The organism is Aeromonas enteropelogenes (assembly GCF_020097295.1).
GTDB classification, from domain to species: Bacteria; Pseudomonadota; Gammaproteobacteria; order Enterobacterales; family Aeromonadaceae; genus Aeromonas; species Aeromonas enteropelogenes.
On sequence record NZ_CP083625.1, the window covers coordinates 1,183,732 to 1,241,402 of the forward strand.

General features: G+C 62.1%; 50 protein-coding genes and 1 tRNA gene (2 of these 51 only partly in view). 30 read left to right on the forward strand and 21 right to left on the reverse strand.

Annotation, left to right across the window (positions count from 1 at the left end):
• A protein-coding gene (locus LA321_RS05595) for a DUF3630 family protein (protein ID WP_042070595.1) crosses the window boundary here: on the reverse strand, positions 1–148 show its 5' portion. It extends 140 nt beyond the left edge of the window; the window shows 148 of its 288 coding nt (coding positions 1–148); the start codon lies at positions 146–148; the stop codon falls past the left edge of the window.
• Between the two features lie 10 nt (positions 149–158).
• Positions 159–1,586 carry a protein adenylyltransferase SelO gene (locus LA321_RS05600; protein WP_042070596.1) on the reverse strand — a complete coding sequence of 476 codons (1,428 nt, stop codon included), beginning with the start codon at positions 1,584–1,586 and terminating at the stop codon, positions 159–161.
• Between the two features lie 103 nt (positions 1,587–1,689).
• On the opposite strand from LA321_RS05600, the gene LA321_RS05605 reads away from it, so the two are divergent.
• Positions 1,690–1,992: a c-type cytochrome gene (locus LA321_RS05605; RefSeq protein WP_042070598.1), complete on the forward strand. Its 303-nt coding sequence runs from the start codon at positions 1,690–1,692 to the stop codon at positions 1,990–1,992.
• Positions 1,993–2,076: 84 nt separating this feature from the next.
• Here LA321_RS05605 and recQ read toward each other — a convergent pair whose 3' ends face one another.
• Positions 2,077–3,912 (reverse strand): ATP-dependent DNA helicase RecQ, encoded by a 1,836-nt coding sequence (recQ, locus tag LA321_RS05610; RefSeq protein ID WP_042070599.1) that lies wholly within the window; start codon positions 3,910–3,912, stop codon positions 2,077–2,079.
• Between the two features lie 132 nt (positions 3,913–4,044).
• On the opposite strand from recQ, the gene LA321_RS05615 reads away from it, so the two are divergent.
• Both LA321_RS05615 and LA321_RS05620 read left to right on the forward strand, forming a co-directional pair.
• Positions 4,045–4,509 (forward strand): thioesterase family protein, encoded by a 465-nt coding sequence (locus LA321_RS05615; RefSeq protein ID WP_042027294.1) that lies wholly within the window; start codon positions 4,045–4,047, stop codon positions 4,507–4,509.
• Positions 4,510–4,633: 124 nt separating this feature from the next.
• A complete protein-coding gene (locus LA321_RS05620; protein WP_026457638.1) occupies positions 4,634–5,161 on the forward strand; it encodes an AbiTii domain-containing protein in 528 nt (175 codons plus the stop codon).
• Positions 5,162–5,519: 358 nt separating this feature from the next.
• Here the strand turns inward: LA321_RS05620 and LA321_RS05625 are convergent.
• The 9 genes from LA321_RS05625 to LA321_RS05665 all read right to left on the reverse strand — a co-directional run bounded on the left by LA321_RS05625 (position 5,520) and on the right by LA321_RS05665 (position 14,663).
• Positions 5,520–5,596: transfer RNA gene (locus LA321_RS05625), tRNA-Pro, on the reverse strand.
• A 154-nt stretch (positions 5,597–5,750) separates the two neighbouring features.
• Positions 5,751–6,455 carry an MOSC domain-containing protein gene (locus LA321_RS05630; RefSeq protein WP_042070600.1) on the reverse strand — a complete coding sequence of 235 codons (705 nt, stop codon included), beginning with the start codon at positions 6,453–6,455 and terminating at the stop codon, positions 5,751–5,753.
• A gap of 45 nt (positions 6,456–6,500) precedes the next feature.
• A complete protein-coding gene (locus tag LA321_RS05635; RefSeq protein WP_026457636.1) occupies positions 6,501–7,343 on the reverse strand; it encodes an ABC transporter permease subunit in 843 nt (280 codons plus the stop codon).
• Complete coding sequence (locus LA321_RS05640; RefSeq protein ID WP_042027291.1) at positions 7,340–8,245, reverse strand: ABC transporter permease subunit; 906 nt, start codon at positions 8,243–8,245, stop codon at positions 7,340–7,342. The genes LA321_RS05635 and LA321_RS05640 overlap by 4 nt, the downstream gene beginning before the upstream one ends.
• Entirely contained in the window at positions 8,242–9,396 is a 1,155-nt protein-coding gene (gene potA / locus LA321_RS05645; protein WP_042070602.1) for a polyamine ABC transporter ATP-binding protein, read from the reverse strand. Before potA ends, LA321_RS05640 begins: the two co-directional genes overlap by 4 nt.
• 78 nt (positions 9,397–9,474) lie before the next feature.
• Positions 9,475–10,560, reverse strand: coding sequence for a polyamine ABC transporter substrate-binding protein (locus LA321_RS05650; RefSeq protein WP_042070603.1), 1,086 nt, complete (start codon positions 10,558–10,560; stop codon positions 9,475–9,477).
• Between the two features lie 119 nt (positions 10,561–10,679).
• Positions 10,680–11,777 (reverse strand): polyamine ABC transporter substrate-binding protein, encoded by a 1,098-nt coding sequence (locus LA321_RS05655; protein WP_082043388.1) that lies wholly within the window; start codon positions 11,775–11,777, stop codon positions 10,680–10,682.
• Positions 11,778–11,830: 53 nt separating this feature from the next.
• Positions 11,831–13,192 carry an aspartate aminotransferase family protein gene (locus LA321_RS05660; protein ID WP_042070605.1) on the reverse strand — a complete coding sequence of 454 codons (1,362 nt, stop codon included), beginning with the start codon at positions 13,190–13,192 and terminating at the stop codon, positions 11,831–11,833.
• Positions 13,193–13,331: 139 nt separating this feature from the next.
• Positions 13,332–14,663, reverse strand: a complete 1,332-nt coding sequence (locus LA321_RS05665; protein WP_042027284.1) for a glutamine synthetase family protein — start codon at positions 14,661–14,663, stop codon at positions 13,332–13,334.
• A gap of 465 nt (positions 14,664–15,128) precedes the next feature.
• Here LA321_RS05665 and LA321_RS05670 point away from each other — a divergent pair, with 465 nt between their 5' ends.
• From LA321_RS05670 to yegD, 6 genes are all read left to right on the forward strand, one after another.
• Positions 15,129–15,515: a TraR/DksA family transcriptional regulator gene (locus LA321_RS05670; protein ID WP_026457164.1), complete on the forward strand. Its 387-nt coding sequence runs from the start codon at positions 15,129–15,131 to the stop codon at positions 15,513–15,515.
• Positions 15,516–15,698: 183 nt separating this feature from the next.
• Complete coding sequence (locus tag LA321_RS05675) at positions 15,699–16,553, forward strand: type 2 periplasmic-binding domain-containing protein (protein WP_042070606.1); 855 nt, start codon at positions 15,699–15,701, stop codon at positions 16,551–16,553.
• Positions 16,554–16,622: 69 nt separating this feature from the next.
• Positions 16,623–17,090, forward strand: coding sequence for a CreA family protein (locus LA321_RS05680; RefSeq protein ID WP_026457162.1), 468 nt, complete (start codon positions 16,623–16,625; stop codon positions 17,088–17,090).
• 19 nt (positions 17,091–17,109) lie between these two features.
• Positions 17,110–17,790, forward strand: a complete 681-nt coding sequence (locus LA321_RS05685; protein WP_042070608.1) for an SDR family oxidoreductase — start codon at positions 17,110–17,112, stop codon at positions 17,788–17,790.
• Positions 17,791–17,866: 76 nt separating this feature from the next.
• The gene (locus tag LA321_RS05690; protein WP_042070609.1) at positions 17,867–18,856 is read left to right on the forward strand and encodes a 2-hydroxyacid dehydrogenase; all 990 of its coding nucleotides are present in this window, start codon (positions 17,867–17,869) and stop codon (positions 18,854–18,856) included.
• A 93-nt stretch (positions 18,857–18,949) separates the two neighbouring features.
• Positions 18,950–20,326, forward strand: coding sequence for a molecular chaperone (yegD, locus tag LA321_RS05695; RefSeq protein ID WP_042070611.1), 1,377 nt, complete (start codon positions 18,950–18,952; stop codon positions 20,324–20,326).
• A 72-nt stretch (positions 20,327–20,398) separates the two neighbouring features.
• On the opposite strand, the gene LA321_RS05700 is transcribed toward yegD, so the two are convergent.
• Together LA321_RS05700 and LA321_RS05705 are read right to left on the reverse strand one after the other, a co-directional pair.
• On the reverse strand, positions 20,399–21,220 hold the full coding sequence (locus LA321_RS05700) for a formyl transferase (RefSeq protein WP_042070612.1): 822 nt from the start codon (positions 21,218–21,220) through the stop codon (positions 20,399–20,401).
• A gap of 11 nt (positions 21,221–21,231) precedes the next feature.
• Positions 21,232–22,560 (reverse strand): DUF4910 domain-containing protein, encoded by a 1,329-nt coding sequence (locus tag LA321_RS05705; protein WP_042070613.1) that lies wholly within the window; start codon positions 22,558–22,560, stop codon positions 21,232–21,234.
• Between the two features lie 326 nt (positions 22,561–22,886).
• Here LA321_RS05705 and LA321_RS05710 point away from each other — a divergent pair, with 326 nt between their 5' ends.
• The 3 genes from LA321_RS05710 (at position 22,887) to malZ (ending at position 26,057) form a co-directional block, all read left to right on the forward strand.
• Positions 22,887–23,303: an META domain-containing protein gene (locus LA321_RS05710; protein WP_042070616.1), complete on the forward strand. Its 417-nt coding sequence runs from the start codon at positions 22,887–22,889 to the stop codon at positions 23,301–23,303.
• Positions 23,304–23,372: 69 nt separating this feature from the next.
• Positions 23,373–24,221: an HDOD domain-containing protein gene (locus LA321_RS05715; protein WP_042027271.1), complete on the forward strand. Its 849-nt coding sequence runs from the start codon at positions 23,373–23,375 to the stop codon at positions 24,219–24,221.
• 6 nt (positions 24,222–24,227) lie between these two features.
• A complete protein-coding gene (gene malZ / locus LA321_RS05720; RefSeq protein WP_042070617.1) occupies positions 24,228–26,057 on the forward strand; it encodes a maltodextrin glucosidase in 1,830 nt (609 codons plus the stop codon).
• 126 nt (positions 26,058–26,183) lie between these two features.
• On the opposite strand, the gene LA321_RS05725 is transcribed toward malZ, so the two are convergent.
• Complete coding sequence (locus LA321_RS05725; protein WP_042070618.1) at positions 26,184–26,717, reverse strand: ATP--cob(I)alamin adenosyltransferase; 534 nt, start codon at positions 26,715–26,717, stop codon at positions 26,184–26,186.
• An 86-nt stretch (positions 26,718–26,803) separates the two neighbouring features.
• On the reverse strand, positions 26,804–27,946 hold the full coding sequence (locus LA321_RS05730; RefSeq protein WP_042070670.1) for a DUF5610 domain-containing protein: 1,143 nt from the start codon (positions 27,944–27,946) through the stop codon (positions 26,804–26,806).
• A gap of 170 nt (positions 27,947–28,116) precedes the next feature.
• On the opposite strand from LA321_RS05730, the gene trmA reads away from it, so the two are divergent.
• Complete coding sequence (trmA, locus tag LA321_RS05735) at positions 28,117–29,250, forward strand: tRNA (uridine(54)-C5)-methyltransferase TrmA (RefSeq protein ID WP_042070619.1); 1,134 nt, start codon at positions 28,117–28,119, stop codon at positions 29,248–29,250.
• Positions 29,251–29,327: 77 nt separating this feature from the next.
• Here trmA and mglC read toward each other — a convergent pair whose 3' ends face one another.
• The 5 genes from mglC to LA321_RS05760 form a co-directional block, all read right to left on the reverse strand.
• Entirely contained in the window at positions 29,328–30,338 is a 1,011-nt protein-coding gene (mglC, locus tag LA321_RS05740) for a galactose/methyl galactoside ABC transporter permease MglC (protein ID WP_026456961.1), read from the reverse strand.
• A 16-nt stretch (positions 30,339–30,354) separates the two neighbouring features.
• Positions 30,355–31,875 (reverse strand): galactose/methyl galactoside ABC transporter ATP-binding protein MglA, encoded by a 1,521-nt coding sequence (mglA, locus tag LA321_RS05745; protein WP_026456960.1) that lies wholly within the window; start codon positions 31,873–31,875, stop codon positions 30,355–30,357.
• A gap of 54 nt (positions 31,876–31,929) precedes the next feature.
• Complete coding sequence (gene mglB / locus LA321_RS05750; RefSeq protein ID WP_042070620.1) at positions 31,930–32,916, reverse strand: galactose/glucose ABC transporter substrate-binding protein MglB; 987 nt, start codon at positions 32,914–32,916, stop codon at positions 31,930–31,932.
• A 244-nt stretch (positions 32,917–33,160) separates the two neighbouring features.
• The gene (locus LA321_RS05755) at positions 33,161–36,220 is read right to left on the reverse strand and encodes a beta-galactosidase (protein WP_042070621.1); all 3,060 of its coding nucleotides are present in this window, start codon (positions 36,218–36,220) and stop codon (positions 33,161–33,163) included.
• A 190-nt stretch (positions 36,221–36,410) separates the two neighbouring features.
• Positions 36,411–37,418 (reverse strand): substrate-binding domain-containing protein, encoded by a 1,008-nt coding sequence (locus LA321_RS05760; RefSeq protein ID WP_042070623.1) that lies wholly within the window; start codon positions 37,416–37,418, stop codon positions 36,411–36,413.
• Positions 37,419–37,620: 202 nt separating this feature from the next.
• Here LA321_RS05760 and galE point away from each other — a divergent pair, with 202 nt between their 5' ends.
• The 17 genes from galE to nirC form a co-directional block, all read left to right on the forward strand.
• On the forward strand, positions 37,621–38,634 hold the full coding sequence (gene galE / locus LA321_RS05765) for a UDP-glucose 4-epimerase GalE (RefSeq protein ID WP_042070625.1): 1,014 nt from the start codon (positions 37,621–37,623) through the stop codon (positions 38,632–38,634).
• Between the two features lie 57 nt (positions 38,635–38,691).
• Positions 38,692–39,750, forward strand: coding sequence for a UDP-glucose--hexose-1-phosphate uridylyltransferase (locus LA321_RS05770; RefSeq protein ID WP_042070627.1), 1,059 nt, complete (start codon positions 38,692–38,694; stop codon positions 39,748–39,750).
• Positions 39,747–40,895 (forward strand): galactokinase, encoded by a 1,149-nt coding sequence (galK, locus tag LA321_RS05775; protein ID WP_042070629.1) that lies wholly within the window; start codon positions 39,747–39,749, stop codon positions 40,893–40,895. Before LA321_RS05770 ends, galK begins: the two co-directional genes overlap by 4 nt.
• Complete coding sequence (gene galM / locus LA321_RS05780) at positions 40,892–41,872, forward strand: galactose-1-epimerase (protein ID WP_042070630.1); 981 nt, start codon at positions 40,892–40,894, stop codon at positions 41,870–41,872. Before galK ends, galM begins: the two co-directional genes overlap by 4 nt.
• Before the next feature lie 132 nt (positions 41,873–42,004).
• Positions 42,005–42,820 carry an undecaprenyl-diphosphate phosphatase gene (gene bacA / locus LA321_RS05785; RefSeq protein WP_026457483.1) on the forward strand — a complete coding sequence of 272 codons (816 nt, stop codon included), beginning with the start codon at positions 42,005–42,007 and terminating at the stop codon, positions 42,818–42,820.
• 415 nt (positions 42,821–43,235) lie between these two features.
• Positions 43,236–44,981 (forward strand): arginine--tRNA ligase, encoded by a 1,746-nt coding sequence (argS, locus tag LA321_RS05790; RefSeq protein ID WP_042070632.1) that lies wholly within the window; start codon positions 43,236–43,238, stop codon positions 44,979–44,981.
• Positions 44,982–44,984: 3 nt separating this feature from the next.
• Positions 44,985–45,797 (forward strand): SPOR domain-containing protein, encoded by an 813-nt coding sequence (locus LA321_RS05795; protein ID WP_042070633.1) that lies wholly within the window; start codon positions 44,985–44,987, stop codon positions 45,795–45,797.
• A gap of 176 nt (positions 45,798–45,973) precedes the next feature.
• Positions 45,974–46,507, forward strand: coding sequence for an ATP-dependent protease subunit HslV (gene hslV / locus LA321_RS05800; RefSeq protein ID WP_026458393.1), 534 nt, complete (start codon positions 45,974–45,976; stop codon positions 46,505–46,507).
• A 60-nt stretch (positions 46,508–46,567) separates the two neighbouring features.
• The gene (hslU, locus tag LA321_RS05805; protein WP_042070635.1) at positions 46,568–47,896 is read left to right on the forward strand and encodes an HslU--HslV peptidase ATPase subunit; all 1,329 of its coding nucleotides are present in this window, start codon (positions 46,568–46,570) and stop codon (positions 47,894–47,896) included.
• Positions 47,897–48,058: 162 nt separating this feature from the next.
• Positions 48,059–48,691, forward strand: coding sequence for a TetR/AcrR family transcriptional regulator (locus LA321_RS05810; protein WP_042070636.1), 633 nt, complete (start codon positions 48,059–48,061; stop codon positions 48,689–48,691).
• A gap of 73 nt (positions 48,692–48,764) precedes the next feature.
• Positions 48,765–49,733, forward strand: a complete 969-nt coding sequence (gene hlyD / locus LA321_RS05815; protein WP_042070638.1) for a secretion protein HlyD — start codon at positions 48,765–48,767, stop codon at positions 49,731–49,733.
• On the forward strand, positions 49,730–51,487 hold the full coding sequence (locus tag LA321_RS05820; protein ID WP_042070639.1) for an ATP-binding cassette domain-containing protein: 1,758 nt from the start codon (positions 49,730–49,732) through the stop codon (positions 51,485–51,487). Before hlyD ends, LA321_RS05820 begins: the two co-directional genes overlap by 4 nt.
• Positions 51,484–52,599 (forward strand): ABC transporter permease, encoded by a 1,116-nt coding sequence (locus LA321_RS05825; protein ID WP_042070640.1) that lies wholly within the window; start codon positions 51,484–51,486, stop codon positions 52,597–52,599. Before LA321_RS05820 ends, LA321_RS05825 begins: the two co-directional genes overlap by 4 nt.
• A gap of 2 nt (positions 52,600–52,601) precedes the next feature.
• Complete coding sequence (locus LA321_RS05830; RefSeq protein ID WP_042070641.1) at positions 52,602–53,690, forward strand: ABC transporter permease; 1,089 nt, start codon at positions 52,602–52,604, stop codon at positions 53,688–53,690.
• A 299-nt stretch (positions 53,691–53,989) separates the two neighbouring features.
• Complete coding sequence (nirB, locus tag LA321_RS05835) at positions 53,990–56,536, forward strand: nitrite reductase large subunit NirB (protein ID WP_042070642.1); 2,547 nt, start codon at positions 53,990–53,992, stop codon at positions 56,534–56,536.
• Positions 56,536–56,853, forward strand: coding sequence for a nitrite reductase small subunit NirD (nirD, locus tag LA321_RS05840; RefSeq protein ID WP_042070672.1), 318 nt, complete (start codon positions 56,536–56,538; stop codon positions 56,851–56,853). The genes nirB and nirD overlap by 1 nt, the downstream gene beginning before the upstream one ends.
• A gap of 57 nt (positions 56,854–56,910) precedes the next feature.
• On the forward strand, positions 56,911–57,671 hold the 5' portion of the coding sequence (nirC, locus tag LA321_RS05845; protein ID WP_042070644.1) for a nitrite transporter NirC. It continues 52 nt past the right edge of the window; 761 of the gene's 813 nt are visible here — the first part of the coding sequence; the start codon lies at positions 56,911–56,913; its stop codon lies beyond the right edge, outside the window.

Here is a 57,671-nt window from a genome sequence, read left to right on the forward strand (position 1 = left end):
CTGCCCCCCATTCCCGTTCGATCACAACCAGCTCCCACGCGGCCAGCAACAACTCGGCACGGGCGGGAAAGTTGTCCCACTCAAGCCCATCACACGCCAGCATCACCACGCCGGCGTCCGTATCTGTCTGTGTAATTCGCCAGTTCATTCCTTGCCTCTCAACTGCTGCACGACAGCTCGCCACCGCAATACCAAGCGACAACCGGCGTGGCGAGCTCCTCATATTCAGGCTGTTCATCAAAGGGGTTTTGCAAGACTGCAAACAGCCGCTCAAACGGCATCATATCCCCTCGCTCTGCAGCCTCTATCACCTGCTGGGCCAAGGCATTGCGTAGCACATATTTCGGATTGACCGCATCCATCTTCGTCTTGCGGACAGCGTCCTCGCTCCCCTCCCGGGCTAGGCGCTCACGATAGTCCGTCAACCACCCCTGCCAAGCGGCAGGATCCGGCAACAAGGCCAGCAGGGAGGCGGGCCACTCCCCCTGTCGGGTCAGTTCGCCCAGCCGACGTAGGAACAGGTGGTAGTCCACCTTGTGTGCCGCCAGCAGTCGGAACAGCTCGCGAAACAACGCCGGATCATCGTCCTCCCACACCACCAGCCCAAGCTTGGCCCGCATCAGCTCGGAGTAGTGCAGCATCAACTGGTGTTCATACTGGGCCAGGGCCGACGCCAGGGCGTCTCCCTCGACATGACCCGCCAGCGCCTGGGCCAGCTTTTGCAGGTTCCAGTAGCCGACCGCCGGCTGCTGATCCAGGGCGTAGCGACCGCCCGGATCCGAGTGGTTGCAGACGAAGTCCGGCACATAGGCGTCGATGAAGCCGTAGGGGCCATAGTCCAGAGTCAGTCCGAGCAGCGACATATTGTCGGTGTTGAGCACCCCGTGGCAGAACCCCGCAGCCTGCCACTTGGCGATGAGCCGCGCGGTGCGGCGCACCACCTCGGCAAACAGCTCTGCTCCGTCGCTCAGCTCGGGGAAGTGGTGGCGAAGGAGATAATCGATCAGCAAGGGGATCTTCTCCCCCTGCCCGCTCCAGGCGAAATACTCGATGTGGCCGAAGCGCAGGTGGCTGGAGGCGGTGCGTAGCACGGTCGCCCCCGTCTCCACCTGTTCGCGGTAGACCGGCTCCTGGCTACCCACCAGCACCAGCGCCCGGGTAGTCGGGATGCCGAGGGCATGGAGCGCCTCGGAGGCCAGATACTCGCGAATGCTGGAGCGCAGCACGGCACGACCATCGCCAAAGCGGGAGAAGGGTGTCTTGCCCGCCCCTTTCAGATGCAGATCCCAGCGCTGGCCATCCGGCGCCAGTTGTTCTCCCAGCAGCAGTGCCCGTCCGTCACCAAGGCGCGGACTGTAACCGCCGAACTGATGGCCCGCATAGACCTGGGCCACCGGCTGCATGCCGGGCAAAGGCTGCCCATGACCACAGCAGGCCAGCCAGTCGGCCTCGCTCACCGCCCCCAGCCCCAGCTCGCCGAGCAGCGCACGGTTGAGGTGCAGCAGGCCGGGGGCATGCAGTGGTTGGGGGGCGACGGGCTCGCAGGCCCAGGGCAGTTCGGTGGCAAAAGTGTTGATCAACTTCATGGTGATGCGGGTCGTCCCTGCGTATGCTCGTGTCACTCTTTATACCGCCCCCGGCCATTTCCGGCTAACAGGCGATCGCGTATTTCATATCAAGGAGAAGAAGATGCAGAAATGGGTGTATGCCCTGCCTTTGCTGGCTATGGCCTGGGGACACAACGCCAGGGCGGCGGATATCGAGGCTGGCAAGGCCAAGGCTGCGGTGTGCGCAGCCTGCCACGGCGTCGCAGGCAAAGCGAGCGTGCCGGTTTATCCTCACCTGGCAGGCCAACAGGAGGCCTATCTGTTGAAACAGCTGAAAGCCTTCAAGGATGGCAGTCGCAAGGAGCCACTGATGGTTCCCTTCATGGCCCCGCTCACCGATGCCGACATGGAGAACCTGGCGGCCTATTACGCCAGCCTGAAATAATTCACGGCGTCCGGATAATGGGCGCCTTCCCCCTGATGTGCCGGTCTGAGTCTGCCACGGTCGATGATGCTTCGCTAATCGATCCTAGCGCCGGCAGTAGTCGATTATCAGGTCCATAAAGGCTTCACCGAAGCGTTCCAGCTTACGATGGCCGACGCCGTTGATCGCCAGCATTTCGTCTTCCGTCATCGGCATGAGCTGTGCCATCTCCACCAGGGTCGCATCGTTGAACACCACGTAGGGCGGCACCTCTTCATCCTCGGCGATCTGTTTGCGCAGGGCGCGCAGCTCCTTGAACAGCCGCTTGTCGTAGTTGGCGTTGTCGAGCAGGCCGTTGCGCTTCTCCTTGCGACTGGAGATGGGCTGCAGGCGGGGTACCGCCAATTCCAGCTTCACCTCGCCGCGCAGCACGGGGCGGGCCGCCTCGGTCAGCTGCAACACCAGGTTGCGGGTGATGTTCTGGGTCAGCAGGCCTTTGTGGATCAGCTGGCGGATCACGCTCATCCAGTACTCGTGGCTCTGATCCTTGCCGATGCCGTAGGTCGAGAGCTTGTCGTGGCCGTGATCCTTGATGCGCTGATTGAGCGAGCCGCGCAGCACCTCCACCACATAGCCTACCCCGAAGTTCTGGCCCACCCGCCAGACGCAGGAGAGTGCCTTCTGGGCGTCTTCGGTGCCGTCATAGCTCTTGGGCGGATCGAGGCAGATGTCGCAGTTGCCGCACGGCTTGTCGTTGTACTCACCGAAGTAGTTGAGCAGCACCTGGCGCCGGCAGGTCTGCGCCTCGGCAAAGGCCGCCATCACGTTGAGCTTGTACTGCTCCACCTGCAGCTGCTGGGGATTCTCGATGTTGTCGAGCAGGCGGCGCACCCGGCCGATGTCGGCGGGATCGTAGAGCAGCAGCGCCTCGGCCGGGGTGCCATCGCGGCCGGCGCGACCGGTCTCCTGATAGTAGGATTCGATGTTCTTGGGGATGTCGTAGTGCACCACGAAGCGCACGTTGGGCTTGTCGATGCCCATGCCGAATGCCACCGTCGCCACCACTATCTCGACGTCATCCTTGAGGAAAGCCTCCTGGGTCTGCTGGCGCTGCTCGAGCGGCAGACCGGCATGATAGGGGGCCGCCTTGCAGCCGTGGCGGGAGAGCCGCTCGGCCACCTCCTCCACCCGGTTGCGGCTGGAGCAGTAGACGATGCCGCAGTTGCCCTTCTGACTCTGTACATAACGCAGCAGCTGCTCGGCCGCCTTGAACTTCTCCACCAAGCTATAGCGGATGTTGGGCCGGTCGAAGCTGGCGGTGTGGATAAAGGGATCGTTCAGTTCCAGCCGGTGCAGCATGTCGCTGCGGGTCGCCTCGTCGGCGGTGGCGGTGAGCGCCACCACGGGCACCTGGGGGAACCACTGCTTGAGCCGCCCGAGCGCCGCATATTCCGGCCGAAAATCGTGCCCCCACTGAGAGACGCAGTGAGCCTCATCGATGGCGAACAGACCGAGCGGCAGCTCGGCCAGCCGGTCCATGAACTCATGCTGCAGCAAGCGCTCGGGGGAAACATAAACCAGTTTGATCTCGCCGCGGCGCATGGCGGCAAAGTTCTGGATCATCTCCTCCCGGCTCAGAGCCGAGTTGATATAGACCGCCGCCACGCCGTTGGCACGCAGGGTGTCGACCTGATCCTTCATTAACGAGATGAGGGGAGAGACCACCACCCCGAGCCCCGGTCGCAGCAGTGCCGGGATCTGGTAGCAGAGCGACTTGCCGCCGCCGGTGGGCTTGAGCACCAGGGCATCGCGCCCCGCCACTATCTGCTCGATGATCTCGAGCTGGCCCGGCCGAAATTGCTGATAGCCGAATACCGCCTGCAACAGGGCTAGCGGTGTCTCTGGCTGGGGGTCAGGCAGGGTTTCGGCAATCGCAGTCATGGGCTCTCCTTTGGGGTCGCCATTCTAAAGCAGCCGCCGTCCACAATAAACCTGCCATTGCGACTGTTAAGGAAGTGTTGCAGACTGGCTGGAGTTTTTACTCGGCTTTGCTGACAGGGATCGGGATCAAGAATGAAACAGATGCTCAAGAAGATGGCGCTCAGTGGCATTGCCAACCTGTTCGCCGAGAAGATGCCGTTCAACAAGCTGATCGGCATGCAGGTGACCCACTACGACTTCGACAAGGTGGAGCTGCGCATCAGGATGGATGAGAAGCTCATCGGCAACCCCTTCCACAACATTCTGCACGGCGGCGTCACCGCCAGTTTGCTGGATGTGGCGGGCGGCATGATAGTCGCCGCCTCCTGCATCGACGAGCTGGAGGATTTCTCCCCCAGCTACCTCAAGGAGCGCTTCTCCCGCCTCGGCACCATCGACCTGCGGGTGGACTACCTGCGGCCGGGGCGCGGCAACGAGTTCATCGCCACCGCCCACATCATCCGCGCTGGCAGCAAGGTCGCCGTTGCCCGTATGGAGCTGCACAACGAGGAGGGGACCCATATCGCCTTCGGAACCGGTACCTATCTGGTTGGATGAGCCCGCTTAATGCATAAAAACCACTCTGTTAATCCACTTTTAATCATTAGATTCCTTACCCCCTCCGCCCGATAAAGAGCCATACTGAGATCCGGGATTGTTTGCAGAGGGAGGATTGCAGGCGATGAGTGCGAAACTGGCGACCACACCATCCAGAGCCTTGTTGATGCGTATCGAGTCCATGCTCGACGAGGTGCAGACACCCGAGTGTCGTCACTGGCTGGAACAGGAGCTTGAGGGCTATGCGCTCTCCTCGCCCTTGCCCTGGTATCGCATCGTTCCCTGCCGGCAACGCGGTCACTTTTTGGATCTGAAGACGGGAAAATATTTGACCTGTCATATCAACAGTCAAACGCTATGCCAACGCGATCTGGCCCAAATTCAGTTCATCTATGCCCGTGAACCCGCCGCCCACTATTTGCTGCAACGCAATTCCGGTATTGAGCCCTGGCCAGAACAGCTGCTGGAAGATTATCAGGAGCAGCTGATCCCCGGCCATCTATGCCTGCAAGCCTGGCATGAGCCCGTGATTTCATTACGTGCACAACTGATGGAGGGAATCGAACATTTCATTAGTGAGTACCCCAAGCACGCGGCCTTGCAACCTCAGCACAGCTTCAAGGCATTGCGGCATCAGCACTGGCATATCTGAGTAAGCGCCTGGCGCGCAAGGAGGGCACTATAGACAAGACCCATAGCGAGATTGCCACAATCTGAGAGTGCCGGAGTCAGGATCAGACTCCACCCATGGGCCACCGGGCGGTGGCCCTTTTCATGCCTGCTGCAATCCCCCCTGCCACTCAACACTCGTCCACTTCTTGTGATCACAAAATACAGTCACGACTCAGCCATCATCTGCAGTGCTCGGCCCGGGAATGCCCCAGATATTCCGGATGCGGAACTAGCTGGCCCAAGCCACGTCAAGAAAGAGAACTGGCCGGTTGGTAGAGAGAAGAAGTGGAGAGAGTAGAAATGCGAAAAGGCCGCTCATTGAGCGGCCTTTTCAAATGTGGTCGGTGTGAGAGGATTCGAACCTCCGACCCCTTCGTCCCGAACGAAGTGCGCTACCAAGCTGCGCTACACACCGATGTCTGCGGGACGGGAATTTACCGAAAGCCCCGACCCGACACAAGCCTTTTTTGCATTAAAAGGGAAAAAAACTGCCGTTCGCTCAACTATTCAGCGTTTTACGCACGAGTTTACCGGAATGCAGCCAGGTGATGACATTCCGGCAACCGGGATCAAGGCAACTGCAGCGATTCGGGCCCCAGTAAACGGGGTCGCCAGTCAGCCACCATCCCGTGCTCCAGCCAGCTGGCCGCATTCTGACGCCAGTTGGGCGACAGCGCCGGGTTCTCCAGCAACAGCAGTAGATCGGCTTCGTTGCGTACCTGATTGAACAGGATATCGGCGGTGCGCTTCACCGTCAGCTCGGGGTAGGGCCTGTCCACCAGCTCCAGAGTCTGATCCGGTGCAACCATGCCCTCCTCCAGCACCCGCAGCAACCAGCCACAGCGACCACTGAGCTGCATCACCAGGGACATCTGACCATAGCCAAAACGCTGGTTGAGTTTGAAACAGGGCGATCTGGGCTGACTTATCTGGATCAGCGCCTCGCCGAGTCGATAGACGTCGCCGATGCAGGCCTGTGCTTCGGTCAGCCCGACACCGGAGAGATTCTCGCCAAAGGCGGCGGGTTGCCATGGCGTTTTGGGTGCGGGCAAGCCCAGCGCGGTTTGCCAGGTCTGCCACCAGGGGTAGTGATCGGCGGGATAGTAGTGCAGCGCCCGATCCGGGCCGCCGTGATGACGTTGATCGCTTTGCTCATCCCCCTCCACTCCAAGCTGGCCGCAAAACAGCGGCGCCGTGGCGGGGTGTTTGTGGATAGCTGTAGTGAGACCGGGCACCAGTTCGGCACCACGGCCGGTAAAGAGAGAGATCCGCATACTCATCCTCCGAATTGACGAGAGTAGGCGGATCTTAACATGAGGTCAGGCGACAGCCTGCATCTGGGCAGTCATGGCGATCTCGGCGCGGCGGCGTTTCTCCGCCTTGGCCATCAGATACCAGCTGCCAAAGGTGAACAGGGATACCGACAGCAGGATCAGGCTAGCAACCGCATTGATCTCGGGTTTCACGCCGAGACGCACCGCCGAGAAGACCTCCATCGGCAACGTGGTCGAGCCCGGGCCGGAGACAAAGCTCGCCAGCACCAGGTCATCCAGCGACAGGGCAAACGACATCATGCCGCCCGCCGCCAGCGAGGGGGCGATCATCGGGATGGTGATCAGGAAGAACACCTTCCAGGGCTTGGCCCCCAGATCCATGGCCGCCTCCTCGATGGAGAGATCCAGTTCCCGCAACCTGGCCGACACCACGATCGCCACATAGGCGGTACAGAAGGTGGTGTGGGCAATCCAGATGGTCACCATGCCCCGCTCGGCGGGCCAGCCCACCAGCTGGGCCATGGCCACGAACAACAGCAGCAGGGAGAGACCGGTGATCACCTCGGGCATCACCAACGGCGCCGTCACCATGCCGCCGAACATGGTCCGGCCGCGGAAGTGAGGGATCCGGGTCAGCACAAAGGCCGCCACCGTCCCCAGCGCCACCGCCGCAATCGCGGTGTAGAAGGCGATCTCCAGCGAGCGCAGCACTGAGCCTATCAGCTGCTTGTTGTCCAGCAGGCCGAAGTACCACTTCAGCGACCAGCCACCCCATACGGTCACCAGCTTGGAGGCGTTGAAGGAGTAGATCACCATGATGACCATGGGCAAGTAGATGAACAGCAGACCCAGCCACAGCATCAATTTGGCAAAACCGAAGCGCTTCATGCTTTACCCTCCAGCTCTTTGGCCTGGTTGCGGTTGAACAGGATAATGGGGACGATCAGCACCGCCAGCATCACCACCGCAAGGGCAGAGGCCACCGGCCAGTCGCGGTTGTTGAAGAACTCCTGCCACAGCACTTTACCAATCATCAGGGTTTCCGGGCCGCCCAGCAGTTCCGGAATTACGAATTCGCCCACCACAGGAATGAACACCAGCATGCAACCGGCGATGATGCCGTTCTTGGAGAGCGGTACCGTGATCTGCCAGAAACGGGTGAGGTTGCGAGCACCGAGATCGGAAGCCGCCTCCAGCAAGCTCTGGTCGTGCTTGACCAGGTTGGCATAGAGCGGCAGCACCATGAACGGCAGGTAGGAGTAAACGATGCCGATGTAGACCGCCAGGTTGGTGTTGAGGATCTGCAGCGGCTCGTCGATGAGGCCTATCCCCATCAGCAGGCTATTGAGCAGGCCGTTGTTGCTGAGGATGCCCATCCAGGCGTAGACCCGGATCAGGATCGCGGTCCAGGTCGGCATCATGATGAGCAGCAGCAGAACGGTCTGGGTCTCCTTGTTGGCCCGGGCGATGGCATAGGCCATCGGGTAGCCGATCAGCAGACAGAGCAGGGTGCTGATGAAGGCCATCTTGAGAGAGCCGAGATAGGCCGCGATATAGAGCTCATCTTCCCGCAGCAGCAGATAGTTGCCCATGTTGAGCAGTATGGTGAGCTGGTTGTCGGCCCAGCTCACCACATCGGTGTAAGGCGGGATCGCCACATCTGCTTCGGCGAAGCTTATCTTCACTACGATGATGAAGGGCAGCAGGAAGAAGAGGAACAGCCAGAAGAACGGGATGCCGATCACCAACTGGCGCCCGCCCAATATCTTCAGTCGTTTCAATGCATTCATGATTGCAGCACCACGCCGCTGTCATCTTCCCAGTAGAGGAACACCTGGTCATCCCAGGTCGGCCGCTTGCCGTGGCGTTCGGCGTTGGCGATGAAAGCCTGAACGATCTTGCCCGAGGGCAACTGGATGTAATAGACGGAGTGGCCGCCCAGATAGGCGATGTCATAGACCTCGCCCTTGGTCCAGTTAAAATCGGGGTGCTCGATCTCGACCGGTTTTTGCAGGCTCATCAGCAGCTTCTCCGGCCGCAGGGCATAGGTCACCTTCTTGTTCTCGGCGCGGGAGCTGATGCCGTGGCCCACATAGATGGGCTGCTCCAGATCCGCACAGGCGATGGTGGCGTGGTCCTGCTCATCCTCCACCAGCAGACCGTCAAACAGGTTGACGTTACCGATGAACTCGCACACCAGTCGGCTGGCCGGGGTCTCGTAGATGTCCATCGGGCTGCCGATCTGCTCGATGCAACCGAGATGCATGATGGCGATCCGCTCGGCCATGGTCATGGCCTCTTCCTGATCGTGGGTCACCATGACGCAGGTCACGCCGACCCGCTCGATGATCTCGACCAGCTCCAGCTGCATCTGGGAACGCAGCTTCTTGTCCAGTGCCCCCATGGGTTCGTCCAGCAGCAGCAGCTTGGGGCGCTTGGCCAGGGAACGAGCCAGGGCCACCCGCTGACGCTGACCACCGGAGAGCTGGTGCGGCTTGCGGCGGGCATACTGGGTCATCTGCACCAGCTTGAGCATCTCCTCCACCCGGGCATCGATCTCGGCCCTGGGCAGGCCATCCTGCTTGAGGCCGAAGGCGATGTTCTGCGCCACCGTCATGTGGGGGAACAGGGCATAAGACTGGAACATCATGTTGATGGGGCGCTCGTAGGGCGGCATGTCGGTGATGTCGACCCCGTCGAGGAACAGACGTCCCTCGGTGGGGCGCTCGAACCCGGCCAGCATCCGCAACAGGGTGGATTTACCCGAACCGGACCCTCCGAGCAGGGCGAAGATTTCGCCCTTGTGGATGTTGAGCGACACATTGTCGACCGCCAGCGTTTCATCGAACTGCTTGCTGACCCGATCGATCTTGACCAGCACTTCTTTGCGCTGCTGACTGCCCTCGAGGGCTTTCTTGTAGGCACTGGAGGCTATCGCCATTACCAAACTCCCAAGCGTGACACCGACCAGAGGGTCGATTCATAAAAGCGATCTGGCGCCCCAGAGCGGGCACCAAAGTTAGGTTCCGGACTTGATCTTCGTCCAACTCCGGGTCATTTGGCGCTGTACCGCACGTGGATGTGCCTCCTGCACAAACAGATGCTCCAGCACCGCTTGAGGCGGGTAGACCCGCTCATCCTTGCGCACCTCCTCATCCATGAACTCTCCGGCCTTGGCGTTGGGGTTCGCATAGCCCACATAGTTGCTGATCTTGGCGATCACCTCGGGCCGCAGGACATAGTTGATGAGGGCGTGGGCTTCTTTGACATTGTGGGCATCCGCCGGGATGGCCATCATGTCGAACCAGAGGTTGGCTCCCTCCTTCGGGATGCTGTAGGCAATATTCACCCCTTTGCCCGCTTCCTCGGCCCTCGCCGCCGCCTGCAGGATGTCGCCGGAGAAACCGGCCGCCACGCAGATGTCGCCATTGGCCAGATCGCCGATGTACTTGGAGGAGTGGAAGTAGGCCACATAGGGCCGCACCTTCAGCAACTGAGCCTCGGCCTTCTTGATGTCGGCCGGTTCGTGACTGTTGGGATCGAGTCCGAGGTAGTTGAGGACGGCGGGGATCATCTCGTCGGCGGAGTCGAGAAACGCGACACCGCAACGGGAGAGTTTTGCCATGTTTTCCGGTTCAAAGATGGTGGCCCAGGAGTCAATCTTGTCGACCCCCAGCACCGCCTTGATCTTGTCGACGTTGTAGCCGATGCCATTGGTTCCCCACAGATAGGGCACCGCGTATTGCTGACCCGGATCCACCTTGTCGAGCTGGCCGAGCAGCACGGGGTCCAGGTTGGCCAGATTGGGCAGCTGGGATTTGTCCAGTTTCTGGAACGCCCCCGCCTGGATCTGCTTGGCCAGGAAATTGTTGGAAGGCACCACCAGGTCGTACCCGGTCCGTCCCGTCAGCAGCTTGCCCTCAAGGGTCTCGTTGGAGTCAAACACGTCATAGACGGTCTTGATCCCGGTCGCCTGCTGGAAATCGCTGAGGGTCGTCTCGCCGATATAATCGGACCAGTTGTAAAAGTGCACCACAGGGGCTGCCTGGGCCACATTCGCCAGCCCCATGGTCAGGGCAAGGGTGATCAACTTGGTAGTATGCACTGTGTCAGTTCTCCTGTTTTGTGGTATTCCGGCTGCGCATCCCTTCGCGCGGCCCATCCCGAAGGGATGGCATCACAATCCTCCCGGCCGAACTGCGGACCGGGAGGAGCACTCGTCACTTACTTGCCGGACTTGATCTTGGTCCAGCTGCGGGTCATGGTCCGCTGCACCTTGGCCGGCAGATCCGGGAAGGTGTAGATCTTCTGCAGGGTCGCCGCATCGGGGTAGACACCCGGATCGGTGCGGATCGCCTCATCCACCAGCGGAGTGGCAGCCTTATTGCCGTTCGGGGCCTGGATCTGGTTGGTGATGTTGGCGATCACCTCCGGCTTCATCAGATAGTTGATGAAGGTATGGGCAGATTCGACGTTCTTGGCATCGGCCGGAATGGCGATCATGTCAAAGAAGCTGCCAGCGCCTTCCTTCGGAATGATGTAGGTCAGCGCGACACCATTCTTGGCCTCGGCGGCACGTGCCTTGGACTGTTGCAGGTCCATGGAGTAACCGACCGCCACACACAGGTTGCCGTTGGCCAGATCCGAAATGTACTTGGAGGAGTGGAAATAAGCGGTATAGGGGCGAATGGAGAGGAACAGCTCCTCGGCCTTCTTCAGCTCGGCCGGCTTCTGGCTATCCGGCTTGAAGCCCAGGTATTGCAGGGCCGCGGGCAGCATTTCGGTCGGCGAGTCGAGGAAGGAGACGCCGCACTCCTTGAGCTTGGCCATGTTTTCCGGCTTGAACACCAGATCCCAGGAATCCACCGGGGCCTTGTCACCCAGTACGGCCTTCACCTTCTCGGGGTTGTAGGCAAAGCCGATGGTGCCCCACAGATAGGGGATGGAGTACTGGTTGCCCGGATCGCTAGGCTCGAGCGCCTTGAGCAGATTGTCATCCAGATTTTGCCAGTTGGGGAGCTTGGACTTGTCCAGCTTCTGGAACACGCCCGCCCTGATCTGCTTGGCCAGGAAGGGGTTGGACGGCACCACGATATCGTAGCCAGACTTGCCTGCCAGCAACTTGGCTTCCAATACCTCGTTGCTGTCGAACACGTCATAGACCACCTTGATGCCCGTCTCCTTCTGGAAGTTATCCAGGGTATCCGAGGCGATGTAGTCGCTCCAGTTGTAGACGTGCAACACCTTCTCTTCAGCCATTGCTCCGGCGCTTGCCATGACCAACGCCACAGAGGCAGCGATCACTCCCGTTTTGAAAGACATCATCCTTGTCTCCTAAGCAAATTGTATGCGCATGCCAACCTGCCTGGCACCAGCTATCCCTTCAGCTTCGCAGCAGTCAGATCCAGACTGAGCCTTGCCAGCTTGACCAATTCATCAACCTGTTCCTCGGTGATGACCAAGGGGGGCGATATGATCATGGTATCGCCGACCGCCCTCATCACCAAGCCATTGTTAAAGCAGAATTCCCGACACGTCATTCCGGCATTTGCCTCGGCCGGAAAACGCTGGTTGGTCTGCTTGTCCCGGACAATTTCCAGCGCGGCCACCAGACCTTTGCCGCGAGTTTCGCCCACCAGAGGATGGTCGGCCAGCTCGCTCCAGCGACGCTGCAAATAGGGGCCGATAGTATCATGCACTCGCTTAACTATGCTCTCGTTTTGCATAAGCTGGATGTTGGCTACCGCCACGGCGCAGGCCACCGGGTGACCCGAGTAGGTGAAGCCGTGGTTGAACTCGCCCCCCTCCTCCACCAGCACCTTGGCGACCCGATCGCTCACCATCACGGCACCCAGCGGCAGATAGCCGGAGGTGATCCCCTTGGCCAGGCACATGAGGTCCGGTTTGATGCCAAACCCTTCGCTGGCAAACCAGTGGCCGGTACGACCAAACCCGCAGATCACTTCATCGGCGATGAGCAGGATGCCGTACTGATCGCAGATGCGCTGGATCTCGGGCCAGTAGCTGTCGGGCGGAATGATGACGCCGCCGGCCCCCTGGATCGGCTCGCCGATAAAGGCGGCCACCTTGTCCACCCCCAGCTCCAGGATCTTTTTCTCCAGCTGGCGGGCACGCTCCAGGCCGAACTCGTGGGCACTCATCCCCTGCCCCTCACCGAAGTGGTAGGGCTGATCGATGTGCACTATGCCGGGGATGGGCAAGCCACCCTGGGCATGCATGCCCTTCATGCCGCCGAGGCTCGCCCCCGCCACGGTGGAGCCGTGGTAGGCGTTGTGGCGGCTGATGATCACCTGCTTGTCGGGCTGCCCCTTGCTGGCCCAGTAGTGGCGTACCATGCGCAGCACGGTATCGTTGCACTCGGAACCCGAGCCGGTGAAGAAGACGTGATTGAGATGGGCCGGCGTCACCTCGGTCAGCAGGGTGGCCAGCTCGATCACCGGCGGGTGCGCAGTCTGGAAGAAGAGGTTGTAGTAGGGCAACTGCTGCATCTGGCGGGTGGTAGCCTCCACCAGCTCCTGGCGGCCGTAACCCATGTTGACGCACCACAACCCCGCCATGCCGTCGAGGATGCGCTTGCCGTCGGAGTCCTCCAGATAGACGCCATCGGCCTTGGTGATGATGCGGCAGCCCTTCTTGTTCAGGGCCTGAAAATCGGTAAAGGGGTGCAGGTGGTGGCTGGCATCCAGTTGCTGCCACTCACGGGTGGTGTGCTGCATTTCTTGCTCCTCGGTTCCTTCGACTCAAGCGGTTTGTTTCGTGAATCGAGAGGCTGCTGGCGCGCTGCCAGCACTCTCGATATGAGCGGGGAGGTTCAGCCTCCCCACAGGGGGGATGCGTGACGGGCACGCATCCGGGTCACACGTTCAGCAGCAGGAATTCCCGTTCCCAGCGGCTGATCACCCCGAAGTAGGTCTCGTATTCCTTGCGCTTGACCGCCACGAAGGCGCGGGTAAAGCGCTCGCCCAGCATCTCCTTGATCGGCTCGCACTGCTCGAGATGGCTGAGCGCCTCCTCCAGCGAGCGGGGCAGGCTGTAGGGCAGCTCGTAGGCGCTCGACTTCATCTCCGGCAGCGGGTCCAGCTTCTCCATCATGCCGAGATAGCCGCAGGCCAAGGTGGCAGCCAGCGCCAGATAGGGGTTGGCATCGGCACCGGCGAAGCGGTTCTCCACCCGGCGGGCATTGGGCTCGGAGAAGGGCACCCGCAACCCGCAGGTACGGTTCTCCACTCCCCACTGCACGTTGCGCGGCGCGCTCTCGCCAAAGGTGAGGCGGCGATAGGAGTTGACGTTCGGCGCCAGCAGGGCGGTCACCGCCGGGGTGTATTTCTGCAGCCCGGCGATGAAGTGCATGAACAGCTCGGAGTGGCCACCGCTCTCGGTGCCGAACAGGTTGCGGCCGTCCATGTCCTCCAGACTCTGGTGGATGTGCATGGCGGAGCCGGGCTCGTTGCTCATCGGCTTGGCCATAAAGGTGGCGTAGATGCCGTGGCGGTGAGCCGCTTCCCGCATGGTGCGCTTGAACAGGAACACCTGGTCGGCGAGATCGATGGCATCCCCGTGCAGGAAGTTGATCTCCATCTGGGCGGCGCCGGATTCGTGGATCAGGGTATCCACCTCCAGCTCCTGGGCCTCGCAGTAGTCGTACATGTCCTCGAAGATGGGGTCGAATTCGTTGACCGCATCGATGCTGAACGATTGGCGGGCGGTCTCCGGGCGACCGTTGCGTCCCACCGGAGGCACCAGGGGATAGTCGGGGTCTTCGTTGCGGGTCACCAGGTAGAATTCCAGCTCGGGCGCCACCACCGGCTTCCAGCCCTGCTTCTCGTAGAATGACAGAACCCGGCGCAATACCGAACGGGGGGCGATGTCGATCAGCTTGCCATTGACGTCGAAGCAGTCGTGGATCACCTGGGCGGTCGGCTCCAGTGCCCAGGGCACGAAGCGGATGGTGTTGGGATCGGGATAGAGCTGCATGTCCCGCTCCAGCGGGTCGATCATGCTGTCATCGTCCGGGTATTCGCCGGTTACCGTCTGGGTGAAGATGACCTCGGGAAGGCGCATGCCCCCCTCGCGTAGAAACTTGTTGGCTGGGATGATCTTGCCCCGGGCGTTGCCGGTGAAATCCGGAAACAGGCACTCCACCTCCGTGATGCGATTGTTCTCCATCCAGCCTTTGATACTGTCCATGTTAAACCCCGACTTTCGATTGTCATTGGCAAGGGTGTCTAATATATGGAACACCCTTGTTATCAAATTGTAATCAACATCACCATAAAAGCCCGCCATCAAGGGCAATGTCAAGGTGAACTGTTTAAAAAAATATAAATATCGGTGCATATAATGACCAAGACGGCACCAAATACTAAACACTTCATCCCGGACTCAGCTCATTGCAAAGCCAGTGCCAACAGGGGTTTCAGGACGCGACAGAACCCGGCCGAACAGTGGTCCGAATGGGCTTTTCTTTGCAAGGGCGCACAATCCTTGTCCCATTTGCTTTGCTTGGCTGCATTTTTTTGGTACAAGGCCCGCCCTGATTTGCACTCTCTTGCACGATTCGGGTGCAAATCGGACACAAGGGCTTGGTCTGCAGGCAGACAGCCCCCATAAACAGGGATAATTGGGTTAGTAAACTGACTGGTAGTAAATCGTATGTGTGATTTCATGACTGAAGACCAACTGGCCTTTTACAAGGGGCAGATCGAGCAACAGATCGTCGAGCTCGAGGAACGCCTCAACTCCCAGGCCAGCCAGGCCATCGCCACCGATACCAACGAGATGGCTGATGAAATTGACCGTGCCAGCATCGAGGAGGCCCGCCGTCTGGAGCTGAACCGCATCGAGCACGACAAACTGCACCTGCGCAAACTGCGTGGCGCGTTGAAGCGCATCAGCGAAGGAGACTTCGGCTACTGCGAATCCTGCGGTGACGAGATCTCTCTCAAGCGGTTGCAGGCTCGTCCAGAATCCCGTTTCTGCGTCGAGTGCCAGAGCACCAAGGAATTCAACGACACTCACGTATTCCGCCGCGTCGCCTGATCTCTGTAGACCGTCGCGATCCGCGGTGAATCGCGGGCAGGCAGCACGGCCCAAGGTATCCGGTTCATCTCGATGAACCGCGAGCCTGACGGCGAACACGCCTTGCTCATGACTTCGCCACAAGATCGCGGAGAAGTTCTGATAGACTCCGGGCTAGCCCCGGATTCTAGAGGAGAACAGAGAGTGAAATGGCTCATCAAGCTGTGCTTGTGTCTGCCCCTGCTGGCACAAGCACAGGTTCTGCAGGTCAAGATCCCCAGCCGGCCCATCAACAGCCTGGATCAGGAGTACCAGATCAAGCTGCTGGAACTGGCCCTGACCCGCTCCGGACAACCCTTTCGCATCGACCCCGTCGAACTCGATCTCAACCAGTTCACCCTGCAGCAGCAGCTGGTCAAGGGCAAGAAGATCAATGTGTTCTGGATGGGTACCTCCAGTGCTCTCGAATCCGCCCTCATCGCCATCCCGATCCCGCTGTTTCGCGGGCTGGAAGGGCTTCGCCTCTCGTTCATCCACCAGGATGCCCAGGAGAAGTTCAACCAGATCAACACCCTGGCCGATCTCAAGCAGATGAAGGCATTGCAGGGTGTCGGCTGGGCCGACAACAGGATCCTGGAAAATGCCGGCATCCCCACCTATTCGGGTCGCTACAGCAACCTGTTCCGCCTCATCAACGACGGCGACAAGGTGGACTTCTTCCCCCGCAGCCTGGTGGAGATCTTCGCCGAGCATGGCGAACTGGCCGAGCAATACCCCCGCCTCGCCATCGAGCAGCACCTGCTGCTGCGCTACCCCTTCGCTCAGTTCTTCTTCGTCAGTCCCAACAATCCCAAGCTGGCCAAGGCGATTCAGACCGGGTTGGAGCGGGCCTACGCCGACGGCAGCTTCATGAAGTTCTTCAATGAGAACCCCAGGATCCGCGAGGCGCTGGCCAGCGCCAATCTGGATCAGCGGGTCACCATCAAGCTGGATAATCCGGACATGACCCCCTTGCTCCAACGCATTCCGGCCCAATATTGGCAATATCCGCCCCGCTAAAGGGGCGTTTGTCGCAAGCGGCCGCCCCAACGCCGGGCTGGCCACTCTCCACCGCGCCCAGGAGTTGATATGCAAAAGACCAAGATGAGCCTGCTGCTGGCGGGTTGTCTGCTGGCCATGCCGGCCCTCGCCGACAAGGCCGATCCCGTCGGCGAGGTAAGCACCTCGTTCAAGCTGCTCGGCCCCAACCACAAGATCCTGGTGGAGGCGTTCGATGACCCCAGAATCGACGGCGTCGCCTGCTATCTGGCGCGCCCCAAGACCGGCGGCGTTAAGGGCGGGCTGGGGCTGGCGGAAGATCCGTCCCACGCCTCCCTCTCCTGCCACCAGATCGGCCCCATCACCCTGCCCGAGAAGCTGAAGGCGGGGGAAGAGGTATTCGACGTTAGTACCTCCCTGGTGTTCAAGGAGCAGAAGGTGGTGCGCTTTTACGACCAGAAGCGCAATGCGCTGGTCTATCTCACCTACAGCACCAAGCTGGTGGACGGCTCCTACAAGAGCGCCGTCAGCGCTGTGCCCATCATGCCCTGGGGCTGATCCCCGCAAGGAGGCAAGCATGTACGAAACCGTTCTGATCACCGGCGCCACCAGCGGCATCGGCCACGCCTTGGTGCACGACCTGTGCGCACGCGGCTACCGGGTCTATGCCACCGGCCGCAATGAGGCTGCCCTGGCCGAGCTGATGGCCGCCACCGGCTGTCTCGGCAGCACCGCCGATCTCACCGATCCCCCGCAGGCCATGGCCCTCTATCAGCGGGCTCGCGAAACGCTGGGGCAGGTCGATGTGCTGATCAACAACGCCGGCGCCAACCCGCGCAAGGCACCGATCGCCGACACCACGCTGGAAGAGTTCGAGCTGCAGTACTCCCTCAATCTGCGCGCCCCCTATCTGCTCGGACGCGAGGCCCTGCGCGAGATGATCCCGCGCGGCAACGGTTACATCATCAACGTGGTGAGCACCTGCGCCCTGCGCCACCCCACCCCCATGGGCATCTACAGCACCATGAAGAGCGGCCTGGCGAGCCTGAGCCAGGTGATGATGAAGGAGGCCCAGCCCCACGGTATCAAGGTCTCGACCCTCTACCCGGGCGGTGTCGATACCCCGTTTCGGGCCGAGGCCAAGCCTCACTACATGCAACCCGCCAGCGTGGCTACCACCATCACCACCCTGCTTGGCCTGCCGGCGGACGTGATCGTCCACGAGATGACCTTCCGGCCACCGTTCGAGCTGGAGTGAGTACGTCATGCGGGCATGGTGATCAGGATCACGGTTTGTAGTAACGTGACGCCATCAACCGATACGGAGTTCCAACATGAAAGTCGCCGTTTTCAGCAGCAAGAGCTATGACAAAGAGCATTTCAACCAGGCCAATAGCCAGTACGGCTTCGACCTGGAGTTTTTTGATGTTCGTCTGGAGGCCAAGACAGCCCGACTGGCTCACGGCTTCCCGGTCGTCTGCCTGTTCGTCAACGACGATGCGGATCGCGAAGTCCTGACCGAGCTGGCCGCCAACGGCACCAAGGTCATCGCCCTGCGCTGCGCCGGCTACAACAACGTGGATCTGGCTGCCGCCAGGGAGCTGGGGATGAAGGTAGTGCGGGTACCGGCCTACTCACCGGAGGCGGTGGCCGAGCACGCGGTGGGGCTGATGATGACCCTCAACCGCCGCATCCATAAGGCCTATCAGCGCACTCGTGACGCCAACTTCTCGCTGGAGGGGCTGGTCGGCTTCAACATGCACGGCCGCACCGCCGGCATCATAGGCACCGGCAAGATCGGCATCGCCACCTTGCGCATCCTCAAGGGATTTGGCATGCGGCTGCTGGTAAGCGACCCGTACCAGAATCAGGCGGCGCTCGATCTGGGGGCCGAGTACGTGGATCTCGACACCCTGTTCCGCCAGTCCGACGTCATCAGCCTGCACTGCCCGCTGTTCAAGGAGAACTACCACCTGCTGAACAAGGAGGCGTTCGACAAGATGAAGGACGGGGTGATGATCATCAACACCAGCCGGGGCGGCCTGCTCGACTCCAACGCCGCCATCGAGGCACTCAAGACCGCCCGCATCGGCGCCCTGGGGCTGGACGTCTACGAGGAAGAGGAAGATCTCTTCTTCGCCGACAAGTCCAACGAGGTGATCACCGATGACGTGTTCCGCCGTCTGTCGGCCTGCCACAATGTGTTGTTCACCGGTCACCAGGCCTTCCTGACCCGCGAGGCGCTGCACGCCATCGCCGATACCACCCTCAGCAACATCCGGGCGCTTGACGGCCAGGGTCGCTGCGACCACGAGGTGGAGTAAGGGATAACCCCATTCTTCACCCTGCGCCGGGTTGTGAGACCCGGCGCCATCGGGTAGGCTAGCCCCCCTTTTTATTCAGGAGTCTGGCTGCCCATGTTTATCGGATTTGATTACGGTACCTCCAACTGTGCCGTTGCCGTGATGGAGCAAGGCAGCCCCAGGCTGCTCAATCTCGGCGCCTCTCGCTATCTCCCCTCCACCCTGCACGCCCCCCATCGGGATGCCATCGCGGGCCTGCTGGCCGAAGGGCTGGCCCCGACCCGTCAGGCGGAATACCTCAAGCTGCGCGGCCCCGTGGTCACCCGGGCCCAGAGCGTGCGCCGCCAGATGCGGGAAGAGGGGCTGATCGACGAGCTCAGCTTCGGCACCGCGGCGCTGGAGCGCTATCTGGAGGAGCCGGACGAGGGCTATTACATCAAGTCGCCGAAATCCTTCCTCGGCGCCTATGGTCTCAAGGCTCCCCAGATTGCCCTGTTCGAAGACATCGTCTGCGCCATGATGCTGCACGTTCGCCAGCAGGCGGAGCAGCAGACCGGAGCCCCCATCCGCCAGGCGGTGATCGGTCGCCCGGTCAACTTCCAGGGGCTGGCAGGGGAAGAGAGCAACCGCCAGGCCATCGCCATCCTGACCGAGGCGGCCCGCCTCGCCGGGTTCGAGCAGGTGGAATTTCTCTACGAGCCGGTGGCGGCCGGTTTCGAGTTCGAGGCGCGCCTCACCGAAGATTCCGTGGTACTGGTGGTGGATATCGGCGGCGGTACCACAGACTGCTCCATGCTGCGCATGGGCCCGAGTTACCGCGACCAGCTGGATCGCAGCGGCGATCTGCTCGGCCACAGCGGCCAGCGCATCGGCGGCAACGACTTCGACATCCGCCTGACGGTGGAAGGCATGATGCCGCTGCTCGGCATGCACGAGACCCTCAAGACCGGCAAGCCGCTGCCCCACCCCCTGTTCTGGGATGCGGCCGCCATCAACGACGTCAGCGCCCAGAGCCGCTTCTACAGCCTGGATACCGCCCGCCAGCTGCAGGATCTGCAGCTCGACAGCCAGCCCGGCAGCAAGCTCTCTCGCCTTGCCAACCTGCGGGCCCACAAGCTGAGCCACCAGCTGGTGTGGCGCGCCGAGCAGGGCAAGATCGCCCTCTCGGAGCAGGATCTGAACCGCCAGTCCCTGGACGAGCTGGAGCGAGGGCTGGCGGCCGAGCTCAATCGCGAGCAACTGGCCTGCGCCTCGGCGCCGCTGCTGGAGAAGATCGGCGAGCTGATGGATGAGGCCATTGCCGCCGCCGGCGTGCAGCCGGATCGCATCTTCGTCACCGGCGGCAGCGCCCGCTCGCCGCTGATCGCCAGCTTTATCCGCCAGAAGCTCCCGGCTATTCCGCTGGAAGGGGGCGATGACTTCGGCTCGGTCGCCGCCGGTCTGGCCCGTTACGCGGAGCGGTTGTTCGCTTCGGCGAACCAGGGGGAATAACCGCCCCGGCTCAGGAGTGCCACAAAACAACAGGGAGGCCAATGGCCTCCCTGTTGTTTCTCATGCAGACCCTCAGGGCTGAGGGCTGGTCATGTCGAGGCCGTCGACGCAAAGCAACCTGGCCGGCGGCATGGCGATGCCGGAATCGAGACAGTAGTCGACTATCTTGTCCTCGAACTGGCCGTATACCACCTCCAGATGCTGGGGTTGCCACATGCGGGCCGTCCAGATACGCCCCGTGCTGGTGGCGGCGATGCCTGACACGGGTTGCTCCCGGGCCAGCAGGGTTCCGAGCACGGCAGGCAGCGTATCGCAAAACTCCCTGACGGCCCGGCAGGCCAGATCATGTAGCCGATCGCCACGTCGCGGCGTGACAGCCGTCTGGTAGAGGATATTGCCGCCATCGATGGCCTCGGTCGTCTCGTGCAGGGTCATCCCCGTCATCTGGGGCTCCAGCATGTAGCTGGGCCAGAAGTGGGTGATGCAGCCACGGTACCAGGGCGAGAGGCCGCCGTGCACGTTCCACGCCATGCCGTCAAAGCAGTTCAGCAACTCGGGGGAGAGTTTGTGGCAACCGTAGGAGAGCAGCAGCCTGGGCTGCAACTGGCTGATCCGGCGGATCATCTCGGGCCCGTTCAGCTCGTCGTGCCCGATGCTGATGGCCGCATCCAGCGGTGCCCCCTGGGCGGCAAAATAGTGCTGCTCGCACTCGTCACGCAGGCGGAAGTGGTGTTGCCACAGTGCGGCCAGGCGCCCGTTCAGATGAGCCGGTGGCGCCGGGGTGAAGAATTCCCGCCGTTCGGCGAACCAGGTCACCGGCAGGCCGCTGGCCATTACCTGGCGCGCCAGGTAGCGGTGGCGGGGGTGATCCCCGGTAATCAGGACTATCGACATGTTTTCTCCTGTCAGCGGCACTGCGGGGCAGTAAACCGGATAAGCTCAGCCTCTTCCAGCAAGGGTACCACGGCCAGCAGGGTGGCCAGCGGCATCCTGGCACGACGCACCATCTGCAGCAGCGTGTGCCGGCCGTCGGCCAGATTCAGGATCCACTGCATCGCCATCAGCTGGGTACGGCCATCCAGCAGCTGATCGCTCGACTTGCTATAGCTCGCAGGCGAATTCAGGTTGGGGTAGAGCCCCCGTTTGCCGAGCTGGGGTTCACCGTAGGGGTTGGTACGCTCGAATACCCCGGCATTCTCGTGCTGCAACAGCAGTTGTTCAAGCTGATCGATGGCCTCGATCAGACGGGAGATCTGCATGAACTCCTTGGTATCACCGCTGGTATGGTATTCGGCAAAGTTGCCGTAGACGGTGCGGGCCGCCTGCACCACCGGCAGGTCAAAGCCCGGCGAGCAGTACTGGCGCTCGTCCGACCCGTGGCAGGGGGTGAACTCGCGGACCACCCAGCGCTCGGGCTGTTCGCTGGCCAGCTGGCGTACCAGCTGGTTGAGCAGGCACTCCTCCTGCCTCGCCAGCTTGACGGAGAGGGCACTGGCCGGCCCTCCCAGACAGGTCAGCACCAGACCACCGATGCAGTGGGACTTCAGGTGCTCGCCATAACGATGCAGGTAGCAGAGGCTCCCTATGGTCTCGGGCGCCAGCACGAAGCGGTAGCTGAACCGTCGCTTCGGCCAGCGAGCCAGCCTGTGGTACAAGCCGAGCAGCACCAGAGGGCCGCTCAGCTCGTTGTTCGCCATACTGGGGTGACACAGATAGCTCGACAGCAGAAACTCCTGCCGGCTCTCGCCGCCCAGCAGGGCCGTGCCGTAATTGATCTCGCCGGCCTGGAACCGGCTGTCGATGCGCACCTGATAGTCACCGGGAGCCAGCTGCGCCAGCTCGTTGTGGGTGAGGCAGAACCCCCAGTTTGGCTGGTAATAGGAGGTGACGTAGGGGATCAGATCCGGCAGATGCGGCAGGGTATGAAGCCGGGGGCGCAACGCCTCGAGCGAATAGCGCCCCTCAACCGGCGCCGAATAATTGACCACCCTCAGGTTGTGATCGGCAAAATCGGCCACCACGCGGCCATCTGGCGCAGTCAGTGTCGCCGAATCGATATGCCATTCGTGCGGGACAGTCCAATCGAAGACCTGGGTGCCGGAGGGCGTGCTCTCCAGCTGCAATGGCATCTGCTCGGCAAAGATGGCCAGACTCTCGCGCAGCCCCGCCCCCGAGATGCTGCGACAGATGGGAAACAGGCGGTCAAACAGTGAGTCCAGCTGCTCGGTGGTCATTTTATATGTTTCATCAAGGCGTTAATCGTTGCGGCACTTTATCACACCCGGCATTGATGGCACCAAATGACCGACGGGTGCACGTTCCCAAACGCCCCTGATCATCTGTTGTCTGCATGGGGAGCTGGCATTCTGTTGTCTGTTGCCAGACCGGCTGTTTACCCAGCAGATCGGGCACATTGCCGGCAAAAAGCAGATAGATGTCGCTATTTAACGACACAGGTGCGAAATGGCGGCGACAGAAGCGGTCGGCTTGCTCTCCTCTGCCCCTGCTGCAAATGGTCCCGACAGGATATGCTTGTCGCTCCCCCCAACGGAGCCTTGATATGTCCAGATTGCCCACCCTGCTGATCCCCCTTTTCATGCTCGCCGGATGCAGCTCGACTGCCTTTGTCCAGCAGGATCTGCAACATCATCACTGGGTGCTGAGCAAGCTGGATGGCCAACCGGTCGCCTCGGTGCGCGACAATCCTCCCGACCTCGAGATCGGCGAGCACTTCACCGTCAACGGCATCGCAGGTTGCAACCGTTACTTCGGCCAGGGCCATCTGAAAAAAGACAAGTTGTGGGTCACCAGCCTCGGCAGCACGGTCAGGGCCTGCACGCCGCCCCTCGATGCCATCGAACAGGCGGTGCTCACCACCCTGACCGAGGGGGCGCGTCTGAGCGGCGACAGCCAGACCCTGATCCTGCAGGGCAAGCAGCACCGTTTGGAATACCAATTGCGTGACTGGGTGTTTTGACGCTCAAAAGCCGCATCACAAACAGGAACATGTTGCCCGGCTGTGGCACAATATGAGGCAGAATTCGCAATGGAGGCTGCCTCAGCCATGTCGATGGACCGTCTGTTTGACAAGATCAAGCAACTCCCCACCATACCCAAGCTGCTGCACGAGTTGATGCAGAGTTTCAACGATGACAACGCCCGCATCGACCTGATTGCGGCCAAGATCGCCATGGATCAGGTGATCAGCGTCAAGGTGCTGCGGATGGCCAACTCGGCCGCCCTGCGCCGTGGCAATGAAGTGACCTCGGTCGAGCAGGCGGTGATCCGCCTTGGCTTCAACCGCTTGCGCTCCATCGTGGTTGCCTCCGGCATCATAGGCAGCTTCAAGACTCCCCCCAGCTTTGACAAGAACAAGTTTTGGACCGAGACCTTCCAGGTGGCCACCATCGCCAGGACGCTGGCCAAGGAGGCCAATGTGCTGGATCCCGAAACCGCCTTCACCTGCGCGCTGATCCACAACATTGGCGAGTTGCTCATCCAGAGCACCCTGCCGGAAGAGGCCGAACTCATCAATCTGGCGATCCAGAAGGGGAGCAGCCGGGTCGAGGCCCAGCGGGAGATGCTTGGATTTGACTACGCCCAGCTCGGGGCCGAGCTGGCACGGCGCTGGAACCTGTCGGAGAGCTTTGTTGAAGCCATCTCCCAGCAGCTGGATCCTCTCTCCCACGATCCGATCAGCAAGGAGGCGGTGCTGATCCGCCTCGCCGTGTTTATCTCCTTCGCCTGGAATGCGGGGGTGCCGGCCCAGGCCATCATCGCCCGCTTCCCCAAACCGCTGGCCGACCAGCTTGGGCTGGACCCCAAGTCGTTGGCAAACCAGCTCGAAACGCTGCACGAACAGGGCAACGCCCTTGCCGAGCTTCTGACTCAATAAGTGATCATGACCCATCCGTTTCTGTTTCATCCCCAGGTGGCGCCCTGGTTCAAAGAGAGCGCCGATGCCCTGCAACTCACCCTGTTCAGCGAACTGGACGCGCCGATCCGCGAGGTGTGGCTGCGCCACGAGCCGGACAACGAGGAGTATCTGGTACCGATGACGGCGGTCTCCACCCGCGATCGGCTGCAGGTATGGCAGGGAACCCTGCCGCTCATCAAGGGGCAGGATATCCACCTTTACTGCTTCAAGTGCCTCACCGATGAGGAGCAATGGTGGCTGCACGGTGCCGGCGTCAGTTCGGCCATGCCGCCGCGGGAACAGCATTTTCGCTTCAACAGCCTGCACCAGCCGCCGGCCTGGGTGCAGGATCAGGTGTTCTACCAGATCTTCCCCGACCGCTTCTGCAACGGCGACCCGTCGCTGAGCGTCAAGCATCACGAGTACGAGTACCGTGGCAAGGCGGTCATCAGCAAGGCCTGGGGCGAGCCGGTCAGCCGTCACGACGAGGGGCACGGCGCCTGCGAATTCTATGGTGGCGATCTGGCAGGCATCGATGCCAAGCTGCACTACCTGCAGTCCCTCGGGGTGACGGCGCTCTACCTCAACCCCATCTTCGATTCACCGAGCAACCACAAGTACGACACCCAGGACTATTTCAAGGTCGACCCGCATCTAGGCACCAACGCCCAGTTCGCCGAGCTGACCCGCAACCTGCACCAGCGCGGCATGAAGATCATCCTGGATGCGGTGGTCAACCACACCTCCACCGAGCACCCCTGGTTCTGCCCGCCGCTGGGGGCCCAGAGCAACCCGGATTCGCCATGGCGCAGCTTTTATACCTTTGATGGCGATGGGGATTACGTCAGCTGGAAAGGCATTCGCAGCCTGCCCAAGCTCGATTTCTCCAGCGAGCAGGTACAGGACGCCGTCTACCGGGCCGATGACGCCATCCTGCGCTACTGGATGCGTGCCCCCTACCAGATCGACGGCTGGCGCTTCGATGTCATCCACATGCTGGGTGAGCGGGGCACAGCCGAGGGCAACAGCGGCCATGTGCGTGCCATTCGCGGCGCGGTGAAGCAGGAGAACCCGGACGCCTACGTGCTCGGCGAACACTTCTTCGAGGCGAGCCAGTGGCTGCAGGGTGATCAGGAAGACGGTGCCATGAATTACTATGGCTTCGCCCACCCGATCCGCGCCTTCCTGGCCGGCCAGGACATCGCCTATCACCCCATCAAGATCAGCGCCGAGGAGCTGGATCGCTGGCTCAGGCTGGCGCGGGCCCACATCCCGTTCAAAAACCAGCTGGCCCAGTTCAACCTGCTGGACAGCCACGACACCGCCCGCTTCCTCCACCTGCTGGGAGAGGACAAACAGCGGATGCGGCTCGCCGCCACCTTGCTGCTCACCTATATCGGTGTGCCCTCCATCTACTACGGTGACGAGGTGGGGCTCTCCGGTGGCAACGACCCGGATTGCCGTCGCTGCTTCCCGTGGGAGACCACCGCCTGGGATCATGTGCTGCACGACCACTACCGCCGCCTGATCCAGATCCGCCGCCAGCGCCCCTCCCTGCGCCGTGGCGATATCCAGACCCTCTACGCCGGCCCCCACAGCTATGTGTTCGCCCGCACCCTGCAAAGCGATCAGGTGGTGGTGGCCTGCAACCGTCATCCCACCGAGCCGCGCACCATCAGCTTGCCCCTGTGGCAGACCGCCAGCCCGGCCAGCCGCTTCACCGATGCCTTCAACGGCGACAAGTTCGAAGTGGTGCAGGGAGAGCTGCAACTGACCGTCCCCGCCAATTCGGCCAGGGTGCTGCTTTCCAGCTGAGAGTGACGCTCGCCAGTTGAGAATAAAAACCGGAGCCCAGTGCTCCGGTTTTTCGTTTGTGCAATCGGCGCTGGCTGGCAACCCCGCCCATGGCTGCGGGCAGCGCCCTATGACGGCCCGACCGTATCAGTAGTTGATGCTGACGTAGGGCACTTCCGGCACCTGCCACAGCTGCTTGAGGTAGACAGTGAGCACGAAAAAGAAGTTGGCCAACAGGTTGGCAAAGCGATAGAGGATGGGGTCGAATGCGACGTCACTCTCCTCCAACCGCACCAGCAGTCGCACCACCTTCTTGCTGCCACAGCGGCACAGATGCAGGGTCGGGATGGGTTGCGGCCCCTGGGGCAGCACGAACCCGGTGACCCGGCCACGGCTCGCCTCGTTGTAGTGATCGTAACGCCCCTTGAGCCAGTCCAGATCTTCCTCGAAGATGCCGAGCTTGCCGCGTACCGAACCGTTGAGGTTGTAGATAAGCCGTTGCAGCGCTGCGAGATCCGCCAGCATGGGCTGAATATCGGCATCCAGTGCAAGGTGTGACAGCACGGCCCCCACCTGACAGCAGAGCTCGTCGGTGGCGATTTCAAAATCACATTTGAGCGACGTTTCGAAGATAAAGGGGTAGCAGAGCTCGCGCTTGTCTCTGGGCTTCTTGGGGTTCATGGGTCGACCGGATTGAATAAAAGGCCAGTTTGCCAGCCCCCGGCGGGCGTGGCAAACGGCTGATTATTAAGGAATGAGGCCGGCTATCAGCCGTACTGGCTGTCGGTCCCGGTCGCGGGCTGGAACTGGCCAATCATCCGCAGCGCCTCCAGCATGCGCTGGTTGAAACTGGTGAAGCTGTTGACCTGGGCCGGGTCCTCCTCCCCTCTGGCGGCCAGCACGGCGGGCACCAGCGCCTGTTGCTGGGAGGCGGGCAACAGGGTATCCGCCTGCTGCTGCACCTGATCAAGTTTGGGCAGGTAGTCGGCCAGCGGTTTGAGCATCTCCTGCAGGGAGTGGGCCCCCTGATAGGTCTGGCTCAGCTTGACGCTCTGCTTGAGTTTGAGCGAGTAGGAGGCCAGCTGGCTGTCATCCAGTTGCAGCTCGCCCGCTTTCTTGAGCAGATCGTCGAAGTTGCCTGAGAAGAAGCTCCCCGCCAGATCGTCGATCCCCTTGACCAGTTTGCCGATAGAGTCCATCTCTTCGCTGCTGAGATCCCCTTCCAGGGAGAAGCTGAAGCTCTGGCTAGACTTGAGGCTGAACTGGCTGCCCCCCTCACCCTGCCTGGACTTCATCTGCCAGCTGTCGTTGAAACGCAGCAGCACCTTGTCGCCATCCTTGGTTTCGATCTCCAGAATGCCCTGCTGGCGGCTGGCCATCTCGATCGCGGCCCGCTCGGTGGGGGAGACCTTGCCGAAAAACTCCCGTTCAAACTCCTCGAGCCCGTCCTGGATCAACTTGTAGCTCTGCTCGATACCGGTCTTGATGTCCTCGTTGTCGGTAGCCAGATCCCCCAGCTGCTGCTTGGCCGCGTTGAAGCCCATGTCGACCCCCTTGCGGGCCTGCTCCATCATCTTGGTCAGCTCGTCGTCGGACTTGCCATCGGCACGAGCTACCCCCAGCCGGCCGGTGACGAACTGCAGCACGTTGTCGGCCACCGACTGGAAGTCAAACAGGGTCTCGGGGGTGATCTCCTCCGGCGCCTTCGTCTTGGGCGCCTGATAATGCTGGCCGTTGATCTCCAGGGAGAATTGCAGCGCCTGCTGGATCAGCACCTGAGCCCACTTCGGCGGCTGGTGTAGGGAGACCTCCTCCCCGCCCTGATTCTGCTTTGCCTGTGCCTGTTGGGGCGATTTGGGAGAAACACCCACTCCCTTGGGTTGGGCCGCGCCCACGCCATCGATTTGCATCATGTGTCCTCCCATCATGCCTGTAGATCGGATATCGGCCCGATTGCACACTTCTTGACCACAAAATACTGGACAATCCAGAGCGGCCTTTTAAAATCGGGCCCCTTTGGGTGGCCTGTTGCCTTCCCCCGTTTTCGTTCCGGCCCGGCCGGTGTGCATATGAGGTATCTATGACCCAATCCCAACGGGCTTCCGCTGACTCCCAGCCCCTGCGGACTCCTGCCGACTACCAGGCCCAGCTCGACGAAAAATGCGAGCGACTCACCCGACTGTTCGCCGGCTACCCGCTCCCAAAGCTGGAGGTGCATGCCTCGCCCGCCGAATATTACCGGATGCGCGCCGAATTTCGCATCTGGCACGAGGGGGATGACCTCTTCCACTGCATGTATGCACCGGCAACCAGAGAGATCATCCGGGTCGACCAGTTCCCCACCGCCAGCCGCCTCATCAACCAGCTGATGCCAGTATTGCTGGAGGGGCTGCGCCCGCAGCCGGTGCTGCGCCGCAAGCTGTTCCAGATCGACTATCTCTCGACCCAGTCCGGCCAGATCGTTGTCAGCCTGCTCTACCATCGCAAGCTCGAGGCCGAGTGGCAGCAGGCCGCCGAGGCATTGCAGGCCAACCTGCGTGCCAAGGGGTTTGATCTGCAGCTGATTGGCCGCGCCCACAAGCAGAAGATTTGCCTCGGCAACGATTTCGTCGTCGAGCAACTGAACGTCGCCGGTCGCCAGTTCACCTACAAGCAGGTGGAGAACAGCTTCACCCAGCCCAACGCCGCCATCAACGAACAGATGCTGGGCTGGGCGCTGGACGTGACCCGAGGCAGCGAGGGCGACCTGCTGGAGCTCTACTGCGGCAACGGCAACTTCTCCATCGCCCTGGCCCAGAATTTCCGCAAGGTGCTGGCCACCGAGATCGCCAAGCCGAGCGTGGATTCAGCCCAGTACAACATCGCCGCCAACGGGGTCGACAACCTGATCATCCTGCGCATGTCCGCCGAGGAGTTCACCATGGCGATACGCGGCGAACGGGAGTTCAACCGCCTCAAGGGGGTCGACCTCTCTGCTTACCAGTGCAACACCATCTTCGTCGACCCGCCCCGCGCCGGTCTCGACGATGCTACCGTCAAGCTGGTGCAGGATTACGACAATATCCTCTACATCTCCTGCAACCCCGAGACCCTGCAGGCCAACATGCAGGTACTCGGCGAGACCCACGAGATCGCCCGCTTCGCCCTGTTCGACCAGTTCCCCTGGACCCACCATATGGAAGCCGGGGTCTATTTGAAGCGCAAGGCCGGTTAAGCCGTAAGAAACACATAAAAAAACAGGGCCGGATGGCCCTGTTTTTTTATTGCCGTACAGCCCACGGGTAGTTGCCATTACTTCTTCTTGGCGTACTTCATGGAGTCCAGCGCGACCGCCAAAATGATGATGCCGCCCTTGATGATGAACTGCCAGTAGGGGCTGACGCCGATATAGGTCAGACCGTAGTTGATCAGGGTGAAGATGAGTACCCCGGTGATCACCCCGGCCACGGTACCCACGCCGCCGGCGAACGATACCCCGCCCACCACGCAGGCCGCGATGGCGTCCAGCTCGTACATGAAGCCTAGGTTGTTGGTGGCACTGCCGATACGGCCCGCTTCCAGCATGCCGCCGAAGGCGTAGAAGACGCCGGCCAGGGCATAGATCATCACCAGGTTGACCGCCACATTGACACCGGAGACCTTGGCCGCTTCCGGGTTGCCACCGATGGCGAAAATGTTCTTGCCAAAGCGAGTCTTGTTCCACAGCACCCAGACGAACACGCTGGCGATGGCCGCGTAGAAGGTCAGGTAGGAGAGCTTAAACCCTCCTATCCGGATAAAGCCCTGGGCAAAGCTGGAGAAGCGGGGATCGAAGCCGGCTACCGGCGAAGCGCCCACCGAATCGAAATAGAGGGAGTTGATACCGTAGACGATGATCATGGTCCCCAGGGTGGTGATAAAGGGGGTCACGTTCAGGTAGGCCACGATCAGGCCATTGATGAGGCCAATCAGGGCCCCGACGGCGCACACCAGCAGGATCACCACCGGGATGGGCACCTCGCCCAGGGTCGGGAAGACCTTGTTGACGTTGGTCAGCGCCTGCAGCATGGTCGCCGCAATGAGCGCCGCCAGGCCCACCTGGCGACCGGCCGACAGGTCAGTCCCTTGGGTGATGATGATGCCCGCCACCCCGAGGGCAATGATGACCCGCACCGAGGACTGGGTCAGGATGTTGCTGAGGTTGGTGAGGCTCAGGAACGAGGGTTCCTTGATGACGATGATCATCAGCAGCACCAGCAGCACCACATAGATGCCGTTCTCCTTGAGCGCCTGCATCAGGTTGAAATTTTTTGCCGACTCCATAAATGTCTTCCTGTCTCTAGAGGTACAGAGATGCCAGACGCAATATCTCGCTCTGGTCAGTTTCTTTGGTATTGACGATCCCGGCGACCCGGCCATTGCTCATCACCAGGATACGGTCGGTGATCCCGAGCAATTCCGGCATCTCGGACGAGATGATGATGATGCCCTTGTCCTTCTTCGCCAGCTCCAGGATGAGCTGGTAGATCTCGAACTTGGCCCCTACATCGATGCCGCGGGTCGGCTCGTCCAGCATCAGGATCTCCGGCTGGGTCAGCAGCCAGCGGCCGATGATCACCTTCTGCTGGTTGCCCCCCGAGAGGGAGCCGATCTGGGTCTGCTGGGTCGGTGTCTTGACCCGCATGGAGTCGATGACCCACTGGGTGTCGCTCTTCATCTTCTGGTCGCTGAGCAACCCCATGGAGCCCTTGTAGTTGTCCATGTTGGCGATCAGGGAGTTGAAGGCGATGTCGAGACGGGAATAAATGCCGGTGGAGCGACGCTCTTCCGTAACCAGGGCGAAACCGTTGCGAATAGCCTCGTGGGCGTTATGGTTCGCGATCTCCTTGCCATGAAGCCGGATGCTACCCTCGACATGCTCACGGATGCCGAACAGGGTTTCGACGATGTCGGTACGCTTGGCCCCCACCAGACCGGCGATGCCAAGGATCTCCCCCTTGTGCAGGTTGAAGGTGATGTCCTGGATGGAGGGCTGGTTCTTCGCCGTCAGGTGCTCGACCTCGAGGATCACCTCTTTCGGCTGGTTGGTTTTCTCCGGGAAGCGCTGGGTGAGCTCGCGACCGACCATCATGCCGATGATCTGATCCATGGTCATCCCCTTGAGGGGCTGGGTCGCCACCCACTGGCCATCCCGCAATATGGTGATCTCGTCACAGAGCTGGAAGATCTCTTCCATCTTGTGGGAGATGTAGACGATGCCGCACCCCTTCTCCTTGAGCTTGTTGATGATCTTGAAGAGGTGATTGACCTCTTTCTCGGTCAGGGAGGAGGTGGGTTCGTCCATGATGACGATCTTGGCATCGTAGGAGAACGCCTTGGCGATCTCGATCATCTGCATCTGGGAGACCGACAGGGTCGCGACCTTGACCCTGGGGTCGATGTCGATATCCAGCTCGTCGAAGATCTGCTTGGTGTCGTCATACATCTTGTCGTGGTCGATGAACCACCCCCTGGTGGGGTAGCGACCGAGCCACATGTTGTCCATCACGGAGCGTTGCAGCACCAGGTTCAGCTCCTGATGCACCATGGAGACACCGTTCTCCAGCGCCTCCTTGGAGGAGGTGAAGTTGATCTCCTGCCCCTTGAAGAAGATCTTGCCCTGATCCTTCTCGTAGATGCCGAACAGGCACTTGAGCAGCGTGGATTTCCCCGCCCCGTTTTCGCCCATCAACGCATGCACAGAATGAGGACGGACCCGTAAATTGACATTATCGAGTGCCTTGACGCCAGGAAAGCTCTTACTGACGTCAATCATCTCCAACAGCCATTCTGATTGTTGCTGTGTTGTCATATCAGCCATCACATCTGGTTGAAACAGAGGGCAAGGGGATCTCCCTTGCCCTGAAGGGGAGGATTACTGGAACTGGGACAGGTTGTCTTTATCGACACCGACGTAGGGAACACGGACGACCTTGTCGACAATGTTCCAGCTGGTACCTTCACCGGCAGGTTTGCCTTCGGCCAGGTTCTTGGTCAGATCGAAGGTGGCCTTGGCCTGGTTGGTCGCATCGTTCAGCACGGTACCGGCCATGGCACCGCTCTTGACCAGCGCCAGGGCCTCCGGCAGCGCATCGACACCAAACACCGGAATGGCGGTCTTACCCTGAGCCTTGAGGGATTCAACAGCGCCCATTGCCATGCCGTCGTTGTTGGCGATGACCACTTCGATCTTGTCGGCGTTGGGGCCGGAGATCCAGGCATCCATCTTGTCTTTCGCCATGGCGGTATCCCACATACCGGTATCCATGTGCAGCTGCTGGGTCTTGATGCCACCCTCGTTCAGGGTCTTGACCACGTAGGTGGTGCGGGCTTCCGCATCCGGGTGGCCCGGTTCGCCTTTCAGCAGCACGAACTGGATGACGCCATCCTTGTTCAGATCCCAGGCCGGATTGGCTTGCCAGTGCTTGGCAATCAGCTGACCCTGGATAATGCCGGACTCTTTGGAGTCGGTACCTACGTAATAAGCCTTGTCATAGCTGGCCAGGTCGGTGGCGTTCGGTTCCTTGTTGTAGAACACCACAGGCACGTCTTCACCACGGGCCTTCTCGATCACCACAGGGGCCGCCGCCGGGTCAACCAGGTTGATGGCCAGGGCCTTCACCCCCTTGGCCAGCAGCACGTCGATCTGATCGTTCTGCTTGGACTGATCGTTCTGGGAGTCATTCATCAACAGCTCCACGTCCGGATTGGCTGCCGCCTCCTTCTCGATGGCCTTGCGTACGACCGACATGAAGTTGTCGTCGTATTTGTAAACGGTGACCCCGATCCGGGTTTCGGCGTGGGCAGTGGCACCGGCCATCAGGCCCATCAACAGGGTGGCAACTGTGGTGAGTTTTTTCATTATGTGTGCTCCGATGTATCTATCTGTGTTGTAGGGTGGCGAGCAATTGAGCAAGCGCCAGTAAATGTAATCGGTTTGTTGTGATTCCTTCTGTGATCCTCACAACGAAATGGAAACGATTACACTTTGTTACATTGAAACCTTCTTGTTATTTTTCAAATACATAAAATAGAAATTGAGATTTGAGACTCAATCAATCCTGGTCTGTTGAGGCTAGTCGTTGTGGTCAGGTTGTCAAAACGGCTCACATCAGGGTGCAACGCCAGTGGTAGCGGCGTGCCGTCAACTGGTACTCGGGCCGCACGCTCTGGCTCCAGGAGTCATCCCCGCCGACCCCCATGTGGGCGCCATCAAGGCAGACATGGATCCCCTCTTCTGCCACCAGATCGCTCTGGTGACGCGCGGCGGCGAGCTGCTGCTGGCTGAAGCGGCCGACGCTGAAATGGAAGGTCCCCGTCACCCTCACTTCCCCCAGCTGTAACCAGCGGCTGTCGCAACGCAACCCGTTGTCGGAGGGGGAGATGTAAGGGGTGTGCATGGCGGCCAGCGGCGCACTCCAGTGCCCCAGATCCGTCCCCAGCAGACGATCCGGATAGTTCTCGTGGGGGCCGCGTCCCAACCACTCAACCCGCTCCGGCACACCGGCCAGCTGCAACAGCAGGCCGATACGGGGCAGGGAGGGGAGTGCAGACGCCAGCTCTGTCTCTATCTCGAGGGTCATGGCCCCCTCACTGGTGAAGCCGTGTCGCCACTGGCTGACCACCAGCAATTGCCCATCGTGGAAATAACCGTGGCGCACCCGGATCTCGCCCTCTGATGCCACTATGCCGAGGCAGCGATGTTGCCAGTTGATAAGGCCGCAGGCCTGCCAGCGGGCGATCCAGGAGTCGGGATCCGCGTGATCCGCCTCGCTGGTGCCGATATCGTTGTCGAGAGGTGCCCGGTAGAAGTGATCCCCGATCGGCGCCAGCAACTGCTCCTGCCCCCCCTTCAGCCAGCTGATGATGCGGCCGCTCGCTCTGTCCAGCCGCCACTGGTTGTCACCACCGCAGGCAAGCCATCCCTCGGGAGATTCTGTCAAGGTTGCCGGAGTGACTGGAGCCGGTAGCGCCAAGGGGGCAGGCAACATAAATTGCTGACGGGCCACCTCATGGCCCGCCCCGGACCAAGGGGTGACGGCAGGTTGAACGATGGCCAGATCGAGCCAGACCAGAGCGCCAGGCGCGAATTCCGGCAAGGTATCGACCAGCGTCAGCTCGCACCGGCCCAGGGGCGCCAACGCGAGGGAAATCTCTCCCTCATGCAGCACGCGCCCGTTTTCGCACAGTTGCCAGTGCAGCTGCTCGTTGTCGGTTGCACGGAACAGATATTCACTCTCGATCTGCACCCGCAGCGGCGCATGCCCCACCAGCGCAAAACGGAATGGCTGCTGGGCCCGTTTTGCCTCGAACAGACCAGGATGAGGCGTGCGATCGGGAAACAGCAGGCCGTTGCAGCAGAACTGGCGATCGTTTTGCCGATCGCCAAAGTCACCACCGTAGCCCCAGTAGTGGCGACCGTCGGTCGTGTATTTGTCGAGCCCCTGATCGACCCAGTCCCAGACAAAGCCGCCCTGCAGTCTCGGATGATCACGAAACGCCTGCCAGTAGTGGGCAAAGCCCCCTAGGCTGTTGCCCATGGCGTGGGCGTATTCGCACAGGATCAGCGGCCTGGTCTCGCCGGGCAGGCCAATCCACTTGGCCAGTGCCCACTTGGGCACCGCCGGGAAGGGTTGATCCTGATGAGTGCGGGCATACATGGGGCAGATGATGTCGGTGGCCGGGGTATCGGCTCCGCCCCCCTCATACTGCACCGGACGGCTCGGATCGCTGCGCTTGATCCAGCCATACATGGCATCGTGGGCCGGACCATAGCCGGACTCGTTGCCGAGGGACCAGATGATGATGCAGGGGTGATTGAAATCACGGGCCACCATGCGGGTGGCACGCTCCAGGAAGGCGTTGCTCCAGGCGGGATCTCGCGCCAGCCGCCCCATGGGGGTCATACCGTGGGTCTCCAGATTCGCCTCGTCCACCACATAGAGCCCCAGCCTGTCGCACAACCGGTAGAGCGCCGGATGATTGGGGTAGTGGGAGCAACGCAGGGCATTGAAGTTGTGCTGCTTCATCAGCCACAGATCCTGCTCCATGGTGGCAAGATCGATGGCATAGCCCCTGGCGGGATGGTGCTCGTGACGGTTGGCGCCACGAATGAGCAGCGGCTGACCGTTGACCCGCAGCAAGCCGTCACGGATCTCCACCACCCGAAAGCCCACGTCGCAGGCCTCGCTCTCGATGGGCTGGCCCTGCTCATCCAGCAGAGTCAGGGTCAGGCGATAAAGGTGAGGGGTCTCGGCGCTCCACTTGCGCGGCGCCGCCAGCGCCAGCCACAACTCGGCGCGATCGTCATAAGCCCCTTTCTCGTCAATGGCTTGAGTGCCGATCGGCTGGCGCAGAGTTGCAACCCGCTCGCTGCCGTCATAGAGATTGGCCACCACCGACAGCCCGGCGGCATTGGCCGCCTGCAGTTCAATCTTGAGGCGACCATCCCGATAGCAGGCATCGAGCACGGGTGTGACCCGCATGTCCACCAGATGGCGGACCGGCTTATGAAGCAGGCTGACGGAGCGGAAGATCCCCGACAGCCACCACATGTCCTGATCTTCCAGATAGGCACCGTCCGACCAGCGCAGCACCAGCACCGCCAGCCGGTTTTTGCCCGCTCGCAGACAGGGGGTCAGATCGAATTCGGCGGGCAGTCGGCTGTCCTGGGAGTAGCCGACCCAGTGTTCATTGCAGAAGAGATGAAAAGCGCTGCTTACCCCGTCGAGAATGATGCGGCTCTGACCGCTGGCCAGCCAGTCGACGGGCAACTCGAACTCACGGGAGTAACAGCCGGTCGGATTGTCGGCCGGTACTCTGGGGGGATCGCAGGGAAACGGATACTTGATGTTGGTGTAGATGGGACCGTCGGTCAGCGGGCGATTCCCAGGGTAGGCTGCATCCAGCTGCCAGTTGCCGGGCACCAGGATGGGGCAGGCATCCGCCAGATCGCCCTTTAGCCAGGCCTCCGGCACCAGTTCGGGGGCCGCGAAGAAGGAGAAACGCCACTCGCCATCCAGTGACAATCTGGAGAGCGAGGCCCTGTCGAGCCGGGCATCCTCCTCGTTGCGCCAGCTGAACAAGGGGGTGTGGGCAGGCAAGCGATTCACCGAGGTAATCGCCTGGCTCTGCCAATCCTGACGCGCCACTATCTCCCTGAGCATTCAGATACTCTCCACCGATACGAAAACGTATTCAGTTTAGAGAAGTCCGACGCAGGGAACGGCGATCTCGCTCACAGCAATGTAAACGATTACACTGATTCTGTTAAGTAAAACGGAGTAAAAACAATTAAAATCGGTAAAACTACAGCGCCATCAGCCGGGATGGTTAACCATGGCTCACCCATTCCCCCTATCCGGCCCGCACCGGCGCGACCGAATGGCGGTTGATAAGGGTCGGGGTATAGATGCGGTTCTGCTGCGCCTCACCCTCCCCCGCGGCCAGCTGCAACGCCAGCTTGGCTGCCTGGGATGCCATCAGTTCAATGGGATAGCGCATGGTCGAGAGCTTGGGTCTGAGGTATCTGGCATAGATGATGTCATCGAAACCCACTACCGAGACCTCCTCCGGCACCCGCAGGCCATTGTCAGCCAGCACCGAGATGGCCCCTGCCGCCATGGCGTCGTTGTAAGCCACCACGGCGGTCACCCGAACCCCTTTTGCCAGCAGATTGAGCATGGCCTGCTCGCCCCCTTCCTCGTTGGGAGGCCCGCTCTCGACAAGCTCCGGATCGGCGACCAGACCCGCGTCATGCAAACCATCCTGGTACCCTTGTTGCCGCAAGGTGGAATCCTCGATGGCATGATCCGAACTGATGAAGGCGATATGGCGATGCCCCAGTTCGATCAGATGACGGGTGGCCGTGGCCGCTCCCAGCCGGTTGTTGAGGGCGATGCAACGCCCGCGAAGGGCGGGAATATCTCGGTTGATCAGCACCATGCCGGGCACCCGCATGGCGTAATCGCAGAGCTCCTCGTCGCCGAGTGCCTTACTGTGCACCACCAGCGCCTCGCAGCGCTTGCCGATCAGCAGCTCGATCGCCTCGCGCTCCTGGCGTGCCTTGTGAAAACCGTTGCCCATCAGCAGATGCAGATTCTGCTCGACAGCCACGGCAGAGACCCCCTTTACCAGGGCGCCGAAGAAGGGATCGGCCACGTCGCCCACCACCACACCCATGGTGTCGCAGGTCTGGTTCACCAGTGCCCGTGCGTTGGCATTGGGGGTATAACCCAGCTCCGCCATGGCCTGTTGTACCGCAGCACGGGATGCCGCACTGGCCTTGGGCGAGTTGTTCATCACCCGTGAAACCGTTGCCACCGACACATTCGCCAAACGGGCGACATCCTTGATAGTACTCATGCTGTTTTCACTTATTTCACAGTCCACAATGGCGCCATTATACCCAGCAAACTCATTGAAAATAGTGACGAAAGGAATATCTGTCATCATTGGGATCATAAAAACAGTGTAATCGTTTACACTGTTTTGCAAGCAAGCTCACAGTTTGCTCGCCGTCCCCTCGGCTAGACTCCTTCCAGACACGTTTTCAGTGGAGAGCAAGATGAAGGTTCTGGTCACCGGCGGCTGCGGATATATCGGCAGCCATACCTGTCTGGCCTTGCAGGCTGCAGACATGATCCCCGTGGTTGTCGACAACCTCTGCAACAGCAAGCCCGGCGTATTGACTCGGGCAGCAGCGATCAGCGGTCAATTACCCGTTTTTTATCAAGGGGATATTCGCGACCAGGCGCTGCTTGATCGCATCTTTGCCGAACACAGTATCGATGCGGTGATCCACTTCGCCGCCCTGAAGGCCGTGGGCGAATCGACCCGCATTCCCCTCGACTACTACGAGAACAACCTGAGCGGCACCCTCACCCTGCTGCAGGCGATGAAGCGGGCCGACGTCCACAACCTGGTGTTCAGCTCCTCGGCCACCGTCTATGGCGATCCCGCCAGCCTGCCCATCCGGGAGGATTTCCCCCGCAGCGCCACCAATCCCTACGGGCGATCCAAGCTGATCATCGAGGAGATCCTGGAAGATCTGCAGGCCGCCGAGTCCCACTGGAGCATGACGCTGCTGCGCTACTTCAATCCGGTCGGCGCCCACGAGTCGGGCACCATGGGAGAAGATCCCCAGGGGATCCCCAACAACCTGATGCCCTACATCACCCAGGTGGCCATCGGCCGTCGCGACTGCCTCTCGGTCTTTGGTAACGATTACCCTACTCCGGATGGTACTGGGGTGCGTGACTATATCCACGTGATGGATCTCGCCGAGGGACACGTCAAAGCGCTGCAGCGCTGCGCCGGTCATGGCGGCGTACATGCCTACAACCTGGGCACGGGCCAGGGCCAAAGCGTACTGCAACTGGTCACTGCTTTTTCTGCCGCCTGCGGCAAGCCGCTCCCCTACCGCATCGAGTCAAGACGCCCGGGCGACATCGCCGCCTGCTGGGCTGACCCGTCCAAGGCGATGTGCGAGCTGGGCTGGAAGGCCACCCGGGATGTCGCCGCCATGTGTGCCGACAGCTGGCGCTGGCAAGCCAACAACCCCAATGGCTACGAGGAGTAGGCATGCCGACTCCCGCGAAACAATGACCTTATTTTCAATACCTTATCAGGAGAGATGATGTTCAACCCCGTCGATCATCCCCATCGCCGCTTCAATCCGCTGACCGGCCAGTATGTGCTGGTCTCTCCCCACAGGGCCAAGCGCCCCTGGCAGGGGCAGGTGGAGAAGGTGAGCCAGGCCCCCCAACAGGCCCACGACCCCGACTGTTTCCTCTGTGCAGGCAACAAGCGGGTCACTGGTGACATCAACCCCGAGTATCAGGGCACCTTCGTCTTTACCAACGACTTCGCCGCCCTGATGCAGGACACCCCGGCCGCCGACACTGTCGGTGACCCCTTGCTGAAACTGGAGGCCGCCTGTGGCACCAGCCGGGTCATCTGTTTCTCGCCGGATCATGGCAAGACGCTGCCCGAGCTGCCCCTGCCCGCAATCGAAGGGGTGATCACCACCTGGATGGCGCAGGTCGCCGAGCTGTCAGAGCAGTGGGAGTGGGTGCAGGTGTTTGAAAACAAAGGGGCCGTCATGGGTTGCTCCAACCCTCACCCCCATGGTCAGCTGTGGGGCAGTGACTTCCTGCCCAACGAGATCGCCCGCGAGGATCAACATCAACGCGACTGGCTGGCCGAGCACGGCCGCCCCATGCTGCTGGAGTATGTGGAGCGGGAGCTGGCCGACCGATCCCGCATCGTGGTGGAGACGGAACACTGGCTGGCGGTGGTTCCCTTCTGGGCCGCCTGGCCGTTCGAGACCCTGCTGCTGCCCAAGGCCCATATTCCTTCCATGCTGGATATGACCCCGGCCCAGCAGCAGGATCTGGCGATAGCGCTCAAGGAGCTCACCAGCCGCTACGACAACCTGTTCGAATGCAGCTTCCCCTACTCCATGGGTTGGCACTTCGCGCCGCCCCGCTCGGATTGCCCCGAGGCCTGGCAGTTGCACGCCCACTTCTATCCGCCGCTTTTACGTTCAGCCAGCGTGCGCAAATTTATGGTGGGCTTCGAGATGCTGGCCGAGACCCAGCGCGACCTGACTCCGGAGCAGGCGGCCGAACGTCTGCGAGCCCTCTCTTCCGTTCATTACAACCAGATCACCCCAGCCAATGAGGAAACCCCATGACCCCGAGCCAACGCGTCAGCGCCGTCTTTGCCGAACAGTTTGCCAAAGCGCCCTCCTTGCTGGTACGCGCCCCCGGCCGCGTCAACCTCATCGGCGAACACACCGACTACAACGACGGCTTCGTGCTGCCCTGCGCCATCGACTATGAAACCTGTGTCGCCATCGGCCTGCGGGATGACAACCTGGTGCAGGTGATCGCCGCCGACTACGACAACCAGCGCGATCAGTTCGACCTGAACCAGCCCATCGAGCATCACCCCAGTCAGCGCTGGAGCGACTACATCCGCGGCGTGGTGAAATACCTGCAGGAGCGTGGTCATGCCCTGCGCGGCCTCGATCTGGTGGTCTCCGGCAACGTACCCCAGGGGGCCGGGCTATCCTCTTCCGCCTCGCTGGAAGTGGCCATCGGCCAGGCCTTCAAGGAGGCCCAGAGTCTCGCCATCAGCCAGGCCGAGATTGCCCTCAACGGCCAGCAGGCAGAAAACCAGTTCGTCGGCTGCAACTGCGGCATCATGGATCAGATGATCTCTGCCAGTGGCAAGCAGGATCACGCCCTGCTGCTCGACTGCCGCTCGCTGGAAACCCGCCTCATCACCATGCCGGCCGATCTGGCGGTGCTGATCGTCAACTCCAACGTGCGCCGCGGCCTGGTGGACAGCGAATACAACACTCGCCGCGAGCAGTGTGAAACAGCCGCCCGTCACTACGGGGTCAAGGCGCTGCGCGACCTGGATCTGGCCGCCCTGGAGGCAGGCAAGGCCGGGCTGGATGAGGCCTGTTATCGCCGCGCCCGCCACGTAGTGGGCGAAAATGCGCGCACGCTGGCCGCCGCCGATGCGCTGGAGCGCGGCGATCTGGTGCGTCTGGGCGAGCTGATGGCCCAGTCTCATGCCGCCATGCGCGATGATTTCGAGATCACGGTTCCTCCCATCGACGGCCTGGTGGAACTCATCAAGGCCAGGATCGGCGACGAAGGTGGCGTGCGGATGACAGGGGGCGGCTTTGGCGGCTGCGTGGTCGCCCTGTTGCGCCCGGACAAGGTGGCCAGCGTGATCGCGGCGGTCGATGCCGAATACCCGGCCCGCTTCGGCCTCAAGGCCGATTGCTATGTCTGCCGCGCCAGTGCCGGAGCAGGCAGGCTATGACAGCCTTCGAACTGGAAAACGAGGAGGGGCTGCGCCTGCGCGGCCTCGACTTCGGAGCCACCCTCACCTCCCTCACCCTGCCGGTCGCGGGGGAGCGACGCGAGGTGTTGCTGGGCTGCGCCGATCAGGCTTACCCCGACCAACAGGTGTGGCTGGGGGCCGTGGCTGGGCGCTTTGCCAACCGCATCGGCGGAGCCGAGCTGGTACGAGGGGGCGAGCGCTGGCCCCTCGATGCCAACCAGCCACCCCACTGCCTGCACGGCGGCAGGGAGGGCTTTCATCGCCGAACCTGGCAGATCAGGGAGCTTGAGGCGGATCGGGTCAGGCTGGCTTTGCTATCAAAGGCGGCGGATCAAGGCTTTCCCGGCAACCTGAGGGTGACCCTGGAGTACCGGCTGGAGCAAAGCGATCTGGTGGTGGAGTTTCGTGCCAGCACCGATGCGCCGACCCCGGTCAGCCTCACCAGCCACGCCTACTTCAATCTGGATGGCAACCGTCCGGACGGCGGCGACGTACTCGGTCACACCATCAGCCTCAATGCCGATCATTTCCTGCCCACCGACCCGAGCGGCCTGCCGCTCACGGTCACGCCGGTGACAGGCCCCTTCGACCTGCGCCATGAGCGCCCCATCGGCCAGGATTGGCTGAGCCATCCCCAGCAACGCCAGGCCAAAGGCTACGATCACGCCTTTGTGCTAAATGGCCCCGAGCAGGAGTGGGCAGCCAGGGTGGTTTCCGCAGATCGGCAACTGGCGATGGAGGTCTACACCAACCAGCCTTCGCTGCAGTTCTACACTGGCAACTGGCTGGCCGGCACGGCGGGTCGCGATGGCCAGATTTTGCGGGATCACGACGGCTTCTGTCTGGAGGCACAGCAGTTTCCGGACAGCCCGAGTCGTCCCGAACTGGGGGATGTCTGGCTGCTGCCAGGCCAGCAATACCGCCATCAAACCCGCTACCGATTCATCCGCGACTGACTTAAAGGTTTCATCATTTTTACATAGCCACCTTACTGACAATCGAGCAAGATAAGCCGCCCCGGGAGCACTCTCGGGTTTTTTTTGCATCAACCCGGCTTTTACATCAACGAAGTAAGGACTTTTTGTTCGATGACTGATACCTATAGCCTGCTGGTCGCCTTTATTCTGGGCGTCGTCGAGGGGCTGACCGAGTTCCTCCCCGTCTCCTCTACCGGCCACATGATCATCGTCGGCCATCTGCTGGGCTTTGAAGGGCCCAAGGCTGCCACCTTCGAAGTGGTGATCCAGCTGGGTTCCATCCTGGCGGTAGTCGCCGTCTTCTGGCGCCGTCTGTTTGGCCTCATCGGCATCCACTTCGGCCAGAAGCCGGCACCTGGCCATTCCACCCTGTCGCTGATCCACGTCATCCTCGGCATGTTGCCCGCCATCGTCATCGGTCTGGCTATCCACAGCTGGATCAAGGCCAACCTGTTTGGCCCGGTCACCGTCATGTACGCCCTGGTGGCAGGCGGCATCCTGCTGATCATCGCCGAGAAGTTCCGTCCCGCCGTCACCGCCGACACCCTGGACGACATCAGCTACAAGCAGGCGTTCGGCATCGGCCTGTTCCAGTGTCTGGCCCTCTGGCCAGGCTTCTCCCGCTCCGGCGCCACCATCAGCGGCGGCATGCTGATGGGGATCAGCCGCCACGCGGCGGCCGAGTTCTCCTTCATCATGGCGGTGCCCATGATGATGGCGGCCAGCACGCTGGATCTCTACAAGAGCCGCGACTTCCTCTCCATGGCGGATTTCCCCATGTTCGCGGTTGGCTTCATCACTGCTTTCGTGGTGGCCATGTTTGCCATCAAGACCTTCCTGGCGCTGATCCGTCGCCTCGACTTCATCCCGTTCGCCATCTACCGCTTCGTGGTGGCCTTCGCCGTCTATCTGGTGTTCGTGGCCTGACACCTGCGCCAGCCAAGTAAAAAGGGACCATATCGGTCCCTTTTTTTGATCTCTACTACCCCTAATCTGACAGTTCCAACCAAAAAGCCTCGAACAAATCCTTCACCTCCGTCACGACCGAGCAGAAGAGCAGGCTGCGCGGCTCCTGTCGTCGGAGCAGGGTTGCTCCGTCATGGCAAGGAAAAAACCCTTAACAATCAGGGGAAAATAGCCTGGACAAGCCGCTTCGATATGCAGTAGAAATGGATAAGCACCATATTGCGGTTAATTTTCCGGATATTGGCGCCAAAAACAGTGAATTATCCGCCCGACTGTGAGCGGCGGGTCATCCCTATAGTTTTCTCCGGCCGATGCGGGTAAAATTCACGCCCTTATATATCAGTCATTTTTCGACGCGCAACCTTGGTGGTCAGTTATGAAAGAGCATATTCATCATCTACTTGAACAAACGGTAGCCAATCTCAAGTCAGCGGGCATCCTGCCGGCGGACCTGGAAGCCCGCGTGCAAGTAGACCGATGCAAGGAAAAAGCTCACGGCGACCTGGCCACCAACCTGGCCATGCTGCTGGCCAAACCGGCCCGCAAGAATCCCCGTGAGCTGGCTGCCGCCATCATCGAGCACCTGCCCGCCTCCGATCTGATCGCCAAGGTCGAGATCGCCGGCCCCGGCTTCATCAACTTCTTCTTCGACCCCAGCTGGCTGGCCGGTCAGGTGGAAGCCGTGGTGGCCAGTGCCAATGCCAACGTGAAGCTGCCTGCGCCGCAGACCGTGGTGGTGGACTACTCAGCCCCGAACGTGGCGAAAGAGATGGCGGTGCACCACATCCGCTCCACCGTCCTCGGTGACGTGGCCGCCCGTGCCCTGGAGTTCCTCGGCCATAAAGTGGTTCGTGCCAACCACATCGGTGACTGGGGCACCCAGTTTGGCATGCTGATCGCCTATCTGGAGAAGATGGAGAACGAGCACGCCAGCGACATGCAGCTCAAGGATCTGGAAGCCTTCTATACCCAGGCCAAGCGCCTATATGACGAAGACGAAGCCTTCGCCGAGCGTGCCCGTAACTACGTGGTCAAGCTGCAGGGCGGTGACGAGTACTGCCGCTCCATGTGGAAGAAGCTGGTCGACATGACCATGGAGCAGAACCAGCGCAACTATGACCGCCTGAACGTCTCCCTGACCGACAAGGACATCATGGGCGAGTCCATGTACAACGACATGCTGCCGGAAATCGTGACCGACCTGAAAGCCCGCGGGCTGGCGGTCGAGAGCGAAGGGGCCACCGTCGTCTTCCTGGACGAGTTCAAGAACAAGGATGGCGAGCCCATGGGCGTCATCATCCAGAAGAGCGATGGCGGCTTCCTCTACACCACCACCGACATCGCCTGTGCCAAGTACCGTTATGAAACCCTGGGCGCCGACCGTGTCATGTACTTTATCGACTCCCGTCAGCACCAGCACCTGATGCAGGCCTGGACCATCACCCGCAAGGCGGGCTATGTGCCGGACTCCGTGCCCCTCGAGCACCACGCCTTCGGCATGATGCTGGGCAAGGATGGCCGTCCCTACAAGACCCGTTCCGGCGGTACTGTCAAGCTGGTCGACCTGCTGAACGAAGCCGAGGAACGCGCCGCAGCCCTGCTCGAGAGCCGCAACAGCGATCTCTCCGCCGAGGAGAAGGCCGAGGTGGTGCACGCCATCGCCATGGGTGCGGTCAAGTATGCGGATCTCTCCAAGAACCGCACCACCGACTACATCTTCGACTGGGATCTGATGCTGTCGTTTGAAGGCAACACAGCCCCTTACCTGCAGTACGCCTACACCCGGATCCAGTCCATCTTCCGCAAGGCCGGCATCAATGCCGAGACCCTGACCGGCAAGGTGATCCTGAGCGAAGAGGCGGAAGAGGTGCTGGCCCAGAAGCTGATCCAGTTCTCCGACGCAGTCAACGGCGTGGCGGACAAGGGCATGCCGCACCTGCTCTGTACCTATCTGTACGAGCTGTCCGGCAACTTTATGACCTTCTACGAAGCCTGCCCGATCAACAAGGATGGCGTCGACGAGGCCACTCGCCAGAGCCGTCTGCTGCTGTGCGCCGCCACCGCCAAGGTGCTGAAACTGGGCCTCGGCGTACTGGGCATCCACACCCTGGAGCGCATGTAATAGATGGCGACCCGGGATTATGTCGGCAACCGCCCGCGACGTCGGGCGGGTGGTCGCAACACCAGGAAAGCGGCGCCTCGCCGCTTTCCTGTTATCCCGGCCCTGCTGGCCGGTGCACTGCTGGCGGGTTTTGGTGCCTTCCTCTACATGATCAATGGCAAGGGCAACGATGCCCCCACCATCGAAGAGCAGGTGAAGGCCAACAAGCCCAAGGCCCAGAACAACGGCCTGCCCCAGGAGAAGTGGAGCTACATCGAACGGCTGGAGAACAAGCAGGTCGATGTGATCGAACCGCCGCCCCAACCGGGTGTGCCGCCACCTCCGGCACCGACCGTCACCCTGCAGCCGGATAAATTGCCACAACCGGTACCGACCAATATTCCCCAGCCGGGAACACCGCTCGGCCAGCAACCCTATCCGTCCAACCCGGCCACGGGGGCGCCGGTCGCCAGCGCCCAGGAGCAGGTGATCGACCGCAAGGCCGAGCGTGAACGGATGGAACGCGAGATCCGTGCCGAGCTGGAGCGGGAACGTGCCGAAGCAGCCAAGGCCAAGGCGGCCCAGACTGCCGCCGCCGACAGCGGTCGCTACATGATGCAGTGTGCCGCCCTGCGCTCGCAGGATTCTGCCGAGTCGCTCAAGGCGCGCATCGCCTTCACCGCCGGCCTCTCCTCCAGCCTGCAGGTGATCCACGGTGCCAACGGCACCGTCTACAAGGTGATGGTGGGCCCCTTCAACGGCAAGGCGGCCGCCGATGCGGCCAACCGCAAGCTGCAAAGCTCGGGCATCAGCGGCTGCATTCCCAAGAAAGGGTAAGTGTCTCCTGACAGCGAGGGGCCGGGTTGCAAAACCCGGCCCCTCTTTTTCATGCCTGCCTTGCCCCCAGCCAACTGGCGCCCTGCGACGGGCGGGGTTGAAAAGCCCGGATGCCGTCCCCATCTCTGCTCTCATGCACACTCAGGCCGTTATTCGGCTCAAGCGAGGTAAGTAAAGTGACTACCATAGTTTCAGTTCGCCGCAACGGTCAGGTCGTCATCGGTGGCGATGGCCAGGTTTCTCTTGGCAACACCGTCATGAAGGGCAATGCCCGCAAGGTTCACCGTCTCTATAACGGCAAGGTGCTGGCAGGTTTCGCCGGCGGTACTGCCGATGCCTTCACCCTGCTCGAGCGTTTCGAAGCCAAGCTGCAGGCCCACCAGGGCAACCTGGAACGCGCCGCCGTGGCACTGGCAAAAGACTGGCGCACCGATCGCGCCCTGCGCCGCCTTGAGGCCCTGCTGGCCGTCGCCGATGAGCACAAATCCTTCATCATCACCGGCAACGGTGACGTGGTGCAGCCGGAGCACGATCTCATCGCCATCGGCTCGGGCGGCAACTTCGCCCAGTCCGCGGCCATCGCCCTGCTGGAAAACACCGAGCTGGATGCCAAGACCATTGTCGAGAAGTCCCTCAAGATTGCGGGCGACATCTGCGTCTTCACCAACGGCAACCACACCATCGAAGTGCTGGACTATAGCGACAAGTAAGTCAGCCACCCCATTTTCCAAGGGGCGGGCCCTGCCCGCCCCGGATACAGGAACGCCATCATGTCCGAGATGACCCCGAGAGAAATCGTCCACGAACTGGACCGACACATTATTGGTCAGGCCGACGCCAAGCGCGCGGTGGCCGTGGCCCTGCGCAACCGCTGGCGCCGCATGCAGCTCAATGAAGAGATGCGCCACGAGGTAACCCCGAAGAACATCCTGATGATTGGCCCGACCGGCGTCGGCAAGACCGAGATCGCCCGTCGTCTGGCCAAGCTGGCCAACGCCCCCTTCATCAAGGTCGAAGCGACCAAGTTCACCGAAGTGGGCTATGTGGGCAAGGAAGTGGACAGCATCATCCGCGATCTGACCGATGTCGCCATCAAGCTGGTGCGCGAGACCGAGATGGAGAAGATGAAATACCGCGCCGAAGAGGCCGCCGAAGAGCGCATCCTCGACGCCCTGCTGCCCAACCCGCGCAACACCTGGGGCGAGGAAGAGAAGGCCGACAACTCCAACACCCGCCAGATCTTCCGCAAGAAGCTGCGCGAAGGTCAGCTGGATGACAAGGAGATCGAGCTGGATCTGGCCGCCTCCCCGATGGGCGTCGAGATCATGACCCCGCCAGGCATGGAAGAGATGGCCAACCAGCTGCAGGGGCTGTTCCAGAACCTGGGCCAGAACCAGAAGAAGAAGCGCAAGATCAAGGTCAAAGAGGCCATGAAGGTGCTGATCGAAGAGGAGGCGGCCAAGCTGGTCAACCCGGAAGAGTTGAAGCAAAAGGCCATCGCCGCAGTCGAGAACAACGGCATTGTCTTCCTCGACGAGATCGACAAGATCTGCAAGCGCGGCGAGAGCTCGGGCCCGGATGTCTCCCGTGAAGGGGTCCAGCGCGACCTGCTGCCGCTGGTCGAGGGTTGCACCGTCAACACCAAGCACGGCATGGTCAAGACCGATCACATCCTGTTTGTCGCCTCCGGCGCCTTCCAGATCGCCAAGCCGTCCGACCTGATCCCCGAGCTGCAGGGTCGCCTGCCGATCCGGGTCGAGCTGACCGCGCTGACTACCGAAGATTTCGAGCGGATCCTGACCGAGCCGAACGCCTCCCTGACCGATCAGTACCAGGCGCTGATGGCCACCGAAGGGGTCAAGATCGAGTTCACCAAAGATGGTATCCGCCGTCTGGCCGAAGCGGCCTGGCAGGTCAACGAGCGCACCGAGAATATCGGCGCCCGTCGTCTGCACACCGTGATGGAGCGACTGATGGAAGACATCTCCTACGACGCCTCTGAGAAGTCCGGTCAGACCTTCGTCATCGACACCGACTACGTCAATGCCCACCTCGGCAAGCTGATTGAAGACGAGGATCTGAGCCGCTTTATCCTGTAAGGCCCGCGCCTCACGTTTTCCAAACGCCTCCCTTTGTGGAGGCGTTTTTATTTTCTTGCCCTCCCCATCCCTACTCAAAAAAAGCGCTTTCCTCTTTTACCACCTTGATTTATACATACGTATAAGAATCATGCAAAATCTGTATACCATGGAGAGGGCACCATGCACCCGACCCGCCAGAAACTGCTCGACACCGGCCTTGAGATTGCCACCGACAAGGGGCTACGCGGCCTCACGGTGCGCGAGCTGGCGGCCGCCGCCGGGGTAAACCTCGGCTCCTTCGTCTACCACTTCGGCAACCGCGACGCCTTCATCGACGAGCTGGTGGAGCTCTGGTACGCCCCCCTCTTTGATGAGCTCAAGGCGGTGGCCGCCCGCGGCGCCTACCCCGATGCCCTCACCCAGTTCGAGGCCACCATGCAGGCGCTGATCGCCCTGGTGGGGCGCCAGCGCGGCTTCATCAACCACCTGTTCGGCGATGCCCTGGCAGGGGAAGGGGCCGCCCAGCGCTTCCTGCTCAGCCTGCCGCGCCGCCACCCCCTGCTGCTGCTCGAGCAAGTGCAGCGGGCCCAGGCCGAAGGAGCGCTGGTGGCGGGCGACCCGGTGCAACTGATGATCTTCATCATGGGGGCGGTTGGCCTGCCCCTGGTGATCGCCGGTGGCGGGCGCCAGCTCGGCTGGCTGCCCGAGCAGGCTGCCCCCTTCCTCGCCCACATCGACAACCCCAAGGCCGCCCAGCAGCGGCTGGTCTGGGCCCTGCGCGGCCTGCGCCATCCCCAAGGAGAACCCCTATGAAGCAACGTATCGCGCTTGTGGCCCTCGTACTGGCTCCGCTCAGTGGCGACCTTGGGTGGTAAGGAGATCGGGTATGAAGCAACGTATTGCACTCTTGGCCGTGCTGCTGGCCCTGATCGGTGGCTATCTCTGGTGGCAGGGGCGCCCGTCCGACGGCTCCGTCCTTTACGGCAACGTCGACATCCGCGACGTGAACCTGGCGTTTCGGGTCGGCGGCCGGGTCAGCGAGGTGCTGGTGGACGAGGGGGACGCGGTGCAGGCCGGCCAGTTGCTGGCTCGCCTCGACCCGGCGCCTCTGATCCATAGCCGCGACAGCGCACGGGCCAATCTGGCCGCGCTCACCGCCGCCAACGCCTTGATGCACAAGGGGTATCGCAGCGAGGAGACGGACCGCGCCCGGGCGTCCCTCAGTGCCGCCGAGGCCGCAGCCCTGGAGGCCGACAAGCAGTGGCGTCGTCAGAGCGCCCTGGCCGCCACCGGCGCCATCTCCCGCGGCCAGCTCGACACCGCCCGCTCCCAACGGGATCAGACCCGAGCCCAGGTGCGCGCCGCCCGCGAGCAGCTGGCCCAGCTCGAGACCGGCTACCGCCCCGAGGAGATCGCCCAGTCCGATGCCCAGCTGGAAGGGGCCAAGGCAACGCTTGCCAGCGCCGAGCTGGCCCTGGCGGACGCGGCCCTGACCGCCCCGAGCGACGGCATCCTCCTCATCCGCGCGGTGGAGACGGGCAGCATGGTGCAGGCCGGCGCCACCGCCTTCAACCTGTCACTCACCACCCCGGTCTGGGTGCGCGCCTACGTCGAGGAGCCCTGGCTCGGCCACTTCCCGAGCGGCGCCAGGGTGCAGCTCACCACCGACTCGCGACCGGACCAGCCCTATCAGGGGGTGGTGGGCTTCGTGTCGCCCAGCGCCGAGTTCACGCCCAAATCAGTGGAGACGCCGGACCTGCGTACCCACCTGGTCTACCGGCTGCGCATCGTGGTGCAGGATCCGGACCCGGCCCTGCGCCAGGGGATGCCGGTCACCGTCAGGCTGGCCCCATGAGCGCCGCCATCCGGCTCGACGGGCTGACCAAGCGCTTTGGCGAGCGCGTGGCGCTGGATGCCATCTCGGCCACCATACCGAACGGCGGCATCACGGGCCTGGTGGGGCCGGACGGGGCTGGCAAGAGCACCCTGCTGCGCCTGCTCGCCGGCCTGCTGGTGCCGGAGGCCGGGCAGAGCCGGGTGCTCGGGCTCGATCCGGTGCAGGAGGGCGATGCCTTGCGCCAACGCCTCGGCTACATGCCCCAGCAGTTCGGCCTCTATGAAGATCTCAGCGTGCTGGAGAACCTCACCCTCTACGCCGATCTGCGCGGCGTGGTGGAGCCCGAGCGCAGCCCGACGTTTGCCCGGTTGCTCGCCTTCACCGATCTCGCCCGCTTCACCGCCCGCCCGGCGGGCAAGCTGTCGGGAGGGATGAAGCAGAAGCTCGGGCTCGCCTGCGCCCTGCTCGGCCAGCCCGAGGTGCTGCTGCTGGACGAACCCGGGGTCGGGGTCGACCCCATCAGCCGTCGCGCCCTGTGGAAGATGGTGCGCGAGCTCGCCCAGGGGGGCATGACGGTGCTCTGGAGCACCGCCTATCTCGATGAAGCTGAGCTGTGCGATCACGTGCTGCTGATGGCGGAGGGCGCGGTGCGCACCAGCGGCACCCCGGCGGATCTGATGGGAGCCATGGCGAGTCGCTGCTGGCTGCTGGAGGCGGGCAACCTGGACGGGCGGGCCCGACGCGCCCTGTTGCGCCGGGCCCTGGCCCACCCGGCGGTGATGGACGGCGCTGTGGCCGGGGAGCGGGTGCGCCTGCTGCTGCGCCCCGATGCAGCGCCGCCTCCGCTGACTGAGCTGGGGCTCTCCGAGGGGGCCTTCGCGCCGACCCCGGCCCGGCTGGAGGATGCCTTCATCGATCTGCTCGGCGGCGGGCCTGGCGGGGAGTCGAGCCTGGCCGCCACCATGGCCGAGGCCGAGCTGCCGCCGGGGGTCTCCCCCGAGGCGGTGATCGAGGCGCGCCACCTCACCAAACGCTTCGGGGACTTTGCCGCCACCGACGACGTCAGCTTTGCGGTGCGCCGCGGCGAGATCTTCGGCCTGCTCGGCCCCAACGGGGCGGGCAAGTCCACCACCTTCAAGATGGAGTGCGGCCTGCTGCGCCCAAGTGGCGGCCAGGCCCTGGTGACCGGCATCGATCTCGCCCACAGCCCGTCGGCGGCGCGCCAGCGCCTCGGCTACATGGCCCAGAAGTTCTCCCTCTACAAGCAGCTCACCGTGGCCCAGAACCTGTCGTTCTTCGCTGGCATCTACGGCCTGTTCGGCCGCGCCCAGCAGGCGCGCATCGATGCCATGGTGGAGGCCTTCGCCCTCGGGCCCTGGCTCGGCCAGCAGGCCGAAGCCCTGCCGCTTGGGCTGCGCCAGCGCTTATCGCTCGCCTGCGCCCTGCTGCACGCACCGCCGCTGCTGTTTCTCGACGAGCCCACATCTGGGGTCGATCCGGTCACCCGGCGCGAGTTCTGGTCTCACATCAACGCCCTGGCCGATCACGGGGTGACCGTGCTGGTCACCACCCACTTCATGGACGAGGCGGAGTATTGCGACCGCATCGCCCTCATCTACCGCGGCAAGTTGCTGGCGCTCGGCACCCCGGACGAGCTCAAGGGGCAGGCGGCGCAGGCCATGCCCGCCACTGCCTTACCCACCACTTCTTTACCAACCATGGAAGAGGCCTTTATCACCCTGGTCGAGCGGGCCAGCGAGGAGGACGCATGAGCATCAGCCGCCGCCGTCTGCTGGCCCTGTGCCGCAAGGAGTCGCTGCAGATCGTGCGCGACCCGAGCAGCATACTGGTCGCCTTCATCATGCCGGTGGTGCTGCTGGTGGTGATGGGGTACGCCATCAACCTGGACGTGGACCACCTGCGCCTCGGGGTGTGGCGCGCCGACGGCGGGGCGCCGGCGATCCGCTTCGAGCAGGCCCTGCGCGGCTCGACCGCGCTGGAGGTGCACGGGGGCGCGAGCAAGGAGGCGCTGCTCGGGAGCCTGGAGCGCGGCGAGATCCGGGGGCTGCTGGTGATCGACGAGGGCTTCTCCCGCTCCCTGGCCGGACAGGGGGGCAGCGCGCCGCGCATCGCCCTGCTCACCGACGGCTCCGAGCCCAACACGGCGAACTTCGTCACCAACTATGTGCAGGGGATCTGGCAGGGTTGGCTTCTCACTGAGGGCAAGCCCCGGAGCCAGCCGGTGGAGCTGCGCACCCGTGCCTGGTTCAACCCGGCGCTGGTGAGCCGCAACTTCCTGGTACCGGGCTCCATTGCCGTCGTGATGACCATCATCGGCGCCCTGCTCACCTCACTGGTGGTGGCCCGGGAGTGGGAACGCGGCACCATGGAGGCCCTGCTCGCCACCCCGGTGACCAAGGCCGAGCTGCTGCTCTCCAAGCTCATCCCCTACTACGGGCTCGGCATCGCCGCCATGTTCATCTGCCTGCTCTTCTCGGTGGTTGTGATGGGGGTGCCCTGGCGCGGCTCCCTGGCCGTCCTGTTCCTGGTCACCAGCCTGTTTCTCGGCAGCGCCCTGGGGCTGGGGCTGTTTCTCTCCACCGTGATGCGCAGCCAGTTCAACGCTGCCCAGGCGGCCCTGACGGCGGCTTTCCTGCCGGCCATGATGCTCTCGGGCTTCGTGTTCGAGATTGCCAGCATGCCGCCTCTGCTGCGGGCCATCACCCACCTCATTCCGGCCCGCTACTTTGCGAGTTCGCTGCAGACCCTCTATCAGGCGGGCAACGTGCTCTCGATCCTGCTGGTCAACGCCCTCTGCCTGTTGCTGCTGGCCGGGTTCTGGCTGGCCCTCACCGCCCGCAAGACGCGGCGAACCCTGGAGTAACCATGCTGACTCGACTCTGGTGGCTGGTGCGAAAAGAGCTCTCCATCCTGCTGGGCAACACCCAGGGGCGCTTCCTGCTGATCATGCCGGTGCTGCTGCAGACCGCCCTGTTCCCGTTCGCCGCCACCCTGGAGGTGACCGGCAACACGCTGGCCGTCTACAACCAGGACGGCGGTGCCGAGAGCCTCGAGCTGCTGGAGCGCCTCACCCATATGCCGGCCTTCACCACAGTGCTGCCGGTGGCAGGCGAGGCCGGGGTGACGGCGGCCATCACAGAGCAGCAGGCCCTGCTGGCGCTGGTCATTCCCGCCGATTTCTCGCGCCGGCTGGCCCGGGGGCAGAGCGCGCCACTGCAGCTCATCGTCGACGGACGCCGCTCCAACGGTGGCCAGGTGGCGGCAGGCTACATCAGCCAGGTGATCGCCCGCTGGCAGAGCGAGGGGCGCGGCGCCCCCGAGCTGCTGGTGCGCCACCTCTACAACCCCAACATCGAGTTTCGCTGGCACGTGCTCCCCTCCCTGGTGGCCATCATCACCACCATCGGCTGCCTCATCGTCACCGCCCTGTCGGTGGCGCGCGAACGGGAAGAGGGCACCTTCGACCAGCTGCTGGTCTCCCCCCTCACCCCGGGCTGGATCATGGCGGGCAAGGCGGTGCCCGGCATCCTGGTAGCGGTGGGACAGGGCACCATAGTCGCGCTGGCGGCCCGCTTCGTCTACGCGGTGCCGTTTTCCGGCAGCCTGACCCTGCTGCTGGCCGGCATGATCTGCTACGGCCTGGCGCTGGCCGGCATCGGGCTCTTCATCTCGTCGCTCTGTTCGACCCAGCAGCAGGCGTTTCTCGGGGTCTTCTGCTTCATGGTGCCGGCGGTGATCCTCTCGGGGTATGTCTCGCCGGTGGAGAACATGCCGCAAGTGTTCCAGTGGCTCGCCGCCATCGATCCCCTGACCCACTTCATCGTGCTGCTCAAGGGGGTCTTTCTGAAGGGGCTCGGCTGGTCGGCGGCCTGGCCGCTCTTGTGGCCGCTCATCGCCATCGGCGGCGTCAGCCTCTCCCTGGCACTCGCCCTGTTTCGCCGCCATATCGCGTGAGCAGGTCCCACAATCCCGCATTCAGGGGCTTGACGCAAAGCGCCGCCCCTGCCCGTCGAACACAAAATTTTTTATCTTTTTCGTCAGATAGATATCCCCAACACACCCCTTCCAGGCCGTGCCGAACCATGTTCTGAATGCTCCATCCATATACCTATTTATGTATATGATTGAATTTCCTCCAATTACCCCTGACGAGATATATAAATGGACACTTGATTTGCATCAATTGTCCGCTCCCTTCGACTGGGTAGCCTAGCCTCAGAATGTCGTTTTATTACTCCAAACTAGAGGCAATTATGAGCAAAGTCAGACTGGTCGTTGTCGGCAACGGCATGGTGGGGCACCGCTTCATCGAAGAGCTGATCGAACGGGCCGACCCGGGCCGGTACGAGATCACCGTCTTCGGTGCAGAACCCCGTCCCGCCTACGATCGCGTCCATCTCTCCTCCTACTTTTCCCACCACACCAGCGAAGATCTCTCCCTCGTCAAACCCGGTTTCTACGACAAGCACGGCATCCGCCTGCTGCTCGGCGAGGCGGTGAAAAAAATCGACAAAACGGCCCGCGAGGTGCACTCCAACAAGGGCACTGTGGTCGGTTACGACAAACTGGTGCTGGCCACCGGCTCCTACCCCTGGGTGCCGCCCATCCAGGGCAGTCAGCACCACGAGTGCTTCGTCTATCGCACCATCGAGGATCTGAAGGCCATCCGCAGCGCCGCCAAGAGCGGCAAGAGCGGGGTGGTGATCGGGGGCGGCCTGCTTGGCCTCGAAGCGGCCGGTGCCCTCAAGGCATTGGGTCTCGAGACCCATGTGGTGGAGTTTGCCCCTGTGCTGATGGCCGAGCAGCTCGACGGTCAGGGCGGCCAGCTGCTGCGCCGCAAGATTGAATCCATGGGCGTGCAGGTGCACACCAGCAAGAGCACCAGCGAGATCCTGATGCATGGCGGTGAGCAGGCTAAACACCGCCTCGCCTTTGCCGACGGCAGCCAGCTGGAAGTGGACGTGGTGGTCTTCTCTACCGGCATCCGCCCGCAGGATACCCTCGGTCGCTACGGCGATCTGGCCATCGCCGAGCGCGGCGGTATCGTCATCGACGATCACTGCCTCACCTCCGACCCCGACATCTATGCAATCGGCGAGTGCGCCGCCTGGCAGGGTCGCTTCTTCGGGCTGGTGGCGCCGGGCTACAAGATGGCCCAGATCACCGTCGACCATCTGCTTGGCGGCGACAGTCGCTTCGAAGGGGCGGACATGAGCGCCAAGCTCAAGCTGCTCGGCGTCTCTGTCGGCTCCATCGGTGATGCCCACGGCCGCACCCCGGGCAGCCACAGCTATGTGTTCCAGGACGACCAGGCCGGCGTCTACAAGAAGATAGTGGTGAGCGAGGACAACAGCCGATTGCTCGGCGCCGTGCTGGTGGGTGACGTGGAGGATTACGGCAACCTGCTGCAGATGATGCTCAACGCCCTGCCGCTGCCGAGCCATCCGGACACCCTGATCCTGCCCGCCTACGCAGGCGCCAAGCCGACCCTGGGGGTGGATGCCCTGCCGGAAAGCGCCCAGATCTGCTCCTGCTTCGACGTCTCCAAGGGCGACATCGCCAAGGCCGTCGCCGAGGGTCACACCACCCTGGCCGCCTTCAAGCAGCACACCAAGGCCGGTACCGGCTGCGGCGGCTGCGTGCCCCTCATCAGCCAGGTGCTCAACGCCGAGCTGGTGAAGCAGGGCATCGAGGTCAACAACCACCTCTGCGCCCACTTCCCCCACTCCCGCCAGGAGCTGTTCCATCTGGTCAAGGTGGAGGGGATCAAGAGCTTCGACGAGCTGCTGGCCAAGCATGGTCAGGGTCATGGCTGCGAGGTGTGCAAACCGACGGTCGGCTCCATCCTCGCCTCCTGCTGGAACGAGTACGTGCTGAGCCCGCTCAACACACCTCTGCAGGACACCAACGACATCTTCCTCGGCAACATGCAAAAGGACGGGACCTACTCCGTCATCCCGCGCATGGCCGGCGGCGAGGTGACCCCGGAAGGGCTGCTGGCGGTGGCCGAAGTGGCCCGCGACTACAAGCTCTACACCAAGATCACCGGCGCTCAGCGCATCGGCCTGTTCGGGGCCCAGAAAGATGATCTGCCCGCCATCTGGCGCAAGCTGCTGGCGGCGGGTTTCGAGACCGGTCAGGCCTACGCCAAGGCGCTGCGCATGGCCAAGACCTGTGTCGGCAGCACCTGGTGCCGCTTCGGCGTGCAGGACAGCGTCGGCCTCGGGGTCTTCCTCGAGAACCGCTACAAGGGCATTCGCACCCCCCACAAGATGAAGTTCGGCGTCTCCGGCTGTACCCGCGAATGTGCAGAAGCCCAGGGCAAGGACGTTGGCATTATCGCCACCGATGCGGGCTGGAATCTCTACGTGGGCGGCAACGGCGGCATGAAGCCGCGCCACGCCGATCTGCTGGCCTCGGACCTTGATAGAGAGACCCTGATCAAGCTGATCGACCGCTTTATGATGTTTTACGTCACCAGCGCCGACAAACTGCAGCGCACCTCGGTCTGGCTCGGCAACCTGGAAGGGGGCGTCGACTACCTGCGCGAAGTGATCGTCGACGACAAACTCGGGTTAAACGAGACCCTGGAGCGCGATATCCAGCGCCTTATCGACAGCTACGAATGCGAATGGTCACGCACCCTCAACGAAGAGCAAGCGTTGCAGCGCTTCAGCCACTTCATCAACAGCGACAAGCGCGATCCGGACGTCCAGTTCGTCGCCGAGCGCGATCAGCACCGACCGGCGACCCCGGCCGAGCGCATTCCCGTCTACCAGATCGAGGTGGAGACAAAATGATGAAATTAGCCTGCCAACTCAACGACATCCTGCCGGGAACCGGTGTTTGCGCACTTATTGAAGGTCGCCAGATCGCCCTGTTCCGCCCAAGTGCGGCGGCCGAGGTGTTCGCCATCGACAACCGGGATCCCTTCTTCGCCGCCAACGTGCTGTCGCGGGGCCTGATCTGCGAACACGACGACGAGCTCTGGGTGGCCAGCCCGCTCAAGAAGCAGCGCTTTCGCCTGAGTGACGGTCACTGCTTCGATAACCCGGCGATGTCGGTACAGAGCTATCCCGTTGAAGTACGCGACCAGCAGGTCTGGGTCGCCGTCTAAAGCCGATTTCACTCTCTTTCGGGCTGCCTGCGGGCGGCCCTCTTGAAGGAAACAAAGATGTATACCGAAACCATCAACAAGTGCGCCGCCAACGCGGCCCGCATCAACCGCTTCGAGCGCAGCGACAAGCTCGGCTTCTGGCTCAGCTCCGCCATGGCGGGGGCCTATGTGGGCCTTGGCATCATCCTGATCTTCACCCTGGGCAACCTGGTGGATCCGAGCATCCGTCCGCTGGTGATGGGGGCCACCTTCGGCATCGCCCTGACCTTAGTTGTCATCGCCGGCTCCGAGCTGTTCACCGGCCACACCATGTTCCTCACCTTCGGGGTGAAGACCGGCAAGATCACCATGGGTGATCTGCTGCGCATCCTTCCCCAGACCTGGGCTGGCAACCTGCTCGGCTCCATCGCGGTGGCGCTGATCTACTCCTACGGTGGCAGCCTGCTGCCGGACGCGGGCAGCCTGGCTCACAAGGTGGCGCTGGCCAAGACCCAGGCACCGGCGCTGACCCTGTTCATGAAGGGCGTTCTGTGCAACTGGCTGGTCTGCCTCGCCATCTGGATGGCGCTGCGCACCGAGGGTGCAGCCAAGTTCATCGCCATCTGGTGGTGCCTGCTGGCCTTCATCGCCTCCGGCTACGAGCACTCGGTCGCCAACATGACCCTGTTCGCCCTCTCCTGGTTCGGTGCCCATTCCGAGGCCTACACCCTGGGCGGCATCGGCCACAACCTGCTGTGGGTAACCCTGGGCAACACCGTCTCCGGCGCCCTCTTCATGGGCCTCGGCTACTGGTATGCCACCCCCAAGGCTGAGCGCCC

Excerpts from the sequence above, each read along its gene's own strand:
- mglB (WP_042070620.1), bottom strand. The coding sequence starts at position 32,916 with ATGAAAAAACTCACCACAGTTGCCACCCTGTTGATGGGCCTGATGGCC.
- LA321_RS05640 (WP_042027291.1), bottom strand. The coding sequence starts at position 8,245 with ATGAATGCATTGAAACGACTGAAGATATTGGGCGGGCGCCAGTTGGTG.
- LA321_RS05770 (WP_042070627.1), top strand. The coding sequence starts at position 38,692 with ATGTTCAACCCCGTCGATCATCCCCATCGCCGCTTCAATCCGCTGACC.
- LA321_RS05820 (WP_042070639.1), top strand. The coding sequence starts at position 49,730 with ATGAGCGCCGCCATCCGGCTCGACGGGCTGACCAAGCGCTTTGGCGAG.
- galE (WP_042070625.1), top strand. The coding sequence starts at position 37,621 with ATGAAGGTTCTGGTCACCGGCGGCTGCGGATATATCGGCAGCCATACC.
- LA321_RS05635 (WP_026457636.1), bottom strand. The coding sequence starts at position 7,343 with ATGAAGCGCTTCGGTTTTGCCAAATTGATGCTGTGGCTGGGTCTGCTG.
- LA321_RS05730 (WP_042070670.1), bottom strand. The coding sequence starts at position 27,946 with ATGCAAATCGATGGCGTGGGCGCGGCCCAACCCAAGGGAGTGGGTGTT.
- trmA (WP_042070619.1), top strand. The coding sequence starts at position 28,117 with ATGACCCAATCCCAACGGGCTTCCGCTGACTCCCAGCCCCTGCGGACT.
- bacA (WP_026457483.1), top strand. The coding sequence starts at position 42,005 with ATGACTGATACCTATAGCCTGCTGGTCGCCTTTATTCTGGGCGTCGTC.
- LA321_RS05630 (WP_042070600.1), bottom strand. The coding sequence starts at position 6,455 with ATGCGGATCTCTCTCTTTACCGGCCGTGGTGCCGAACTGGTGCCCGGT.
- LA321_RS05830 (WP_042070641.1), top strand. The coding sequence starts at position 52,602 with ATGCTGACTCGACTCTGGTGGCTGGTGCGAAAAGAGCTCTCCATCCTG.
- LA321_RS05710 (WP_042070616.1), top strand. The coding sequence starts at position 22,887 with ATGTCCAGATTGCCCACCCTGCTGATCCCCCTTTTCATGCTCGCCGGA.
- recQ (WP_042070599.1), bottom strand. The coding sequence starts at position 3,912 with ATGACTGCGATTGCCGAAACCCTGCCTGACCCCCAGCCAGAGACACCG.
- LA321_RS05620 (WP_026457638.1), top strand. The coding sequence starts at position 4,634 with ATGAGTGCGAAACTGGCGACCACACCATCCAGAGCCTTGTTGATGCGT.
- mglC (WP_026456961.1), bottom strand. The coding sequence starts at position 30,338 with ATGGAGTCGGCAAAAAATTTCAACCTGATGCAGGCGCTCAAGGAGAAC.
- LA321_RS05725 (WP_042070618.1), bottom strand. The coding sequence starts at position 26,717 with ATGAACCCCAAGAAGCCCAGAGACAAGCGCGAGCTCTGCTACCCCTTT.
- LA321_RS05670 (WP_026457164.1), top strand. The coding sequence starts at position 15,129 with ATGTGTGATTTCATGACTGAAGACCAACTGGCCTTTTACAAGGGGCAG.
- galM (WP_042070630.1), top strand. The coding sequence starts at position 40,892 with ATGACAGCCTTCGAACTGGAAAACGAGGAGGGGCTGCGCCTGCGCGGC.
- LA321_RS05680 (WP_026457162.1), top strand. The coding sequence starts at position 16,623 with ATGCAAAAGACCAAGATGAGCCTGCTGCTGGCGGGTTGTCTGCTGGCC.
- argS (WP_042070632.1), top strand. The coding sequence starts at position 43,236 with ATGAAAGAGCATATTCATCATCTACTTGAACAAACGGTAGCCAATCTC.
- hlyD (WP_042070638.1), top strand. The coding sequence starts at position 48,765 with ATGAAGCAACGTATTGCACTCTTGGCCGTGCTGCTGGCCCTGATCGGT.
- hslU (WP_042070635.1), top strand. The coding sequence starts at position 46,568 with ATGTCCGAGATGACCCCGAGAGAAATCGTCCACGAACTGGACCGACAC.
- mglA (WP_026456960.1), bottom strand. The coding sequence starts at position 31,875 with ATGGCTGATATGACAACACAGCAACAATCAGAATGGCTGTTGGAGATG.
- LA321_RS05795 (WP_042070633.1), top strand. The coding sequence starts at position 44,985 with ATGGCGACCCGGGATTATGTCGGCAACCGCCCGCGACGTCGGGCGGGT.
- LA321_RS05715 (WP_042027271.1), top strand. The coding sequence starts at position 23,373 with ATGGAGGCTGCCTCAGCCATGTCGATGGACCGTCTGTTTGACAAGATC.
- LA321_RS05810 (WP_042070636.1), top strand. The coding sequence starts at position 48,059 with ATGCACCCGACCCGCCAGAAACTGCTCGACACCGGCCTTGAGATTGCC.
- LA321_RS05615 (WP_042027294.1), top strand. The coding sequence starts at position 4,045 with ATGAAACAGATGCTCAAGAAGATGGCGCTCAGTGGCATTGCCAACCTG.
- nirD (WP_042070672.1), top strand. The coding sequence starts at position 56,536 with ATGAAATTAGCCTGCCAACTCAACGACATCCTGCCGGGAACCGGTGTT.
- yegD (WP_042070611.1), top strand. The coding sequence starts at position 18,950 with ATGTTTATCGGATTTGATTACGGTACCTCCAACTGTGCCGTTGCCGTG.
- LA321_RS05685 (WP_042070608.1), top strand. The coding sequence starts at position 17,110 with ATGTACGAAACCGTTCTGATCACCGGCGCCACCAGCGGCATCGGCCAC.
- LA321_RS05760 (WP_042070623.1), bottom strand. The coding sequence starts at position 37,418 with ATGAGTACTATCAAGGATGTCGCCCGTTTGGCGAATGTGTCGGTGGCA.
- LA321_RS05660 (WP_042070605.1), bottom strand. The coding sequence starts at position 13,192 with ATGCAGCACACCACCCGTGAGTGGCAGCAACTGGATGCCAGCCACCAC.
- LA321_RS05605 (WP_042070598.1), top strand. The coding sequence starts at position 1,690 with ATGCAGAAATGGGTGTATGCCCTGCCTTTGCTGGCTATGGCCTGGGGA.
- LA321_RS05700 (WP_042070612.1), bottom strand. The coding sequence starts at position 21,220 with ATGTCGATAGTCCTGATTACCGGGGATCACCCCCGCCACCGCTACCTG.
- potA (WP_042070602.1), bottom strand. The coding sequence starts at position 9,396 with ATGGCGATAGCCTCCAGTGCCTACAAGAAAGCCCTCGAGGGCAGTCAG.
- nirB (WP_042070642.1), top strand. The coding sequence starts at position 53,990 with ATGAGCAAAGTCAGACTGGTCGTTGTCGGCAACGGCATGGTGGGGCAC.
- malZ (WP_042070617.1), top strand. The coding sequence starts at position 24,228 with ATGACCCATCCGTTTCTGTTTCATCCCCAGGTGGCGCCCTGGTTCAAA.
- LA321_RS05600 (WP_042070596.1), bottom strand. The coding sequence starts at position 1,586 with ATGAAGTTGATCAACACTTTTGCCACCGAACTGCCCTGGGCCTGCGAG.
- LA321_RS05690 (WP_042070609.1), top strand. The coding sequence starts at position 17,867 with ATGAAAGTCGCCGTTTTCAGCAGCAAGAGCTATGACAAAGAGCATTTC.
- galK (WP_042070629.1), top strand. The coding sequence starts at position 39,747 with ATGACCCCGAGCCAACGCGTCAGCGCCGTCTTTGCCGAACAGTTTGCC.
- LA321_RS05655 (WP_082043388.1), bottom strand. The coding sequence starts at position 11,777 with ATGTCTTTCAAAACGGGAGTGATCGCTGCCTCTGTGGCGTTGGTCATG.
- LA321_RS05755 (WP_042070621.1), bottom strand. The coding sequence starts at position 36,220 with ATGCTCAGGGAGATAGTGGCGCGTCAGGATTGGCAGAGCCAGGCGATT.
- LA321_RS05825 (WP_042070640.1), top strand. The coding sequence starts at position 51,484 with ATGAGCATCAGCCGCCGCCGTCTGCTGGCCCTGTGCCGCAAGGAGTCG.
- LA321_RS05705 (WP_042070613.1), bottom strand. The coding sequence starts at position 22,560 with ATGACCACCGAGCAGCTGGACTCACTGTTTGACCGCCTGTTTCCCATC.
- LA321_RS05665 (WP_042027284.1), bottom strand. The coding sequence starts at position 14,663 with ATGGACAGTATCAAAGGCTGGATGGAGAACAATCGCATCACGGAGGTG.